The sequence below is a fragment of the Bradyrhizobium sp. CCBAU 45384 genome, assembly GCF_028128665.1.
Classification (GTDB): Bacteria; Pseudomonadota; Alphaproteobacteria; order Rhizobiales; family Xanthobacteraceae; genus Bradyrhizobium; species Bradyrhizobium manausense.
The window spans coordinates 449,880-507,158 of sequence record NZ_LBIZ01000120.1; the positions used below are offsets into that span (position 1 = coordinate 449,880).

General features: G+C 63.8%; 50 protein-coding genes, 1 tRNA gene and 1 pseudogene (1 of these 52 cut by a window edge). 29 read left to right on the forward strand and 23 right to left on the reverse strand.

All coding sequences use genetic code 11. The features are described 5' to 3' along the window. The first annotated feature begins 220 nt into the window (after positions 1-220). From ispH to rnhA, 3 genes are read left to right on the forward strand one after another with little or no spacing between them, the layout of a single operon-like run. On the forward strand, positions 221-1,189 hold the full coding sequence (gene ispH / locus XH80_RS41925) for a 4-hydroxy-3-methylbut-2-enyl diphosphate reductase (RefSeq protein WP_271603686.1): 969 nt from the start codon (positions 221-223) through the stop codon (positions 1,187-1,189). Positions 1,190-1,195: 6 nt separating this feature from the next. After that, positions 1,196-2,179 carry a homoserine kinase gene (locus XH80_RS41930; protein WP_271603687.1) on the forward strand — a complete coding sequence of 328 codons (984 nt, stop codon included), beginning with the start codon at positions 1,196-1,198 and terminating at the stop codon, positions 2,177-2,179. Further along, positions 2,176-2,640 (forward strand): ribonuclease HI, encoded by a 465-nt coding sequence (gene rnhA, locus XH80_RS41935; protein ID WP_057759646.1) that lies wholly within the window; start codon positions 2,176-2,178, stop codon positions 2,638-2,640. Before XH80_RS41930 ends, rnhA begins: the two co-directional genes overlap by 4 nt. 150 nt (positions 2,641-2,790) lie before the next feature. Here rnhA and XH80_RS41940 read toward each other — a convergent pair whose 3' ends face one another. From XH80_RS41940 to XH80_RS41955, 4 genes are all read right to left on the reverse strand, one after another. Then, positions 2,791-3,276, reverse strand: coding sequence for a peroxiredoxin (locus XH80_RS41940; protein ID WP_057759644.1), 486 nt, complete (start codon positions 3,274-3,276; stop codon positions 2,791-2,793). Positions 3,277-3,547: 271 nt separating this feature from the next. Then, positions 3,548-5,233 carry a long-chain fatty acid--CoA ligase gene (locus XH80_RS41945; protein ID WP_057759641.1) on the reverse strand — a complete coding sequence of 562 codons (1,686 nt, stop codon included), beginning with the start codon at positions 5,231-5,233 and terminating at the stop codon, positions 3,548-3,550. A gap of 185 nt (positions 5,234-5,418) precedes the next feature. Then, positions 5,419-6,870, reverse strand: coding sequence for a D-alanyl-D-alanine carboxypeptidase family protein (locus XH80_RS41950; RefSeq protein ID WP_271603688.1), 1,452 nt, complete (start codon positions 6,868-6,870; stop codon positions 5,419-5,421). 176 nt (positions 6,871-7,046) lie between these two features. Continuing rightward, positions 7,047-8,852 carry a glucan ABC transporter ATP-binding protein/ permease gene (locus tag XH80_RS41955; protein WP_271603689.1) on the reverse strand — a complete coding sequence of 602 codons (1,806 nt, stop codon included), beginning with the start codon at positions 8,850-8,852 and terminating at the stop codon, positions 7,047-7,049. A gap of 304 nt (positions 8,853-9,156) precedes the next feature. On the opposite strand from XH80_RS41955, the gene XH80_RS41960 reads away from it, so the two are divergent. The 7 genes from XH80_RS41960 to XH80_RS41990 all read left to right on the forward strand — a co-directional run bounded on the left by XH80_RS41960 (position 9,157) and on the right by XH80_RS41990 (position 14,683). After that, positions 9,157-9,525 (forward strand): hypothetical protein, encoded by a 369-nt coding sequence (locus tag XH80_RS41960; RefSeq protein ID WP_271603690.1) that lies wholly within the window; start codon positions 9,157-9,159, stop codon positions 9,523-9,525. Between the two features lie 119 nt (positions 9,526-9,644). Then, entirely contained in the window at positions 9,645-10,049 is a 405-nt protein-coding gene (hisE, locus tag XH80_RS41965) for a phosphoribosyl-ATP diphosphatase (protein ID WP_057759627.1), read from the forward strand. Positions 10,050-10,105: 56 nt separating this feature from the next. After that, complete coding sequence (locus XH80_RS41970; RefSeq protein WP_271603691.1) at positions 10,106-10,687, forward strand: YqaA family protein; 582 nt, start codon at positions 10,106-10,108, stop codon at positions 10,685-10,687. Between the two features lie 38 nt (positions 10,688-10,725). After that, a complete protein-coding gene (locus tag XH80_RS41975) occupies positions 10,726-11,253 on the forward strand; it encodes a hypothetical protein (protein WP_271603692.1) in 528 nt (175 codons plus the stop codon). Between the two features lie 29 nt (positions 11,254-11,282). After that, a complete protein-coding gene (locus tag XH80_RS41980) occupies positions 11,283-12,683 on the forward strand; it encodes an aspartate ammonia-lyase (RefSeq protein WP_057759621.1) in 1,401 nt (466 codons plus the stop codon). A gap of 246 nt (positions 12,684-12,929) precedes the next feature. Beyond that, positions 12,930-13,898: an NAD(P)H-dependent flavin oxidoreductase gene (locus tag XH80_RS41985; RefSeq protein ID WP_271603693.1), complete on the forward strand. Its 969-nt coding sequence runs from the start codon at positions 12,930-12,932 to the stop codon at positions 13,896-13,898. 11 nt (positions 13,899-13,909) lie between these two features. Further along, on the forward strand, positions 13,910-14,683 hold the full coding sequence (locus XH80_RS41990) for a thioesterase family protein (RefSeq protein ID WP_271603694.1): 774 nt from the start codon (positions 13,910-13,912) through the stop codon (positions 14,681-14,683). Positions 14,684-15,250: 567 nt separating this feature from the next. Here the strand turns inward: XH80_RS41990 and XH80_RS41995 are convergent. Continuing rightward, positions 15,251-16,813, reverse strand: coding sequence for an AMP-binding protein (locus XH80_RS41995; protein WP_271603695.1), 1,563 nt, complete (start codon positions 16,811-16,813; stop codon positions 15,251-15,253). 93 nt (positions 16,814-16,906) lie between these two features. Here XH80_RS41995 and XH80_RS42000 point away from each other — a divergent pair, with 93 nt between their 5' ends. From XH80_RS42000 to XH80_RS42015, 4 genes are all read left to right on the forward strand, one after another. Further along, positions 16,907-17,872 carry an NAD(P)H-dependent flavin oxidoreductase gene (locus tag XH80_RS42000; RefSeq protein ID WP_271603696.1) on the forward strand — a complete coding sequence of 322 codons (966 nt, stop codon included), beginning with the start codon at positions 16,907-16,909 and terminating at the stop codon, positions 17,870-17,872. A gap of 124 nt (positions 17,873-17,996) precedes the next feature. Beyond that, positions 17,997-18,245, forward strand: a complete 249-nt coding sequence (locus tag XH80_RS42005; protein ID WP_057759616.1) for a hypothetical protein — start codon at positions 17,997-17,999, stop codon at positions 18,243-18,245. Positions 18,246-18,378: 133 nt separating this feature from the next. Further along, positions 18,379-19,149, forward strand: coding sequence for a hypothetical protein (locus XH80_RS42010; RefSeq protein WP_271603697.1), 771 nt, complete (start codon positions 18,379-18,381; stop codon positions 19,147-19,149). An 84-nt stretch (positions 19,150-19,233) separates the two neighbouring features. Beyond that, on the forward strand, positions 19,234-19,914 hold the full coding sequence (locus tag XH80_RS42015) for a hypothetical protein (RefSeq protein ID WP_271603698.1): 681 nt from the start codon (positions 19,234-19,236) through the stop codon (positions 19,912-19,914). Between the two features lie 93 nt (positions 19,915-20,007). On the opposite strand, the gene XH80_RS42020 is transcribed toward XH80_RS42015, so the two are convergent. Further along, complete coding sequence (locus tag XH80_RS42020; RefSeq protein WP_271603699.1) at positions 20,008-20,232, reverse strand: hypothetical protein; 225 nt, start codon at positions 20,230-20,232, stop codon at positions 20,008-20,010. A gap of 235 nt (positions 20,233-20,467) precedes the next feature. Here XH80_RS42020 and XH80_RS42025 point away from each other — a divergent pair, with 235 nt between their 5' ends. Continuing rightward, the gene (locus tag XH80_RS42025) at positions 20,468-20,758 is read left to right on the forward strand and encodes a hypothetical protein (protein WP_057759603.1); all 291 of its coding nucleotides are present in this window, start codon (positions 20,468-20,470) and stop codon (positions 20,756-20,758) included. 126 nt (positions 20,759-20,884) lie between these two features. Here XH80_RS42025 and XH80_RS42030 read toward each other — a convergent pair whose 3' ends face one another. The 4 genes from XH80_RS42030 to XH80_RS42045 all read right to left on the reverse strand — a co-directional run bounded on the left by XH80_RS42030 (position 20,885) and on the right by XH80_RS42045 (position 26,823). Continuing rightward, complete coding sequence (locus XH80_RS42030) at positions 20,885-22,804, reverse strand: sensor histidine kinase (protein WP_271603700.1); 1,920 nt, start codon at positions 22,802-22,804, stop codon at positions 20,885-20,887. Further along, positions 22,801-23,472, reverse strand: coding sequence for a response regulator transcription factor (locus XH80_RS42035; RefSeq protein WP_271603701.1), 672 nt, complete (start codon positions 23,470-23,472; stop codon positions 22,801-22,803). Before XH80_RS42035 ends, XH80_RS42030 begins: the two co-directional genes overlap by 4 nt. A 139-nt stretch (positions 23,473-23,611) precedes the next feature. Continuing rightward, positions 23,612-26,323 carry a DUF2235 domain-containing protein gene (locus XH80_RS42040; RefSeq protein ID WP_271603702.1) on the reverse strand — a complete coding sequence of 904 codons (2,712 nt, stop codon included), beginning with the start codon at positions 26,321-26,323 and terminating at the stop codon, positions 23,612-23,614. Between the two features lie 266 nt (positions 26,324-26,589). Further along, positions 26,590-26,823, reverse strand: coding sequence for a hypothetical protein (locus XH80_RS42045; protein WP_271603703.1), 234 nt, complete (start codon positions 26,821-26,823; stop codon positions 26,590-26,592). A gap of 106 nt (positions 26,824-26,929) precedes the next feature. Here XH80_RS42045 and XH80_RS42050 point away from each other — a divergent pair, with 106 nt between their 5' ends. Continuing rightward, positions 26,930-27,379, forward strand: a complete 450-nt coding sequence (locus XH80_RS42050) for a DUF6314 family protein (protein WP_271603704.1) — start codon at positions 26,930-26,932, stop codon at positions 27,377-27,379. Positions 27,380-27,609: 230 nt separating this feature from the next. Here XH80_RS42050 and XH80_RS42055 read toward each other — a convergent pair. Continuing rightward, a pseudogene (locus XH80_RS42055) lies at positions 27,610-27,771 on the reverse strand ((2Fe-2S)-binding protein); the annotation flags it as partial. Next, a complete protein-coding gene (locus XH80_RS42060) occupies positions 27,768-28,604 on the reverse strand; it encodes a xanthine dehydrogenase (protein WP_271603705.1) in 837 nt (278 codons plus the stop codon). The gene XH80_RS42060 and the pseudogene XH80_RS42055, both read right to left, overlap by 4 nt. Positions 28,605-28,921: 317 nt before the next feature. Here XH80_RS42060 and XH80_RS42065 point away from each other — a divergent pair, with 317 nt between their 5' ends. Next, positions 28,922-29,761 (forward strand): SDR family NAD(P)-dependent oxidoreductase, encoded by an 840-nt coding sequence (locus XH80_RS42065; RefSeq protein ID WP_271603706.1) that lies wholly within the window; start codon positions 28,922-28,924, stop codon positions 29,759-29,761. 49 nt (positions 29,762-29,810) lie between these two features. Here the strand turns inward: XH80_RS42065 and XH80_RS43790 are convergent, their stop codons facing one another. Further along, complete coding sequence (locus XH80_RS43790) at positions 29,811-30,086, reverse strand: hypothetical protein (protein WP_333931547.1); 276 nt, start codon at positions 30,084-30,086, stop codon at positions 29,811-29,813. A gap of 236 nt (positions 30,087-30,322) precedes the next feature. Here XH80_RS43790 and modD point away from each other — a divergent pair, with 236 nt between their 5' ends. Continuing rightward, positions 30,323-31,246: a ModD protein gene (gene modD, locus XH80_RS42075; protein WP_271603707.1), complete on the forward strand. Its 924-nt coding sequence runs from the start codon at positions 30,323-30,325 to the stop codon at positions 31,244-31,246. Between the two features lie 368 nt (positions 31,247-31,614). On the opposite strand, the gene XH80_RS42080 is transcribed toward modD, so the two are convergent. Next, positions 31,615-32,220 (reverse strand): hypothetical protein, encoded by a 606-nt coding sequence (locus XH80_RS42080; RefSeq protein WP_271603973.1) that lies wholly within the window; start codon positions 32,218-32,220, stop codon positions 31,615-31,617. Positions 32,221-32,310: 90 nt separating this feature from the next. On the opposite strand from XH80_RS42080, the gene XH80_RS42085 reads away from it, so the two are divergent. Beyond that, the gene (locus XH80_RS42085; protein ID WP_333969084.1) at positions 32,311-34,695 is read left to right on the forward strand and encodes an EAL domain-containing protein; all 2,385 of its coding nucleotides are present in this window, start codon (positions 32,311-32,313) and stop codon (positions 34,693-34,695) included. 98 nt (positions 34,696-34,793) lie between these two features. On the opposite strand, the gene XH80_RS42090 is transcribed toward XH80_RS42085, so the two are convergent. The 5 genes from XH80_RS42090 to XH80_RS42110 all read right to left on the reverse strand — a co-directional run bounded on the left by XH80_RS42090 (position 34,794) and on the right by XH80_RS42110 (position 40,800). Beyond that, positions 34,794-35,741 carry an ABC transporter permease gene (locus tag XH80_RS42090; RefSeq protein ID WP_271603963.1) on the reverse strand — a complete coding sequence of 316 codons (948 nt, stop codon included), beginning with the start codon at positions 35,739-35,741 and terminating at the stop codon, positions 34,794-34,796. Then, positions 35,741-36,688 carry an ABC transporter permease gene (locus tag XH80_RS42095; RefSeq protein ID WP_271603964.1) on the reverse strand — a complete coding sequence of 316 codons (948 nt, stop codon included), beginning with the start codon at positions 36,686-36,688 and terminating at the stop codon, positions 35,741-35,743. Before XH80_RS42095 ends, XH80_RS42090 begins: the two co-directional genes overlap by 1 nt. Before the next feature lie 35 nt (positions 36,689-36,723). Next, positions 36,724-38,199: a sugar ABC transporter ATP-binding protein gene (locus tag XH80_RS42100; RefSeq protein ID WP_271603708.1), complete on the reverse strand. Its 1,476-nt coding sequence runs from the start codon at positions 38,197-38,199 to the stop codon at positions 36,724-36,726. 38 nt (positions 38,200-38,237) lie between these two features. Further along, entirely contained in the window at positions 38,238-39,257 is a 1,020-nt protein-coding gene (locus tag XH80_RS42105; protein WP_271603709.1) for a substrate-binding domain-containing protein, read from the reverse strand. A gap of 232 nt (positions 39,258-39,489) precedes the next feature. Further along, on the reverse strand, positions 39,490-40,800 hold the full coding sequence (locus tag XH80_RS42110; protein ID WP_271603710.1) for an AraC family transcriptional regulator: 1,311 nt from the start codon (positions 40,798-40,800) through the stop codon (positions 39,490-39,492). A gap of 243 nt (positions 40,801-41,043) precedes the next feature. On the opposite strand from XH80_RS42110, the gene XH80_RS42115 reads away from it, so the two are divergent. The 5 genes from XH80_RS42115 (at position 41,044) to XH80_RS42135 (ending at position 48,778) form a co-directional block, all read left to right on the forward strand. Further along, complete coding sequence (locus XH80_RS42115; protein WP_271603711.1) at positions 41,044-43,704, forward strand: flavin-containing monooxygenase; 2,661 nt, start codon at positions 41,044-41,046, stop codon at positions 43,702-43,704. A 181-nt stretch (positions 43,705-43,885) separates the two neighbouring features. Further along, entirely contained in the window at positions 43,886-44,881 is a 996-nt protein-coding gene (locus XH80_RS42120; protein WP_271603712.1) for a sugar ABC transporter substrate-binding protein, read from the forward strand. Between the two features lie 22 nt (positions 44,882-44,903). Further along, entirely contained in the window at positions 44,904-46,502 is a 1,599-nt protein-coding gene (locus XH80_RS42125; RefSeq protein WP_271603965.1) for a sugar ABC transporter ATP-binding protein, read from the forward strand. Continuing rightward, positions 46,499-47,527, forward strand: a complete 1,029-nt coding sequence (locus tag XH80_RS42130; protein WP_271603713.1) for an ABC transporter permease — start codon at positions 46,499-46,501, stop codon at positions 47,525-47,527. Before XH80_RS42125 ends, XH80_RS42130 begins: the two co-directional genes overlap by 4 nt. A gap of 87 nt (positions 47,528-47,614) precedes the next feature. Continuing rightward, on the forward strand, positions 47,615-48,778 hold the full coding sequence (locus XH80_RS42135) for a zinc-binding dehydrogenase (RefSeq protein ID WP_271603714.1): 1,164 nt from the start codon (positions 47,615-47,617) through the stop codon (positions 48,776-48,778). 52 nt (positions 48,779-48,830) lie between these two features. Here the strand turns inward: XH80_RS42135 and XH80_RS42140 are convergent. Then, a tRNA-Leu gene (locus XH80_RS42140) sits at positions 48,831-48,915 on the reverse strand. A 160-nt stretch (positions 48,916-49,075) separates the two neighbouring features. Here XH80_RS42140 and XH80_RS42145 point away from each other — a divergent pair. Further along, a complete protein-coding gene (locus XH80_RS42145; RefSeq protein WP_271603715.1) occupies positions 49,076-49,618 on the forward strand; it encodes a disulfide bond formation protein B in 543 nt (180 codons plus the stop codon). Here XH80_RS42145 and XH80_RS42150 read toward each other — a convergent pair whose 3' ends face one another. From XH80_RS42150 to XH80_RS42160, 3 genes are read right to left on the reverse strand one after another with little or no spacing between them, the layout of a single operon-like run. Next, positions 49,619-50,350 carry an ABC transporter ATP-binding protein gene (locus XH80_RS42150; RefSeq protein ID WP_271603716.1) on the reverse strand — a complete coding sequence of 244 codons (732 nt, stop codon included), beginning with the start codon at positions 50,348-50,350 and terminating at the stop codon, positions 49,619-49,621. It lies immediately after the preceding gene. Beyond that, a complete protein-coding gene (locus XH80_RS42155) occupies positions 50,347-52,116 on the reverse strand; it encodes a branched-chain amino acid ABC transporter ATP-binding protein/permease (RefSeq protein WP_271603717.1) in 1,770 nt (589 codons plus the stop codon). The genes XH80_RS42150 and XH80_RS42155 overlap by 4 nt, the downstream gene beginning before the upstream one ends. Positions 52,117-52,123: 7 nt before the next feature. Next, positions 52,124-53,164 carry a branched-chain amino acid ABC transporter permease gene (locus tag XH80_RS42160; protein ID WP_271603718.1) on the reverse strand — a complete coding sequence of 347 codons (1,041 nt, stop codon included), beginning with the start codon at positions 53,162-53,164 and terminating at the stop codon, positions 52,124-52,126. Positions 53,165-53,341: 177 nt separating this feature from the next. On the opposite strand from XH80_RS42160, the gene XH80_RS42165 reads away from it, so the two are divergent. From XH80_RS42165 to XH80_RS42180, 4 genes are all read left to right on the forward strand, one after another. Next, a complete protein-coding gene (locus XH80_RS42165; protein WP_271603719.1) occupies positions 53,342-53,875 on the forward strand; it encodes a MarR family winged helix-turn-helix transcriptional regulator in 534 nt (177 codons plus the stop codon). 348 nt (positions 53,876-54,223) lie between these two features. After that, positions 54,224-54,493, forward strand: a complete 270-nt coding sequence (locus XH80_RS42170) for a helix-turn-helix domain-containing protein (protein ID WP_220002265.1) — start codon at positions 54,224-54,226, stop codon at positions 54,491-54,493. A gap of 40 nt (positions 54,494-54,533) precedes the next feature. Beyond that, the gene (gene hyfB / locus XH80_RS42175; protein ID WP_271603720.1) at positions 54,534-56,534 is read left to right on the forward strand and encodes a hydrogenase 4 subunit B; all 2,001 of its coding nucleotides are present in this window, start codon (positions 54,534-54,536) and stop codon (positions 56,532-56,534) included. Then, a protein-coding gene (locus XH80_RS42180) for a respiratory chain complex I subunit 1 family protein (protein ID WP_271603721.1) crosses the window boundary here: on the forward strand, positions 56,531-57,279 show its 5' portion. The gene runs 208 nt beyond the window's last position; the window shows 749 of its 957 coding nt (coding positions 1-749); it begins with the start codon at positions 56,531-56,533; its stop codon lies off the right edge, out of view. Before hyfB ends, XH80_RS42180 begins: the two co-directional genes overlap by 4 nt.

Consider the following 57,279-nt stretch of genomic DNA (forward strand, 5'->3'; position numbering starts at 1 on the left):
GCGAAACCGGTGGTCATCAGCGATGACAGGGAATTCGCGCTATATAAGCCCGGAGGGGGTAGCCACGCAATGGTTCTGCTATAGATAGTGCCTTGACAGCGTCTGAAAGGGGGCCCAATTCCCTCTGAAGCCGCCGTAGGCCCTTAAGCTTTAGCCCCTATTCCATCCACCGACCGTCTTCCGCCCGTATTGCCGGGTGATTCGGTCCCGAGATCGCTCAATGTCAGCCAAACCAGACCTCAAGATCGTGCTTTGTTCTCCCCGCGGCTTCTGCGCCGGGGTGGTCCGGGCGATCGACACCGTGGAACGGGCGCTCGATAAGTATGGCGCCCCCGTCTATGTTCGCCATGAGATTGTGCACAACAAATATGTCGTCGACGGGTTGAAAAAGAAGGGCGCCATCTTCGTCGAGGAGCTGGCGGAGATCCCGGAGAACACGACCGCGCCGGTGGTGTTCTCGGCCCATGGCGTGCCGAAGTCGGTTCCCGCCGACGCCCAGTCCCGCAATCTTTTCTCGCTGGATGCGACCTGCCCGCTGGTGACCAAGGTCCACCGCGAGGCCGCGATCCACTTCAAGCGCGGCCGCGAGATCTTCCTGATCGGCCATTCGCATCATCCTGAAGTGGTCGGCACGCTCGGCCAGCTGCCGGTCGGCGCGGTCACCCTGATCGAGACCGCCGAGGACGCCAAGACCATCAATCCGAAGGACCCGAACAATCTGGCCTTCGTGACCCAGACCACGCTGTCGATCGACGACACCGCGGAGATCGTGGCGCTGCTCAAGGAGCGCTTCCCGAACATCAACGGCCCGCACAAGGAAGACATCTGCTACGCCACCACCAACCGCCAGCTCGCGGTGAAGAAGGTGGCGCCGGTGGTGGACGCCCTGATCGTGGTCGGCGCGCCGAACTCGTCGAACTCACAGCGCCTGCGCGAGGTCGCCGAGCGCGAGGGCTGCAAGATCGCCGTGCTGGCGCAGCGCGCCGCCGACATCGACTGGACCAAGTTCGGCAACATCACGAGCCTCGGCATCACCGCGGGCGCGTCGGCGCCGGAAGTGATCGTCGAGGAGATCATGGACGCCTTCGCCGAGCGCTACACGCTGCATGTGGAGACGGTCTCGGCCGCGGAAGAGAACGAGTTCTTCCCGCTGCCGCGCCAGGTGCGCCCCGAAGCCGCCGCCGAGTAGTCTTGCATGGCGGTCTACACCGACGTTGCCGCCGACGAGCTTGCGGATTTCCTGAAGCAATACGATCTCGGCGAACTGCTCTCCTACAAGGGCATCGCCGAGGGCGTCGAGAACACCAATTTCCTGCTGCATACGACCAAAGGGTCGTTCATCCTCACGCTCTACGAAAAGCGCGTGGCGAAGAACGATCTGCCGTTCTTCCTCGCGCTGATGACGCATCTGGCCGAGCACGGCGTGAGCTGCCCGTTGCCGGTGAAGGCCAGGGATGGCGAGCCGCTGCACGAGTTGCAGGGACGGCCCGCCGCCATCATCACTTTTCTCGAAGGCATCTGGCCGCGCAAGCCGAACGCTGTGCATTGCGCCGGCGTCGGCGAGGGCCTCGCCCGCATGCATCTGGCCGGCGCCGATTTCGCGATCAAGCGGGCCAACGCGCTGTCTGTCGCGGGTTGGCGGCCGCTGTTCGATGCAGCGGCGGATCGCGCCGACGAGGTGCAGCCGGACCTGCGCGCGTTTCTTTCGGCCGAGCTCGACTATCTCTCGGGCGGCGTCTGGCCGACCAATCTGCCCGAAGGCGTGATCCACGCCGATCTCTTCAACGACAACGTCTTCTTCCTCGGCGACAAGCTGTCGGGCATCATCGACTTCACCTTCGCCTGCAACGACATGCTGGCCTATGACGTCGCGATCTGCCTGAACGCCTGGTGCTTCGAGCCGGATCATTCCTTCAACGTCACCAAAGCGCGCGCCTTCCTCAACGCCTACGGGCGGGTGCGCAAGCTTTCCGAGGCCGAAGAGGCCGCGCTGCCGCTGCTGGCGCGCGGCGCCGCGATCCGCTTCCTGCTGACGCGGCTGGTCGACTGGCTCAACGTGCCTCCCGGCGCGCTGGTGAAGCCGAAGGATCCGCTGGAATATTTTCGCAAGCTGCGCTTCCATCAGAGCGTCTCCAGCGCGCGGGATTATGGGCTGATGCCGTCAGGACTGGTCGCGTGAGCGAGCTCCCCAATGTCACGATCTTCACCGACGGCGCCTGCTCGGGCAATCCCGGGCCCGGCGGCTGGGGCGCGATCCTGAAGTTCGGCGACAAGGAAAAAGAGCTGAACGGCGGCCAGCCGCACACCACCAACAACCAGATGGAGTTGATGGCGGCGATCTCCGCGCTCGAAGCGCTGAAGAAGCCGTGCACCGTCGATCTCTACACCGACAGCCAGTATGTCCGGCAGGGCATCACCGGCTGGATCCACGGCTGGAAGCGCAACGGCTGGCGCACCGCCGACAAGAAGCCGGTGAAGAACGTCGAGTTATGGCAGCGCCTCGATGCGGCGCTGAAAGCGCACCAGGTGCGCTGGCACTGGGTCAAGGGCCACGCCGGCCACCCGGAGAACGAACGCGCCGATCAATTGGCGCGGGACGGGATCGTAAAGGCGAGGCTGCAGCAGCGGCTGGCGGAGTAGGGCGCGCCGTTGCTCCACCCCCAACTGTCATCGCCCGCGAAGGCGGGCGATCCAGTATTCCAGTGATTCAGCCGAGAGGTCTCGGCGTACTGGATGCCCCGGTCAAGCCGGGGCATGACAGTGTCGTTTGTGGCTAGCCGCGCAAAAAACTTACAGCTGCCCCAGCAGCGTATCGCCGCCCGACACCTCGACCTTGCCGGGCATCGCCTCGAGGTTCAGCTTCTTGACCACGCCGTCCTCGACCAGCATCGAATAGCGCTTGGAGCGGATGCCGAGGCCGTTGGCGGAGGCATCGAGCTCCATGCCGATTGCCTTGGTGAAGTCGGCATTGCCGTCGGCGAGGAAGATCGCCTCGTCACGCTGGTCGGTGTCGCGCTTCCAGGCATTCATGACGAAAGCGTCGTTGACAGAGACGATCGCGATGGTGTCGACGCCCTTGTCCTTCATGGCGTAGGCGTTGAGGAAAATGCTCGGCAGATGCATCTTGTGGCAGGTGCCGGTGTAGGCGCCGGGCACGGCGAACAGCGCCACTTTCTTGCCCTTGAAGATATCGTCGGTGGTCTTCACCTGCGGACCTTCCGCCGTCATCACGCGGAATTTCGTCTCGGGCAGCTTGTCGCCAACTTGGATCGCCATGGTCGTTTCTCCATTGAAAGAGGCCGGCAGAGTTTCTAGAGCATTTTACCGCCGGAGGAAACGGATTCACTGCGCTGTGATCATGCGCATCTGCGGCTACATCTTCGGTGTCGTCCCGGCGGAGGCCGGGACCCATAACCACAGGGGCAGGTTTGGCGAAGACTCGTCGTCCGGTACAGCTACCATACGCAACCGATAGATTTCGCGGTATGGGTCCCGGCCTTCGCCGGGACGACGTGAATCCCCGATGCGTCGGCGCAGAGCGTCAGTCCTATGCCGCCTGGGCCTTCTTCTGGTCGCGTAGCTCGCGGCGGAGGATCTTGCCGACATTGGTCTTGGGCAGGTCGGTGCGGAATTCGATGTGCTTGGGCACCTTGTAGCCGGTGAGCTGCTCGTGACAGAACTTGATCACGTCCTCGGCCGTGAGGTTCGGATCCTTCTTCACCACAAAGGCCTTCACCGCTTCGCCCGATTTGGCGTCGGGGATACCGATCACGGCGCATTCCAGCACGCCCGGATGGCTCGCGATCACTTCCTCGATCTCGTTCGGATAGACATTGAAGCCGGAGACCAGGATCATGTCCTTCTTGCGGTCGACGATCTTGGTATAGCCCTTCTCGTCCATGATGCCGATGTCGCCGGTGCGGAAATAGCCGTCCGCGGTCATCACCTTGGCGGTCTCTTCCGGCCTGTTCCAGTAGCCGGCCATCACCTGCGGGCCCTTGGCGCAGATCTCGCCCGGTTGGCCGAGCGGCACCTCGTTGCCCTCGTCGTCGCGGATCGAGATGTAAGTCGACGGCACGGGAATGCCGATGGTGCCATTGAACTCAGCATTGGTCGCGGTGTTGCAGGTCAGCGTCGGCGAGGTCTCCGACAGACCGTAGCCTTCGGCGATCGAGCAGCCCGTGATCGCCTTCCACTGCTCGGCCACCGGACGCTGCACGGCCATGCCGCCGCCGTTCGAGATCTTCAGCTTGGAGAAGTCGAGCTTCTTGAAGTCAGGGTGATGCATCAGGCCGTTGTAGAGCGTGTTGACGGCCGGGAAGCTATTGACTTGGTATTTTGCCAGCTCCTTGATGAAGCCCGCGATGTCGCGCGGGTTCGGGATCAGGAGATTGCAGCCGCCGGCACGCACCGCGAGCAGGTAGCAGGCCGTCAGCGCGAAGATGTGATAGAGCGGCAGCGCGCACACGATCATCAGCTGCTCGACATGCGGCGGCTGAGCCAGCGCCGGCTGCAGCCAGGCGTCGTTCTGCAACACGTTGGCGACGATGTTGCGATGGAGCAGCGTGGCGCCCTTGGAGACGCCGGTCGTGCCGCCGGTATATTGCAGGAAAGCGACGTCGCCAGGCGACAGTTTGGGCTTGTTGAAGGTCTGGCCGCGGCCCGCCGCGAGCGCATCGTTGAAGGACACTGCGCCCGGCAGCGCGAAGGCCGGCACCATCTTCTTGACGCGGCGGACGACGAGATTGACGATCACACCCTTGAAGCCGAGCAGATCGCCCATGCTGGCGACGATGACGTGCTTGACCGGGGTCTTCGCAATCACCTGCTCGACGGTGTGGGCAAAGTTCTCCAGCACGATGATGGCTTCGGCGCCGGAATCCTTGAGCTGATGCTCGAGCTCGCGCGGGGTGTAGAGCGGGTTGACGTTGACCACGGCAAAGCCGGCACGCAGCACGGCTGCGGTGGCCACGGGGTATTGCAGCACGTTCGGCATCATGACGGCGACACGGGCGCCGCGCTGCAGGCCGCGGCCCTGCAAATAGGCAGCGAGCGCCAGCGACATCTGGTCGAGGTCGCGATAGGTGATCGCCTTGTCCATGCAGATGAACGCCTTGCGGTCGGCGAACTTCGCAAAGCTCTCCTCCAAGAGATCGACCAGCGATGCGTATTGCGTCGGCTCGATATCAGCGGGCACGCCGGGCGGATATTGCTTGAGCCAGATGCGCTCCATGGAAACTCCCCTCTCTTAACGTCAGTGCCCGTTGTGTCCCGGGCTGCCTCATTGCCGCCAGTATCGAGCCTGCCGGAACGGCTGGCAAGCGGTCGAGGCTTAGGGCAAAGGCCGGGAGGTGGCCACTGGAATCGTCGCAAGTCGCTGCCGCAGGTGCGAAGTGCGGCCGGGCCTGGAGCGTTAACCTAGCTGTTGTTGGGCGCGGGCTTCGACGCAGGCTTTGTCGCGGCCTTGGGTTTTGCAGGTTTGGCAGCCGGATCGCCGCTCGCCGCCGCCTTGTCCGCAGCGGGCTTGTTGGCAGCAGGCTTGTTCTCAGCAGGTCTGGCCGCGGCATGCTTGCTCGCGGCCGGCTTTGCCGCGCTCTTTGCATCACTTTTTGCCGTGGCGTCGGGCTTGGCGGCTGCCGTCTTGGCTTCGCTGCCGGCGTCGGGCCTCTTGGCCACGCGCGATTTCTTGCCACGCGCCTTCGGCGTGGCCTGCTGGTCGGCGTCGGCTGCGACGGCCGCGACGAGGGCCGCGCCTGTGCGGGTCGGGCCGGTATAGACCACCACGGGCTCCACAGCCTCCGCGGCCGAGGCCATCAGGTCGGACGCCTTCATCAGCGGCGGCTGGAGGCCGGCGGTGAAGAACGTGACCTTGGCTTCGCCGCCGGTCAGAGAGGTCGATCCGCTGCCATTGGTCGCGATCAACGCATCATCGTCGTCGCTGGCCGGATGTTTGCGGTGACCACCGCACATCTCCTCACGCAGGTTCGGCGGCGAGGCATCGACGGGCACGAGGTTTTCGACAGTGCCGAGCGAGGGGCGCAGCCACGACAGATTGTCCTGGCTGAAGCCGCGCTCGAGCAGCTGCGCCGCCTTCACCGCGCGCGCGGTGCCGGAATTGGCGCCGAGCACCACCGCGATCAGGCGGCGGCCGTTGCGCGTGGCCGAGGCCACGAGGTTGTAGCCGGAGGCACAGATGAAGCCGGTCTTGAAACCATCGGCGCCGGGATAGCGGCCGATCAGCTTGTTGAAGTTCGGCGTGATCCGCTTGCCGAAGCGGATCGCCGGGATGTGCACGAAGTACTCGTATTCGGGCAGGTCGCGGAGGAACGAGCGGGCGAGAATGCCGAGGTCGCGCGCCGAGGTGACGTGTCCGTCCGCGGGCAGCCCGTTCGGATTGACGTAGTTGGTCTGCGTCATGCCGAGCTTCTTTGCGGTGTCGTTCATCATCACCGAGAAGCCGTCGATCGATCCGCCGAGGCCTTCGGCCAGCACCACGGCCATGTCGTTCGCCGACTTGACCATCATCATCTTCAGCGCGTTATCGACGGTGAGCTGTGTTCCCGGACGCAGGCCCATCTTCGAGGGCGACTGCGAGGCGGCCGTCGGCGACACCGTCAGCAGCGTGTCGAGTGTGATCTTGCCGTCCTTCACGGCCTTCAGCGTCACATAGGCGGTCATGATCTTGGTGACGGAGGCCGGATACCAGGGAATGGTGGCGTTCTCGGCCTGCAGCACCTTGCCGCTGTCGGCTTCGATCAGCAGCAACGCTTCGGCATTGACGGCGCGCGGCACGACAAGCGCACCGACGGCGAGCGCCGCGGCGAACAGGTTGAACAGGGATTTGCGAAGCAGCGGGCGAAAGGCGTGCACTATCCGATTCCGGTCCTTGGAGAGCCGCTGGTTCCACGCGGTTCTCGTGATCTGACGTTCGGTTTTGAAATCCAGCGCCGCCGCTCGCGGCAGCGCAAACCTATACCGGCTCGTGCGTCGAGAATAGGGGCTTCAAGGCGGTATTCCGCAATGAAATAGGCCGAATTTCGACAGTGCTACGGGGACTTGACGGCAGCGGAAGCTGCCTCCGCGGCACTTGCCCTGCCCCGCGCGGCCTGGGCTTGTTCCTGCACCATGAACTGGGCTCTGGCGAGCTCGGCAAAATGGCCGCCTTTGGCGACGAGTTCATCGAAAGTTCCGCTTTCGATCACCCGCCCGTTCTCGAACACCAGGATCCGCGTGGCATTGCGGATGGTGGAGAGGCGGTGGGCGATGACGAAGGTGGTGCGGCCCTTCATCACTTCATCGAGAGCGGCGTTCACCTTGGTCTCGGTCACGGCATCGAGCGCGCTGGTCGCCTCGTCCAGAATCAGAATCGGCGGGTCCTTCAGCAGCGCTCGTGCGATCGACAGTCGCTGCCGCTCGCCGCCGGAGAGCATGCGGCCGCGCTCGCCGGCATTGGTCGCAAAGCCGCCGCTGCGCTCGATGAAGTCGAGCGCCTGCGCGCGCTCCGCCGCCTTGCGCATCTCGGCTTCGGTCGCATCCGGCTTGCCGACGCGTAAGTTCTCCTCGATCGAGCGGTTGAACAGCAGCGCTTCCTGGAACACGACGCCGATATTCCGCCGCAGCGATGTCAGCGTCACGCCGCGCACGTCCATGCCGTCGATCCTGATGAAGCCGGATTGCGGATCGAAGGCACGGTGCAGCAGCGCGATCGCGGTCGACTTCCCGGCGCCGGTCGGGCCGACCAGCGCGATGGTCTGGCCAGGCAGTGCGGTGAAGGAGAGATCCTCGACCGCAGGCCGTTTGCCGTCATAGGAGAAGGTGACGTCGTTGAATTCGACGAGGCCGGAGAGCCGGCCTGCATCGATCGCGTCCGGTCGGTCGTGCACCGCGGGCACGGCATCGAGCACATTGAAGAACTCGCGCAGGCGCGGTGCCTCCATGAAGACGCTGTTGATGAAGCTCACCACCTGCTCCAGCTTCTGGATCAGCAGTGTGGCGAAGCTGACGAACATCACGATCTCGCCGACCGAGGTCAGGCCTTGATCGTGCAGGGCGATGCCGAGCGTGAAGATCGCGAGCACGGTGATGGTGGTGGAGGCGCGTGTGATCACCGTGACCAACGCCCACCACGACAGCACCGGCATTTGCGCCGCGAGCAGCTCGTCGGCGACCGAGCGCAAGCCCTTCACCTCGGATTCGACGCGCACGAAGCTCTGCACCAGCGCGACATTGCCGAGCGCGTCGGAGGCGCGTGCGGAGAGCTCGCTGTAATGCTCCTCGACCGCCATTTGCATGCCGAATGTCCTGCGCACGACGAAGGTTGTCAGGGCGGTGAAGACGACGCAGAGCACGAACAGGAGGATCGCGAGCCGCCAGTTCAGATAGAGCGACAGCGGCAGCAGCACCACGACCGAGAGGATCGCGGCAAAATGCTCACGGAAGAAGCCGAGCCAGAGCCGCCACAGCGCGTCCGTGCCGTTGAGCATGACCTTCATCAGCCGTCCCGAATGGGTGCCGGAATGGAAGGTCAGCGGCAGCTGCAGGATGTGCTCGAAATAGCTGGTCAGCACCGCCTGGCGCTGGCGATGGGAAAGCCGGTCGGCTTGCAGGGCCACGAGCGCGCTGCAGGCGATGGTGAACAGTCCGAAGGCGACCCAGGCGGCGAGGAACGGCCAGGCCGAGTTCGAGCCTGCGACCGTCTTGCCGGAGAGCACGTCGACGATCCGCCCGAACAGCACCGGTTCGGCGAATTGCGAGCCGGCCAGCAGCAGATTGGCGAATGCCAGCAGCCAGCCCAGCCGCGCCTCCTTGCCGAGCAGCTCGAGAACGCGGGTGTAGAGACGGAAAATGGACATGAGGCAGGCGCTGACCCAGGCAGCCGGTATGATGTTGAGATGACATTCTAAACTGGGATCGCCGGCGAGATACAGCGGAAGCTTGTTCTATCCGCCCGATCTGTCGCCGGCGGCGCTGAGAAGCGGCATGCCGGGTTTGCCTGCATCATCTAACCTGAACGGGAGATGAGCGGCGGTTGCGTCACGATCACGCAAGCCCGTTCAGCTTGTGTTGGAATTGGGGAACCTAACTTGGGCAACAGGTGTTTGAGAGCCATGAGCCTGTCTCGAGGCACCAACGAAGGTCCCAAGGAGGGTCCAGGACATGTTTGACCGATTTTCAAAATTTGCCGGCCGCAAGGCCGTTCTCGCCACTGCCGCGGTGCTGGCACTGACCAGTGTCGCCCCCACCGCCTCGTTCGCCGGCGGCCGCCACTGGCATGGCGGCGGCGGCGCGGCCTTTGCCGGTGCAGCGATTGCCGGCGCCATCGGCACGGGCCTCGCGATCGCCGCGACCCGTGATGCCTACGCCTATGATCCGGGTCCGGGCTACTACTACGACAGTGCCCCGGCCTACTACAGCGGCCCCGGCTATGGTCCCAATCATTATTATTATGGACCGGGCTATGCAGAGCAATATGGGGGCTACACCAAGGTCTGCTCCCACGGCTGGTCCGGCTACGCTTGCTATTAATCGGTCGGCCACAAGCCCATCTACAAACAAGCCGGCGCGCTTGTCGCGCCGGCCTGTTTCTTGCTTTTGATTGTCGCGCGTTAACGCGCTCTCCATTGGTTTAGAGTAGTTTTGCGTAAATGAGTGATTCGCTTGAGCGGCTATATCTGGCTGTGCTCGCGGCCAGGGATCTTGATCCGGCAACATCGCGCACCGCCCGGCTGTTTCAGCGTGGGCCCTCCAAAATGGCGAAGAAGCTGGCCGAAGAGGCGATCGAGGTCGTGATCGATGCGGTCAACGGCGACGCCAAGGCCGTGGTCCGGGAAAGCGCCGACCTGCTCTACAATCTCACCGTGCTCTGGGCGTCCGCAGGCGTCCGCCCCGAAGACGTCTGGCGCGAGATGTCGCGGCGTGAGGACATGCTCGGCATCGCCGAAAAGTTGCCGAAGTCGCCGATGAAGCTGCCTAAAGTCGCCTCACCGAGCATCTCCAGGCGGCGGCCTATTGTCGCGCTGGAAGGCCGCGCGGCGCGAAAAAGGCATTAAATCGTCACAAAACTCGCGATGGACAAATCCGTCCCAGGGTGCTTCATCGCGGCGCCATGCTGAAACGTATCTACGACTGGTGCATCGACGCCGCCCACAAGCCTTACGCACTCTGGATCATGGGTGCCGTGGCTTTCGCCGAAAGCTCCTTCTTTCCCGTCCCCCCGGATGTGATGCTGATCCCGATGTCACTGGCGCGCCCGCAACGCGCCTGGGTCTATGCGGCGGTCTGCACGGTCACCTCGGTGGTTGGCGGCCTGCTCGGCTATGCCATCGGCGCGCTGCTGTTCGACTCGGTCGGCCACTGGCTGATCCAGGTCTATGGCCTCGGCGACAAGGTCGACGCTTTCCGCGCCTCCTATGCCCAGTGGGGCGCCATCATCATCCTGCTCAAGGGCTTGACGCCGATCCCCTACAAGCTCGTCACCATCACCTCGGGCTTTGCCGGCTACAATCTCGCTCTTTTCGTGCTGTGCTCGATCGTCGCGCGCGGCGGACGCTTTTTCATCGTGGCGATCCTGCTCAACCGCTATGGCGACTGGATCCGGGAGCGGATCGAGCGGCATCTCGGTCTGTGGGTCGCGCTCGGTGCTGCCGTGCTGGTGCTCGGCTTTGTTGTGGCGATCAAGCTGATCTGAACTTTGCCGCCGCGCCGGCGTCGGCTACGGTTGGTCTCATGATGGTTCGATCCGGCAATCCGGCCGTGCGGCTCGGGACGCTGATGTCAGCAGTGCTGCTCCTGCTCGGTGCCGGCGGGACCGGGTGGGCGCAATCGGTGCCGCAATCGCTCGGCCTGCAGGAGCAGGGGCCTCAGGCCGCGCCGCCGCCCGCCCCCTCAGCGCCGCCCGCGCCAGCGGAAAACCCCGGGCTGATCAATGAAATGGGCAAGCTGTTCGACAAGCTGCCCTCGATCCTGCCGCCGATCAAAAGCCCAAGCGAGGCCATGAACGACCTGTCGCGGCTGGCGACGCCGTCGACCATGGTCTCCGGGCGCGCGGCCTGCCCGATCTCCTCCAACGGTGCGCCCGACTGCAAGCTCGCCGCCAACCAGCTCTGCCAGAGCAAGGGCTACAAGGAAGGCAAGAGCCTCAACACCGATTCCGCCGAGAAGTGCTCGGCCAAGGTTCTCATTCCGGGCAGGCAACGCAAGCCGGATGATTGCCGCACCGATACCGTCGTCACCAGCGCGCTGTGCCAGAACTAGGGACGTCGCGCGAGCAGCAAGGAGCGCCCATGAGCCGTACGGAGCAGGATTTCCTCGGACCGCGTGAGATCGCCGACGACATCTACTACGGCGTCCAGACTATCAGGGGGAAGGAGAACTTCCACATCACCGGCATTCCGATGAGCCAAGAGCCTTACTTCGTGAAGGCGCTGGGTTACGTCAAGAAGGCCGCGGCGATGGCCAATCGCGACCTCGGCGCGATCGACGCCAAGGTCGCCGATGCCATCATCCTCGGCTGCGACCGCGTCATCGCCGGCGACATGATGGATCAGTTCGTCACCGACTTCATTCAGGGCGGCGCCGGCACCTCGACCAACATGAACGCCAACGAGGTGATCGCCAACCTCGCGCTGGAATCGCTCGGCTTCCACAAGGGCGACTACCAGCATGTCAGCCCGAACGACCACGTCAATTACGGCCAGTCGACCAACGACACCTATCCGACCGCGTTTCGGCTGGCGCTGATCCTGCGCCTCGAGAGCTACATGACGGCGCTGCGCCAGCTGCAGGAGGCCTTCTTCGCCAAGGGCCGCGAATTCGACCGCGTGCTGAAGATGGGCCGCACCCATCTGCAGGACGCGGTGCCGATGTCGCTCGGCGCCGAATTCCGCGGATGGGGCACCACGATCGGCGAGGAAGTCGACCGCATCTCGGAGGCGCGCGCGCTGCTGCGCGAGATCAATCTCGGCGCAACCGCGATCGGCACGTCGGTGACGGCGGCGGTCGGCTATCCCAAGCTCGCCGTCAGGCATTTGAGCGCGCTGACCGGCGTCGATTTCATCCTCGCCGGCGACCTCGTCGAGGCGACCTCGGACACCGGCGCCTATGTGCAACTCTCCGGCGTGCTGAAGCGCACCGCGAGCAAGCTGACCAAGATCTGCAACGACATCCGCCTGCTGGCCTCGGGCCCGCGTGCCGGCTTCAACGAGATCAACCTGCCGCAATTGCAGCCGGGCTCATCGATCATGCCGGGCAAGGTCAATCCCGTGATCCCCGAGGTCGTCAACCAGACCAGCTTCCTCGTCATCGGTCTCGACACCACGGTGACGCTGGCGGCATCCGCCGGCCAGCTCCAGCTCAACGTGATGGAGCCGGTGATCTCGTTCGCGCTGTTCTTCTCGATCCGCACCATGGAGCGCGCGGTCAACAGCCTGCGCGAGAATTGCGTCGTCGGCATCACCGCCAATGCGGAGCACACCCGCAACATGGTGCTGAACTCGCTCGGCATCGTCACCGTGCTGAAGCCGCTGCTCGGCTACAAGCAATGCGCCGAGATCGCGCGTGAAGGTTACAAGAGCGGCAAGTCGCTGCACCAGATCGTGGTGACTGAGCGCAAGCTGCTGACGCAGGAGAAATGGGACGAGATGTTCTCGTTCGAGCGGCTGATCAATCCGGATTTGATTTCCTGACGTCATTCCGGGGCGCGCCTCTTGGCGCGAGCCCGGAATCCATTTTGCAACTCGCGCCGAGGCCCGATGGATTCCGGGCGCGACGCTTCGCCTCGCCCCGGAATGACGGGAGAGGAATTCCGTGCGTTGGAATTGCGGGTGCCGCGTCGCGCACGGCGTCACAACGCAATACTTGACAGTGGAAAGATTGCCTTGTTGGTATGGTCCCAACCTCTCATGCCTCCGCCAGCAAAGGATCGCGCCGCAATGTCCATGCCTGCTCTGTTCAAGGGACGCCTGTCGATCCCCGTGATCGGTTCGCCGCTCTTCATCATCTCGGTGCCGGACCTGGTGATCGCGCAGTGCAAGGCCGGCGTGGTGGGCTCGTTTCCGGCGCTGAACGCGCGGCCGCCGGAGCTGCTCGACGAATGGCTGGCGCGGATCACCGAAGAGCTCGCGGCCTATGACCGCGCCCATCCCGACAAGCCGTCGGCGCCGTTCGCGGTCAACCAGATCGTGCACAAGTCGAACAACCGGCTCGATCACGACATGCAACTTTGCGCCAAGCACAAGGTGCCGATGATCATCTCCTCGCTCGGCGCGCGCGAGGAGCTGAACCAGGCCGTGCACGGCTGGGGTGGCATCGTCTTCCACGACGTGATCAATCAAAAGTTTGCCCACAAGGCGATCGAGAAGGGCGCCGATGGCCTCATCCTGGTCGCGGCCGGCGCCGGCGGCCATGCCGGCACCATCTCGCCGCTGGCGTTCGTTGCAGAGACGCGCAAATGGTTCGACGGCCCGATCGCGCTGTCGGGCGCCATCGGCAATGGCAGGGCGATCCGCGCCGCGCGCGTTCTCGGCGCCGACTTCGCCTATATCGGCTCGGCCTTCATCGCGACCAAGGAAGCCAACGCGGTCGACAAGTACAAGGAGATGATCGCGGGCTCGACCGCCGACGACATCGTCTATTCCAATCTCTTCACCGGCGTGCACGGCAATTACCTGAAGCCGTCGATCCTCGCCGCCGGCATGGATCCGGAAAACCTGCCGACGTCGGATCCCTCGAAGATGAATTTCGGCACCGACGCTTCCGGCGAGCGTGCCAAGCCGAAGGCCTGGAAGGAGATCTGGGGCTCCGGCCAGGGCATCGGCAGCATCGACGGCATCATCCCCGCTGCCGATCTGATCGCGCGCTTCAAGAAGGAATACGACGAGGCGATCGATCCGCCGTTGTGATGGCGCCCGCAATGAGTGCCATCTACCGCGTCGACGGCAACAGCGTCGTCACCAGCCCTGATGCCGCCGGCCCCTGGGACCGGCGCATGCAGCACGGCTCGGCGCCGTCGGCGCTGGCGACGTGGGCGGCGGAGCGAATTCCGACGCTTGTGCCGATGAACATCGCGCGCGTTACCATCGATTTGATGCGGCCGGTGCCGGTTGCGCCGCTCACCATCGAGACCGAGGTGCTGCGCGAAGGTCGTAAGATCCAGCTTTGCGAGATCAAGCTCTTCGCCGACGATGTACAGGTCGTCGGCGCCACCGTTCTCAAGATCAGGCAGCAGTCACAGCCGTTGCCGGATGACGTCAGCGATCTGCCTGTTACCCTGCCGTCGCCCGAGGACTCGCTCGTCGAGGACGGCCACGGCGCGATCAGTCCGTTCGCGGGCATGGTCTCGATGCGGGCCGCGCGCGGCCGTTTCGGCCAGGCCGGCGCCGGCGCGATCTGGTTTCGTCTCGACCATCCGCTGGTCGAAGGCGAAGCGGTCTCGCAGGCGATGCGCGCCGTGGTCGCCGCCGATTTCTCCAACGGCACCGCCTCGACGCTCGACTTCCGCGCCTGGACCTACATCAATGCCGACCTCACGGTGAGCCTGGCGCGTCAGCCGGTGGGCGACTGGATCTTGCTCGATGGCAATTCCTGGATCGGCCCCGATGGTGCCGGCCTTGCGATGTCGCGTTTGGCTGATCGGCGGGGCTATTTCGGTCGCGCGGTGCAGAGCCTGGTGATCGAGAAGCGGTGAGGGCGCTTTGTTCTCTGTCATGCCCCGCGAAGGCGCATCCAGTACGCCGCGGCCCATCGATTCCATCCCAACCGTCTCGGAGTACTGGGCGGATTCAACCGGTCAAGCCGGGCGATGACACCTGTTGCGTGGTAAAGTCCGGTGATCGAGAAGCGGTGAGCGTCACGGCAAGCACTGCCGTTGCTGCTGGGCCGATTGAACGGCAGGCTTCCGCCGCCGCGGAAGGGATGCTTGGTCATTTTCGACGTGGCATCCTGCCGGTTCACAATCCGTAGAAGATCTTGATCTCCCACAGCACCACGATGATAGCCGTGATCAACGTGACCGCGGCGACTGCACTTTCCAGGGAAGCGACTCTCATGTCCCACTCCGCTTCCCAGCCCCATCAGCGGTCTAGTTGATTCCCCGATTCGCGGGCAATCGCGCAGGCCGCGCGGACACGCATTCGGCCGCGCATTGTGGTGTCGAGGCCACAACAGCACCGTATAATCCCGGGTGAAAGGGCTCAAGATTCCCGGGATTTCGCGCAATGCGTGTCATCCGAACCGGTCGCTGCAATCAGGGAGATCACCCCACCATCCGGTCCCGCCCGCTCCAGAAGCCGGCGCGCAGCACCTTCTTGTCGACCTTGCCGACGCCGGTCATCGGCAGTTGCTTGACGAACTGGATCTGCTTCGGCGCGTGGGCCGAGCCCTTTCGCGTCCGCACCATGTTGATCAGCTCGTCCGGATCGGGCTTCGTACCCTCGCGCGGCACGACGATGGCGGTGACGGCCTCGCCCCATTTTTCGTCGGGCACGCCGACGACCGCGACCATCGCGACATCGGCATGTTGCGACAGCACGTCCTCCACCTCGCGCGGAAAGATGTTGAAGCCGCCGGTGACGATCATGTCCTTCTTGCGATCGAGGATGAACAGGTAGCCGCGCTCGTCCTGACGCGCGATGTCGCCGGTATGAACCCAGCCGTTCTTCAAGGTCTCGGCGGTGATGTCAGGCCGCTTCCAGTACTCCGCCATCACGTGCGGCGCACGCACGCAGATCTCCCCGGCTTCGCCAATCTTCACCTCCTGGGCGTTGTCGTCGAGGATTTTGACCTCGCAGGCCGCGATCGGGAAGCCGCAGGACAGGAACAGCTCTGGCGTCCTGGGATCGTGATCCTTCTTGCGCAGCACCGAGACCGGATAGCATTCCGTTTGGCCGTAGAGCTGCGAGAACACCGGGCCGATGCGCTCGATGCCTTCGACGAGTCGGCTCGGCGACATCGCCGAGGCGCCGTAGAGCACGAGTTCGAGCGAGGACAGATCGGTCTTATCAAGCGCGGGATGATCGAGCAGCACATAGATCATGGTCGGCACGAACAGCGTGAAATCGATGCGCTCGCGCGCAATCGTCGCCAGCACGGCCTCGGGGTCGAAACCCTTCAGCATGTGCACGGTGCCGCCGCGCATCAGCGTCGGCAGCACCTTGGTGCCGGCGACGTGGCTGATCGGCGCTACCGTGAGGTAGCGCGCGGCGTCGGGGATTTCGAAATCGGCGAGGATCGCGCCGGCGGCGCCGGCATTCTCGCGGTGATAGCGCAGCGCGCCTTTGGATTTGCCTGTGGTGCCGCCGGTGTAATTCAGTGTGGAGAGATCGTCGAGAGTTGCGAGGCACCGCGCGCTGGCGTGTCCAGCGCTCTCGATCGCCGCCAGCAGATCGACGCCGTACTCGGCCGGTCCCATCGTGAAGACAGCCTTGAGCAGGTTTGCCTTCGCGGCAAGCTCGCCGCCGCGATCGCGGAACGCAGCCACATCGACCACCAGCACCTCGGCCTCGGAATCCTCAAGCTGAAACAACTGGTCCGTCTCCGATCCGAGGGGATGCAGCCAGGTGATGCAGCATCGCGACAATTGCGCGGCAACGCCGGCGCACCAGGCGTCGGCGCGGTTGGCGGTGAGGAACGCGACGCGCGCCCCCGGCTGCAAACCAAGCCGCATGAATGCGCCCTGGATGCGTCCGATCAGATCGAGCGTGCCCTGATAACTCAGCGATCCCCCGGGCCATGCGAAAGCGGTGCGGCCGGGATAGCGCGCCAGCGCCCGTAGCGTCTGCGCACAAGTCGGGGACGATGCGTGGAGCGGATCGGACATATGTTTCCTCGTTGCTTTGTCATCGGCTTCTCGCGTGCCAATGTTGCCGGCGACGCTAGCACAGAGCATGCGGAATGGAACGAGGAGGCGAGAGTGACGTCCGATCGACTGCAAATTTTTCGCGATCGTCTCAGCCTTCCGCTGATAGCGGCGCCGATGTTCCTGGTGTCGGGCGTCGAGTTGATGGTCGCGGCTTGCCGGAGCGGCGTCATCGGCAGCTTCCCCACCGTGAATTGCCGCAGCACGGAACAGCTCGATCAATGGCTCACCGAGATCGCAACGCGGTTGCGGCACCACGAAGATCAGACCGGCCGAAAGGCTGCGCCGCTCTGTCCGAACCTGATCGTGCATCGCTCCAACGCGCGGCTCGAGCAGGATCTCGCCGTGCTCCTCAAGCACAAGCCTGAGATCGTCATCACCTCGGTCGGCTCGCCCGCACCCGTGTTGAAGCCGCTGCATGACGCAGGCAGCCTGGTGCTGGCCGACGTTGCTTCGATCCGCCACGCCGAGCGCGCAGCGGCCGCAGGCGCCGATGGGTTGGTGCTGCTGACGGCGGGCGCCGGCGGACAAACCGGCTGGCTTAATCCGTTCGCCTTCGTCCGCGCGGTGCGCGCGTTCTACGACGGCATTGTCGTGCTCGCCGGCGGCATCAGCGATGGCCGCGCGCTGCATGCGGCCGAAGTGCTCGGCTGCGATCTCGGCTACATGGGCACGAAATTCATCGCGACGCGCGAGAGCATGGCGGACGGCCGCTACAAGCAGATGCTGGTCGAGAGCAGCGCCGACGACATCCTGCTCACCACCGCGTTCACTGGCTTGCAGACCAGCATGCTGAAGCCGTCGATCATCGCGGCCGGGCTCGACCCCAATGACCTGCCGGCGCGTGGCGCCATCGACATCGGCAAGGACATCGACGTCGGCGCGCGCGAGATCAGGCCGAAGCGCTGGCGCGATATCTGGAGCGGCGGTCACTCGACGTCTGGAGTCACTGACGTGATGGCGGTCGATGACCTCGTTGCGCGAACGGTCGCGGAGTACCGGGCCGCAAGGGAGCGCTAACGTCCCGCGCCGCCCAGCACGGTTAATCCCGCATGGCTCCGCAGGTCCGCATTTAACGGCAGATTAACCATCGCCCGCCAAGAATCCCCCTCACGGCCGCCAATCAGGACGAGAGGGACAGGCGATGGATTTCGATATTCTCAACAGCAAGACATCGGCCACGCTGGACGAGATCCGCGTCCGCGTCGCCCGTGCGCTGGCCCGTCACCCGCTCTGCCGCAATGTCCGCTTCGACATCGTCCGCGTCCCCCGCACCCGCCGGGGCGGCAATTGGACGGTGACGCTGCAATCGGTCGAGCCGCGCGCAGTGTGGGAGGCCTCCGAGATCGTCGCCGACATTCAGGATGCCTACGATCTGGCCATAGCGGCCTGATTTCGTGGAGCTTTTTGGCTTTGTCGCCTGAGGCGAGCCGATTGTCGCCGCAAAGGCACACTCAAGCCTTATTTCGTGCCTTTTTGCCGGGCATCTCTAACAACATCGTGAAGCGGTCCTTCCGGAGAGACGTTTGTCCAGAGCCATCACCATCACCGTGCTGACCTGCATCCTTGTCCTTGGTGCCGCCACCACTGCCATCCTCGGCCGCGATAGCGTGCCCAGTGTCAGTGCCGAAATGATCACCCAGGCTCCGCCGAAGCCGCTTGCTACCAACCGTGCTGCCAAGGCGGACCGGCTTGTTCCAACCCTGGCGCTGGCCTCGGCCGCCATCGACCCGGTCCAGGTTCCTGCCGACAAGCTGTCGCAGGCGCCGGTACTGACCGAGCCGCTGCGTCAGGCCTTTGCCGCAGCCGCGCCGTCCGATTTCCCGATGCCGAAAGCCGTTGAGCCCAAGGCTGTTGAAACCAAGGCCCTTGAGACCAAGTCTGGCGAGACGAGGGTTGCGTCCCTGGAGGCGCCGGCTCCCGCAGAAACCACCGCCGCGCTCGAAGCACCGGCAAAGCCGAAGCCGATCGCGAAGCCGCAGCTGCAAAAGACCTACTCCCTGCTCTCCGACGTGCAGATCGCCGGCATCCGGGATCGCCTGAAACTGTCCTCGTCGCAGGAATATTACTGGCCCTCGGTCGAGACCGCGTTGCGCAACGTCGTCAAGAAGATCTCGGCGAACAAGCTCTCCAATCCCAACGGGCCCAACGTGCAGATCGATCCGAATTGCGATGAGGTCCAGCAGCTGAAGTCTGCCGCGATGCCGCTGCTGTTCCAGCTGCGTGATGATCAGAAGGAAGAAGTGCGCAAGCTCGCCCGCATCATCGGGCTGGAGAAGGTCGCGCAGCAGATCTAACCTCGTTCCCTCCCAGGGAACTGCGTCTGTCAGGAACATCCGGCAATCCCAACGCGTTGCTCGCTCCAAACAGGGAGTGGGCCAATGCGCGCCTCGACAGCTTATTTCGTCGGTGCCGGATCGATCGTTGCTGCCATTGCTATTGGCCTCGGCGGCGGCATCGTTGCCGGCAACATCATGAATCCAATCGCGCCCAAGCACGGGCCCGACACCAGCAAGGTGGCACAGCGCACCGAGGCCAGCGCGCCGGCCACGACGAACGCGCCGTCGGAGCGCGTGCAATACCTCACGGGTTCGCAGGTATTCGGTACGATGGTCGCCCCGCCGGCGCAGGCCGAAGCCAAGCCGGACGCGAAGCCCGAAGCGCTGGCCAACGAGGCCAAAGCCGAACCGCCGGTGCCGCCGCGTGCGCAGACCGCAGCAGCCGAGCCGCCCAAGCCCGCGCCTTCACCGTCTCCGCAAGCCACAAAGCCCGCCGAGCAGCAGGCCTCGACGGAGCCGGCATCCTCGCCGGAGAATGCCTATGCCAAGGCCAGGGATTCCGACGTCAGGCGCGCCGCACCCGAGCGTCGCCGGGCGGAACGGCGCGAGCGCTGGGCCGAGCGTCGTCGCTATGAACAACGCGATGCGCGCGGCATGCGCGACCAGACCAATTGGGATGATGTCGCGCGCAGCGTCCGCGAGGATTCCGAGGCGCGTGATTTTGCCGGTCGGCCGCGCAGCGGCTTCCCGCAGATCCGGCTGTTCGGGGACGATGACGACTAGGATGTGATGCCGCGCACACGAATGTGAGCGGCATGCGATGCTTCCCCTCAGCATTGAGACGGCGGCTGTAAGCCGCCGCCTGCGCAACATATGTCAGCCGCCATGCGACTCCACCACTTTGCGGCAGCCGTCTGAAAGCTTTGTCTTGTTCTCGCGCAGGCAGGCATTCATCTCCGGCGGCTTGCCGATGTGCTCGGCGCAAAACTTGCTGGCGTCGCCGCGGCAGGCCATCTGCTCCTGCGGCGTTGGGCTGGATTGCGCTGCGGCTGGCAGGACAGCGGCGGCGAGCAGCAGCGCGGCAAGAATTGAAGTCTTCATAAAGCACCTCTTTGCAATTGCGGTGGTCCCGCTGGGGATCGAGCGGGGCGGACCATCTCGCGGAGATCCATGGCCGGTCCATGCCATGTTCATGGCATCGGCTCGCAGGCTTGCCTGCCGCACCCCCATCTTCATGGCATGTCTTGGTGATCAGTCTTTTGCCATTGAGGCTGCACGTCGGCCGCAAGATCAGGTGATTGCACCAGGGCGCCGAACGGGAAGCAGGAGAGCAACAATGTCGAAAAGAGTGGGAGCGCTGAGCGCCGGGTTGACGGTGATGATGCTGGCGGGTGCGGCGACGGTTTCGCTGGGCACGAGCCCGGCGCAGGCGGTGGTCTATTGCAAGACGGTCGGCGTGCCCAAGGGCTGCGTGGTGCGACCGGATGCGGCGGTGGTGGTTGCACCGGGAGCGCCGGTCGCGGCTGCAGCCGTGGTGACGCCCGGCGTGGGCGCGCCGGGTGTCGGTGTTCGCGCCGGCACGCCGATGAATCGTGGCGGCCCGGTCAATCGCGTCGGCGTGCGGTGATGACTTCGTTGGATTGAGTTGATTGCTTTCGGGCCAAGGGCTGCGAGCGAACCCCGTCCTTCGCAATCCTACATCCCGGCCCGGTCCCTCTCCCCGCACGTCCCCTGCGCCCGGGGAGGGGGCTTTTCAGCCGCCGGCCGCATCATTGTCGGGAAAAATCTGCGGCAATTGCAGCCGTACGCGTGTGCCCGATCCATCCGAGCTCAGCTCGAGCACCGCGCCGCAACGTCTCGCGCGGCTTCTCATGTTGTGCACGCCACGCGCGGTCTGGCCCGAACCCGCAGCTTGGCCGTCGTCGCCAAGCATAAAGCCGCGGCCATCGTCCGCGACGCTGATGACGCCATATGGTCCCTGGCCGTCGTTGCGCGTCTCCACCGTCACGGTGATGTGGCGCGCAGCCGCGTGCTTGACCGCGTTTGTCACGGCCTCGTCCAGGATGCGCACGACCTGGATGACGTGCCAGGGCCGCAGCTCGGGGTGCAGCGGCAGGCCCTGCGGCGTTGCCACGCGCCAATGAAGCGCGATCTCATGCGGCCGCAGCTGCATGACCGCGCGCTCGCGCCAGGAACCGAGCGCGAGCATGAGGTCCCCGCCGATGTCGTCCACGGAATCGATGACCAGGCGCAGATCCCTCAGCGCGGCGCGCGCAGCGTCCGTGATGGTCGCCCCCTCTTGCCCGCGCTCGGAGAGCGCGACGATGCTGATGAGCTGTCCGCCGAGGCCGTCATGCAAGTCGCGCATCAGCCGGGTGCGCTCGTTGGCCAGCGCGGCGGCCCGGGCGCGCGCCTCCTCGCGGGCAAAGCTCGCTTTCAGCCGTTCCTCGGCCTCGCGCACGCGTGCGACGAGCTGGCCGGCAAAGCTGTCGACCTGGTTCAGCGCCCGGGCGAAGCGCCAGGTCAGGCCGGCGCCGATGGCAATCAGCAGCGCCGAATAGGACAGTCGCGAGACGAAGGTGCGTTCGTTGGGCAAGATCTCGAACACCGACAGCATGTCGTGGGCCCAGCAGGTCAGCACGATGGTCGCCGCGCAGCCAAGCGCGAAGCTGACGACGTCCTGTCGTCGCAGCACGGCGTAGGCCGCGATGCCGGCCATCAGGACCAGACACAATCCAACCGTGGGGATACCCAGAAGCATGAAGAGAATGCGCGGCAGTGGCGGACCAGCGATGAGGCCGCCCGCGATCACGATGAGCCCGGGCACGAACAGCAGCACGCCATGACGCGGCCAGTGCCAGCCGAGGAACAGCACGGCTGACGCCACGATCAGTGCGCTCTCGATCGGCGCGGAGGAGAGCAGCACTGCGACAAGTCTGGACGAGGCGGCCGGTGGCACCGGCGGCGTGATGAAGGCTTGCACGACGCCGAGCACCATTGCCGCCGCGAGCACGCCATAGACAGGCTCGTGACGCCGCATCAGCCACATGATGGCGAGGATGACGGCGAGGATCGATTGCCAGGCGGAGAATACCACGGGCAGCGTGACGAACAGCAGCGTGCGGGTCTCGTAGGCCGGCCGCAAGGCGGCGTCCGGGCCGACATAGACCGTGTCGAGGAAGCCGCGCAGCGGTCCCCACACGAACAGCCGCACGGTGATCTCATTGCTGCCTTCGTGCAGCAGCGAAGCCGGGATCACCGCGATCTCCGGCGTATTGCGGTCGGGCCGGTTGGCCGTGGGATCGCGCCGGGAGTCCAGGATCGCGACGCCGTTGATCGCGACCTCCACGCCGTTGCTGAAGCGTGGCAGGAAGACCGACCAGGTCGTGTCAGTGCCATCGGCCTTGAACACGAAGCTGCCCGAATAAAGCGGCGGCTCGGCGAGCGAATAGCGCGACGCGGTGAATTCAGGCAGCGTCACGGGCCGTGTCGTGCCAGCCTCGCGCAGTGAGAATTCGCTCACGGCAAAAGCATCGGGGTCGCGCGGCTGCAGCAGCCGCAGCCCGAGGAGGGTGGCGATCACGATCAGTATCTGGAGCAGCAGATAGGGCACAATGCGCGCGGGCCGCAGCCCGTGCCTGATGATCACCGCCTTCGCAGCGACCTCGCTCACAGCTTGATCAGGCCCTGCTGCACGGCCTCGAACACCGCTTCGCTGCGCGTGTGCACCTCGAGCTTGCGATAGATGCTCTTGATGTGGCCGGGGACGGTCTGCCTGGACAGACCGAGGTGGCTTGCGATTTCGGCGTAGCTGAATCCCTTGGCGATGCCCCAGAGGATGTCGATCTCGCGCGGCGTCAGCTTTGCGGTGTTGAGCACCGGCCCCGGCGCCGGCTCGGCCGAATTCTGCGTTCGTCGCACGATGAAGCGCGCGATCGAGGCCGAGATCGGCGAATGTCCGGCGACGAGGTCGCGCACGGTTGTCGCGATGTCGGTCGGGAAGGCGTCCTTGAGCAGATAGCCGGTGGCGCCGACGGTGATGGCGGAGATCACGCTTTCCTCGTCGCCCAGCGCCGAGATCACCATGATCTCGGTGTTGGGAAAGCGCTGCCTGGTCTCGCGGATCAGCTCGACGCCATGGCCGTCGGGCAGCCGCAGATCGGTCAGCAGCACGCGGGGCGCGCCGGCGGCAAGCGCGCTGCGAGCTTCGCCGAGCGTGCCGGCGGTGCGCACCTCGTAGCCAGCCTTGGTCAGGGCGTCCTGAAGGCGCCAGCAGGTCGGTGCGTCGTCTTCGACGAGGAGGATGGTGATGGCCTCACCGGTCTCGTCCTGGTCCGTCATGATCAAGGTCCCGGCCGCGTGTCCCCCGCGGCGTGTGCGGCCAGTCTAGCGGCGGCAGGATGGGCGCGACACCCATAATCATGGGGACGGAGCAATGCGTCGAGAGCCCAACGGCTTCGTTTGCCCAACTCGCCCGCCGCTACTTGCTCGCCAGCGGCGAGGTGGTCTTCGCAGCGGGCAGCGCAGGGGCGGGCAGACGCTGCACGGAGATTTTCGCCGTGCCGGTGTTGTTGCGATAAAACAGGTCCGGTGGGCCCTGGATCGCCATGAGCCACGGCGGCACCATCGATGCCGGCAGGAGCTGCGGAAAGACCTGCACCGCATCGTTGACATAGAAGAACAGCTCGCCGGAGTCAGGGGCGATGAACTCGGCGACGATGCGGTCGGTCAGCCCTTCGTTCCGCCAGACCTGCCCTGCATCCGCGAGCATGTCCTGCGGGATCGGCTCGAAATTGCCGAGCGTTTTCAGCTCGTCCTTGAACCGGTCGATATCGTCGAGGCTGACAGGATATTGATCCCGTCCTTCAACATCGTCTTCCGCAGGAAGCGTCGGCTTGGTCCGCCGCGGCAATGTGTCGGCCGGGATCACGTTGATTGCCTGCAAGGGAAGCTCAATCACTCCTTTCGTCCCGATGCGAACCACAGGCTGGAACCAGTTTGCCGCATACAGACGCAGCTCGGGCAAAGCGATGGTATGACGCAGCCCATGCGTCCGGAAGCCATTCGCTCCGCTCAAGGTGGTGCGGTCGAACCAGGGCTCCTTGACATCGATGAAGACGCGATATTTGCGGCCTTTCTCGACCGCGAGCCCGCTCCACCAGCAGAACGTCCTGGTATCGAACAGCGCGATCGCATCGGTCGGGTCGTCACGCACCGGCGTGCCGATCTGAGGCGATCCGGCAGCATCCTGGCTTGCGGTGCAGACCTTTCCGAGCGCGACGCGGCCGGTAAACAGGCTGTTCGACAGGATCAGAGCCGTCGAGCCGAAAATCGTGAGCAGGAAGATGGCCGGCACGAGGCCCTTGGTGATGACGAGGCCTGCCGGTCCGGCATTGGTCCGCATCCAATGGCCGAACCTCAACAGCGGGCCCGGCTTATCGATATGGCTCAGGCTCGCCTTGCGCCGGGGCGTATTCCAGGCGAGGCGCGCGCGTTCCTGGATGGTGTCACGCAGCTCCGAATTCTTGTTCCAGATCCACCAGGCCAGAGCGCCTACGATCGACGTCATGAACGGATAATAGATCGCAATGTCGAGCCAGGGTGCCGCATAGGACGGCATCACGGCCCTGACGAGATTGGCGAACGGAGCCACCACGGCTCCCAGCACCCAGTCGATGTTCGCGATGAGGGAGATCCCCTCATGGCCCACCGGTTGTTTGGACCATTGCACCAGCGGATAAGAGATCCACGGCCAGGCGGCGATCACGCCGACCATGAACAGCAGGGCGAAATAGGCGACGCGCCGCCACCATACGGTGTCGCGCGTGAGCGAGGCCATTTCGGCGTCGGGCATGCTCATCGCGGTGAACGCCTCGGCTTCCTTCTGCCGTCGCGATCCCCTGGCCTTCGCCAGATAGGCGCCTTTCATCGCCTCGCGCGTCCCCTCGTCGGTGAGGTCGAGCTTGGTGCCATCGGGCATCAGCACCCTCGCGTCGGCGGGAAGCATGATCGGCGCATAGTCGTCGCAGCCGTGCAGCATGCGCTCGACCACGGCGAAATGCACCACAGGCGTGCCGCCGTTGGCCTTGCCCGCCAGGACCGGACGCGGGCCATAGCGATACAGCACCGCCGCGCCGCTGCGGGAATCATGCATTGGCCCGATCGCCGATTGATAGTCCCTGAAATGCTCGACGGTGCCCTTCTGGAAGCGAAGCTGGTTGCCGAGTTGGTCGACCATCCAGACCAGCGGAACGAAGGACAATGTGCAGTCCGGATAGCCGCCGCCGATGTCGGAATGGACGCCGGCGAACCATACCTCCTTGACCGTCTGATCGGCCGCGAGATGAGACTGGTCGATCCGCAGCGGATGGAAGGTGGTGCGCTCGTCGTCGAGCGCAAGGGCGTGACAGATGTGCTTTGCCTTGTGTGAAGGCCGGTGGTTACGGAACGAGATCGGCCAGATCGCCCAGTCGATCGCAACGCGCAGCTCCTCGATCGGGACGCCGAAGGCCTCGACCGTGTCGAACAGTCCAAGGAAGTCGATATTGACGTCCTTGCGGCCGTTCATCGCCGCGCGGACTTTGGTGTAGGAGCGGTGTCCGCAGATCAAATGATAGACGTACAGGACGATGTCCCGGATCAGGCGCGCGATCCACATCGTCGGCAGGCTTTGCTTCCAGGGCACCGTCTCGCGGCGGTATTCGCGCCATGCGGACATGGCGTTACGCTCCATCTCGGCATGCGAGACGGGCTCGTCGCCGATCACCGCCGGCACCAGACCCTGGCTTGCGATCATGGCCGCCAGCGTGCGCGCGGTGAAGGCGCCGCGGCTGAAGCCGAAGATGTAGATCTCGTCGCCCGGCCGCCAGTTCCAGCACAGGAAGCGATAGAGCTTGCGAACATTGGCCGGAACGCCGATGCCGGTGGCGCCATCGAGCGCGGCGAGAGGTGCCCAGCCGGCGGTGCCGACACCCTTGATGTAATAGGCGATCTGGTCGGGCTGGGTGTGGTCGAGCGCTTCATAGAGCCGCCAGACGCTGGACTCCTGGGTCGTGAAGGCGTTGCCGGTGCCATCGGCGAAAAGCACCAGCTTGCGCGGCGCCCGCGCGCCGGGTGCAGTCGTACTCCGATCAGCCTGCGGATGGTCCGGTGCCGCAGGACTGCCGTGCGGCATTCCATCATGGTGGGTCATGGGCCGCTCCGAAATTCCGTTCGGGGATGCTTCAAGCCCTGACAGGGTGGCATCCTCTGAATTCAATCGATAGACGCACTATCAAATATTGGATGTAATTTGCCTGTTAACGCGCTGAGGTAGCAATAAGGATGGCGCTGTTTCGCTCGGGCCGTCTATGAACCAGGCCACAGTCGGCGAAAGAAATGCCCGGGCAAGCTCCTGGATCTCGTCGGGTCAGTGGGCGGCTGAGAAAGCGATGCCGGCGTGCATTTCGGCGAACGCCTCTACAACGTCTCTACCTTCGGCGGCGGATAGCGCCGTGCCAGCATCGACAGCGGCAGGCGCCGCTCGTCCATCGGCAGCTCCAGCCAGGCCAGCACTTGCTCCCGCTTCCAGTCACCCACGCCAAAATCCATGGCCACCCATTTCTGCGGCTCCGGCCCTTCGAGCCCGCGCACCCAGACGAAATAGCGGGGCAGGTCGTCGGCATCCGCTTCGGTCGGGGCTCTCCTGGCCATCCCTTGCTCGCTGCATCGACACGCGTTTGCCTTAAGATATAGGTACTGGCCGGGAGAGTCGAACGCGTCGCCGGTAGGCTAGGGTCCGAGGGATAGGAACGGAACTGTGACCGACGGTTGGGGTGATGCCTCCGAGGTAATGAAGCGGCTGATCGGCGCCTGGTCGTTCACCAGGCTCATCGCGGGGCAGGGGAGCATGCAGGGTCTTGCGACCTTCACGCCATTGGACCCGGAGGGTCTCGCCTATCGCGAACAGGGACGGTTGAAGCTCCTGACCGGCACAGAACTCGAGGCCGAGCGCGAATACGTCTTCCGCGAGCACGGCCGCGGATTCGACGTCTTCTTCAAGGAGACCCCGTCACGGCTCTTCCATGCGATCGAACTCGCTGGGTCGGATGACGGCGTATGGACCGGAAGCGCCGACCATCTGTGTCATTTCGATCGTTATCAGTCGACCTACACCTTTCGCCCCGAAGGCAGCTTCGCCATTCGCCACGTCGTGTCGGGTCCGCGCAAGGACTACATGATCATCACGACCTATACGCGAGCGGCGTGAGGCCCGCTGTCGCTTCGCGACATCGGCAGGCAATTCACGCGCCATGCGCCGGAAGAATTGCGCGGGATCTCCGTCGTTCGGTCTCAGGCATCACAAAGAAGGGACAGGCGGTCCTGCAAAAGCCTCTGGCAGCAAGCGAAGTTCGTCGGTTAGGTGAAGATCGCGCCGGGTGAGGACGACGCCGGTAGAGAGTTCGGGTGTTTCGTGCATCGCATGTCGCGAGGCGGCAACTCATCGATGATACGTCTTACCGATTGCGAGCATCGTCCGCACCTGACGGTGCATCCCAGGCAGTCGTAGACCTGAGCGGGCGAAAAGAGTGCGTCGTCCGTCGCGACGACCGCGTCCCTGATGTCGTGATCGCTGATGATGTTGCAGGAACAGACGATCATGCCGGATTCCGCTGCGTGACGCGTCGTGTGGCGTGGAGCCTGACGGCGGCGATGGTGGCGTTGGCGATGGCGCGTCCGCGGTCGTCCGTTCCGGTCCACTGGGCATCGCGGCCGCGCGGATCGATCTCGAGCAACTTGACGCCGGCCGGCACATCGCTGCCGTCGCGGGCGATGCCGCGCAAGATACCGTCGCGCGGCGCGAGCAGCGGAGCACCGGAGAGATGGCCGAGCACGAGACCGCGGTAGACGCGGGTGCCGATCTCGATCGGCGTGTGCCAGCGTCCCGCGAATTGCGAATAGACGAAGCGTTCCGCGCCGACGTCGCCCAGCGAACTTGCTACGCCATCGGCCGCATCGGTCCAGCGCGTGTCGGTCACGAGCCCGATCTTGCCGGGCCTCGTCTCCACCGCGACGTCGCAATTGAAGTTGGTCGAGAAGCCGGGGCCGAGCCCGATCGTCAGGCGGGCGAGCCGCCTGAGGTCGGGCGTGATCCGGCGCTTCTGCAGGCGCGCGTCGATCAGCAGGTCGATGTGACGAACCGGCAGCAGATCGAGCAGCCCGAGCCAGGTGACCATGACCTGCGCCGGCCGGCGTAGCGCCTGATAGACCTGTACGCCGCCGTCGACGCGCTCGGCGACGACGCCCTCGACCTGCATGGTGTCGATGAAGAGGGCATCATGAAACGCCATCTTGCGCCGGATCACCGGCGGGTCGGGATCGTGGGACAGCACAACGCAATATCCGGCGCGCACGAGTCGGATGGCGACTGCAGATGCGATCTCGTTGGTGCCGAGGATAACGGCGAAGAGCTGGTAGTCATTCGGCTGGAGCATCTGAAACCGCGTTTGCAGGGAAAGTGCAGCGAGGCACATCGAGCTTGCAACGGAAGGAGCAAGAGCCGGGCCATTTAGAACGCTTGAAAACCGCCCCTCAACTGCCGGCCAACATTGACAAAGGAGAAGAACGCAGCGACCGCGCCGCTTGGTCCGAAAGCGCACGCGCGCATGTTGCAAACCCAGCAGCGTGTCGCGAAGCCGACACAAGTCAGCGAAAACCTCAGCGATTGGGTGGCCGCCGGTGGCCCAATTCCTGCAACTTTCCCCGCGTCGTCATTGTACTTGCGTCCCGTCGGGCGCTGTGAGGAGCTTCCGTGACGCTTGATCTGCTGGATCGCAATGCTGCGCCGGCTGGCCCGCCGGCATCCGACGTCGCGCTGTGCCCGTTCCACGGTGACAAGTCGCGCGCGCAAGCTGGCGAGCGGAAGACGCTGGTGCTGACCGGTGCGTCCCGGGGCATCGGCCACGCGACGGGAAAGCTGTTCTCCGAGGCCGGCTGGCGGATCGTCACCTGTTCCCGCCAGCCCTTCGACGGTGCTCTGTGTCCATGGGATTCGGGGGCGGACAACCATGTGCAGGTCGAGTTGAGCGACCATCGCGCGCTGCCGCGCGCGGTGGCCGAGATCAAGGAGCGGCTCAACGGTGCCCCGTTACATGCATTGATCAACAATGCCGGCATCTCGCCCAAGGCCGCCGATGGCACGCGATTGAATTCGCTGACGACGCCGGTCGAAACCTGGATGAGCGTGTTCCACGTCAACCTGCTTGCGCCGGTGCTGTTCGCGCAGGGCCTGGTCGACGAGCTGAAGTGCGCCAGCGGCGCGATCGTTAACGTCACCTCGATCGTGGGCTCCCGGGTGCATCCGTTCGCCGGCACCGCCTATGCGACCTCGAAGGCAGCGCTCGCCTGCCTCACCCGCGAAATGGCGCACGACTATGCGCCGTTCGGTATTCGCGTCAACGCGATCGCCCCCGGAGAGATCAAGACGGACATCCTGTCGCCGGAGACCGAAGCCAGGCTGGCGCCAATCATACCGCTGCATCGTGTCGGTACGCCGGATGAGGTCGCGAAAGTGATCTTCTTCCTATGCTCGGATGCGGCGAGCTATGTCACGGGTGCGGAAGTACCGATCAACGGCGGGCAGCACGTGTGAGCGCCATTCGGATCGGTCGCAAAAAGAAGTTTGTTCGATTTGCGCTGGATCAAGGCGGAAATCTCGTTTTTGTGCCTGCCGCGCATTGCGATGGTAAAATCCGCGAAACGGCTGAGAAAGCGGGCAAGTGCGACGGAATCTTTTTGCAGCAATGCTGACAAGTTGAGCGCGACTCGTGTCCGGTCTTCTGCTTGAAGATGGCGGCGATCTCCTTCGCGGCATCGACAAAGTTGGCGGCCACGGCGACGTTGGTCTGTGCAGCCTGCGCCTCGGCGCATGCGAGTAGCAAGCCTGTGGCGACGGCGATCTTGCGAAACAGTCTCATGATGAACTCCAGCGGACGGTGGCCGCCCCCGCGCGAGCCCGATTGCCGCGAGGCGCCGGCCGTTACGGGCTCAGCAATCGGCGTGCCGGACAGGGCAGGCGGTGCTTGGTGCGCGCCTTGCAGAATTGATCGTCAAAAGCGCAACTTCCTGTCCCTTGCGGCGGAAGCGCCGACGATCCGTGTCGGGTTTGCGACAAAGTCGTCGGCAAGCCGACACCAATGAAAGGAAGCGGGCCATGGCAACCGTTGCATCGCGTGCCGAGCTCGAGCGTCTGCTGGAAGATGATGTGCCTTACGGCGACCTCACCACCGAGGCGCTTGGCATCGGTGCGATCGATGGCGTCATGCGGTTTGTCGCGCGCGCATCGATGGTCCTGGCGCTCGTCGAGGATGCCGCCGCGATCATCGCGCTCGCCGGCTGCGAGGTTGAGCTGTTCGCTTCATCCGGCGCGACGCTGGAGCAGGGTGCGCCGATCCTCGAGGCACGCGGGCCGGCCGCCGGCCTGCTGCGGAGCTGGAAGGTCGCGCAGACCCTGATCGAAATCTGGTCGGGTGTCGCCAGCGAGACCCGCGCCATCGTCAACGCGGCGAGGGCGGTGGCGCCGCAGATTCCGGTCGCCTGCACCCGCAAGAACGTGCCGGGTACCAAGCGCTTTGCCGTCGCGGCGGTGAAGGCCGGCGGCGCCGTGATGCATCGGCTCGGCCTGTCCGAGACCGTGCTGGTGTTTCCCGAGCACCGCGCGTTTCTCGGCGAGCTGCCGCTGTTTCAGGCGGTCGAACGATTACGCCGGGCCGCGCCAGAAAAGAAACTCGTGATCGAGGTGAAGACGGCCGATGCGGCCCTTGCCGCCGCGGTCGCCGGTTTCGACGTGATCCAGGCGGAGAGGTTTTCGCCAGCCGAGGTCGCTGCGTTGGTCAAACGCATGGCGTCGATGGCCTATACACGCGAACGCCCCATCATCGCTGCTGCCGGCGGCGTCAATGCAGCCAATGCTGCAGCCTATGCAGAGGCCGGCAGCGATGTCCTGGTGACGTCAGCGCCGTATCTGGCCAAGCCAAAGGACGTGCAGGTATCGATCGCTGCCACGGGTGAAAGGCGGCGCACGCTTTTGTCGAATTTCGGTCGGACGGAGCGGCAGGCGCATTCGACGACGATGTAGTGGAAGCCTCACTCCCCCACCACCGAGAAAGCGCATCCGGCGCGACGCGCGGGCTCTCCGGCATCAAGCCCGGCTGGACCCACGGCACACTGGCTGGGTTTCGTGCACGTCGCGACAATGACAAACGATGGCAGAGCTTCGATTTGAATAGGCTCGGCGTGCGAGATTCGTGATTTTGTCGGTAGGGAAGACGCACTGCTGTGCTGCGGAGCTCCCTGCATTAACATATGTTAGTCTTGAGCCTGTCCTTTGATGCGCAAGCGGTGATCCGTTAAGGCCTGAAACACCACCTGCATTTACGGGTCCTTCGTCTCTCTCCCCTAGCCTCGGGCCGGGCAGGACGATCTTTGATGGGCTTCTTCGCGCGCTTACGTGCATCTTTCGCTATAGGCGACACGACCACTCCTCTCGGCAGTTCCGTGCTTGTCGAGCAGTTCCGCGTGCTCCGCGAGCAGGTGCCGGTGCTTTATGCCGTGCTCTTGGTCAACAGTGTCAGTGTGGGGCTGGTCCTTCCGAACACCGTGTCCATCTGGCTGCGATTTGCCTTGCCGGCCGTTCTCCTGGCAGCCTGCCTGGTTCGGGTGGCCCAGTGGTTCCGGTTGAGGAACGCCGACCTGACCGCCGCAGAGTCGTACCGAGAACTCGCAAGAGTTCGCCTCGCCGCGGTGGTGCTCAGCGCTGGCTTTGTGACCTGGATCCTGGCGCTGTTCATGACGGTCGAGCCCGGCCTGCGCGCGTCGGTTGCTCTGCTCCTCTTCATGGGTTGCGTCGGGATCGCCTACTGTCTTGGCAGTTTCCCGCCGGCGTCTCGTCTGGTGATGTTGATTGCCGGCGCACCGATCGCGACGCTTCTGCTGCTCTCCGGCGATGCTGTCCTGGTCTCGGTCGGGATCAATCTGCTGGCGCTGCTCACCTTGCTCGCCAGGATGATCAACACCAATTTCCGCTCCTTCGTTAAGCTGGTCGAGACCCACGGACGACTGTCTGCGGAGGGAGATCGCGCGCGGGCCGCAGAGCAGACTGCAACCGCGTTCGCGGAGCGCTTCGACAGGGCGCTCAACAACATGTCCCAAGGCCTCTGCTTCTTTGACGATGATCAGCGCCTGATCGTCTGCAACAGGCAGTATCTCGAGGTCTACGATCTGGATCCGAAGCTGGTCCGGCCCGGCATGAAGCTGAACGACATCGTCGATCTCCGCTATTCGGTCGGCAGCGCGCCGAAGATGACGAAAGAGGACTATCTCGTCTGGCGCAACAGCGCTCCGATCATCGCCGAGAGTTCGGATACGACCGTCGAATTGAGCAACGGCCGGATGGTGCGGATCCGGCATCGCCCGATGGAGGGAAAGGGCTGGGTCGCGACCCACGAGGACATCACCGAGCGTCATCGCACCGAGAGGGCTCTTACGGAAGCCAAGGCCGCGGCCGAGCAGGCCGAGGCAGCTGCCCGCGCCGCTCACACCCACCTGACCGAAGCCCTCGATGTGGTCCCCGAAGGGCTTGCGGTTTTCGATAAGGACGATCGTCTGGTTCTCTGGAATCGTCGATATGCCGACCTCTACGCCGCGAGCCGCGAAGCACTTGCCGTCGGGTCTCCTTTCGAGGCCATTCTTCGCACCGGCCTGGCGGCGGGGCAGTACCCGGAGGCCGTGGGGCGGGAAGAGCAGTGGCTTGCGGACCGCCTGGCCCGCCACGCATTGCCGCACTACTCGCATGAGCAGCATCTGGTCGGTGACCGCTGGGTCCGGGTCGAGGAAAGGCGAACCAGTGACGGAGGCAGCATTGGAGTGCGGATCGACATCACTGACCTGAAGCGCCGGGAGGCCTCCTTCCGCCTCCTTTTCGAGGAAAATCCTCTTCCGATGTGGGTGGCTGAGGCGACCACAGGGCGCCTGCTGGCTGTGAACGGCGCGATGTGCCGGCACTACGGCTATTCTCGCCAGGACCTGCTGGTGATGTACGAGCATGACTTGGAATCTCATGATCAAGAGCATGGCAAGCGGGATTGCGAGCTGCACAAGACGGCCGACGGAGAAGCGATTCAGGTTGTGATCGACTCCAGGCCGCTGCTGTATGATGGGCAACCGGCTCATGTCAGTGTGGCCTTCGACGTGACCGAGAGAAATCGAGCACAGGAGCGGGTGAGCTATCTCGCATGCCATGACGCCCTCACCGAGCTGCCCAACAGGGCTGCCCTGGATGAGCAGCTCGGCACCGCTATCGAGCGCGCGGAGATCACCGACGGCGCCTTCGCCGTGCTTTGCATCGACCTCGATCATTTCAAGGAGATCAACGACCGTTTCGGTCATGCCGTCGGCGACGCCGTCCTGCGCGAAGCTTCGAGACGGCTGCAGGAGGCCGCGCAAGGGGCCTACGTGGCGCGCGTCGGCGGTGACGAATTCATCGGGATTGCCGATCAGTTGCCGCTACCTGCGACCGCCGAGCTGCTCGCCACGCGCATGCGGGAACAGTTCGAGCAACCGATCGAGGTCGAGGACCGTGCCCTGAAAATCGACCTTTGTGTCGGCGTCGCCCTGTATCCGAGAGATGCGGACAATGCCGTCGCGCTGTTGGCAAACGCGGATGCAGCGCTTTATCGGGCCAAGCACGAGGGCAGGGGTGCCATTCGGCTGTTCACCAGCGCCATGGACCAGCAGCTGCGCAACCGCCGCGCGCTGGAGCACGATCTGCGAGGCGCCGTCGAGCGGGGAGAGCTGTACCTGGAGTATCAGCCGCAGCAGGACCGCAACGGCGCGCTGATGGGCTACGAGGCGCTGGTTCGCTGGCGGCATCCGGTGCGCGGCGTCATTCCGCCTGGAGACTTCATTCCGATCGCCGAACAGAGCGGCGCGATCGCGCAAATTGACGACTGGGTCCTGACGGAGGCTTGCCTGGAAGCGGCTTCCTGGGATCAGCCGCTACGGGTCGCGGTCAACGTCTCGGCCGCCCAGTTCCGCCGCGAAAACCTCGATCGGCAGGTCCGCCAGGCGCTGCGGCAGAGCGGCCTTTCGGCGGCTCGCCTGGAGCTGGAAATCACCGAAGGCGTCCTGATCGAAGATGTTCCTCGAGCCAAGCGAACGATGGAGGCGCTCAAGGCACTCGGTGTCCTGATAGCCCTGGACGATTTCGGCACAGGATATTCTTCGCTGTCCTATCTCGAAGCGTTTCCGCTGGACCGGATCAAGATCGACAGGTCCTTCGTCGCCTCGCTCGGCCAGAGCGAGCGTTCGCTCGCGATCGTGCGGGCTGTGATCGGCCTTGCCCATGGCCTCGGCGTTCCGGTTCTCGCCGAAGGAATCGAGACGAACGCTCAGATGGATCTCCTGGTCCAGGAAGGCTGCGACGAGATGCAGGGATATCTCATTGGCCGGCCGCGGAGCCTCCTACCGACGAAGCGAATGAGGGATGCTTCAAGTCAAGCGCATCGTCACGCAGCCGCTGCCGAGTGAAGGTCGTTTGCTGCCCGGCTCGTAACAATCGGTCGTGAATCAAGGGGCCAACGCAGCTTCGCAGGACGAGGTCGGGACCTTTCCGATCGTGCCTGACCCTAGTCCCGCTTTTTCTCTCCACCGGCGGCCGAGATGACAGCGACGATGACGAAGCCGGTCACCAGGAGCCGGACGCCGGCGCTGACTCCAAAAGTGTTCAACATGGTCAGGAGCAGGACGAGGAAGAGCGCCGCGCCCCAAAGCCCCGCGACATTGGCTTTGCCGCCGGCAACCGAGGTGCCTCCGATCACGACCACCGCGACAGAGGCGAGCAGATATTCATTGCCGATATCGACGTTCGCGCCCCGGAAATAGCCGGCCAGCAATGCCCCGTCGAGACCGCCAAGCGTGCCCGACAGCGCGTAGGTGGCAAAGCGCACCCATCCGACCCGGATTCCCGCAAGCCTTGCCGCCCGAATGTTCTGGCCGATCGCCAGCACCGATCGTCCATAAACGGTGCGCTGCAAAGCAATGCCGGCGGCGACGGTGAAGACCGCCGTGAGAATGGCGAGCAAGGGAATGCCGAGGACCTGGATGTTGGTGAAATCGGCAAAGCCCGGCGGTGGCTTGATTTGCAGACCGCGCCCGTAGCTGATGTCTATCGATTGGATAATGAAGCTCGCCGAAAGCGTCGCGATGATTGGCGGGATGCTTAGAGCGCGGATCAGGAGATAGTTGACGACGCCAATGGCGAGCCCGCAGCCGAGTGCGGCGGCGAGGCCGATCGCGACCAGACGGTCATCGCCGGCCATCACGGTCATCGCCACCGCGCTGGAAAGTCCGATATTGGCAGGCAACGACAGATCGACGTTGCCGGGGCCGAGCGTGATGACGAACATCTGCCCGATGCCGACCACCACGGTGAACACCGCAAGCGACAGCGCGGCGATGAGCATGCCGCCGGCGCCATAACCGCGAGTGAAGATAATCGCTGCGATCCACACCAGGGCCGCGCCGAGATAGGACCACATCCAGGGACTGGTGAACAGCCAACGCCGCGCCGCCATCATTGTTCGACCTCCCTGCGGCTGATCAACGCGCGCGCGGCGAGCACCACGATCAGAATGGCCCCGTTGGCGGCGACCTGCCAGTCCGGCGGAAGATGCATGAAGGTGAGAAGCGGGGAAGCCGCCAGCGCCAGCGTCAGCGCGCCGATCACGGCACCGATCGGGGAGACACGTCCGCCGACGAATTCGCCGCCGCCCAGGATGACGCCCGCGATCGAGAGCAGGGTGTAGCCGTTGCCGATGTTGGCGTCGCCGGACGTCGTGATGCCGATCAATGAGAGCCCGGACAGCACGCCGAACAGGCCGGCGCACGCGTATAGCACGATCTTGGCCTTCAGCAGCGACCAGCCGGCGCGACCGATCGCGGTGGCGTTGCCACCAGAGCCGCGCAGGATAGCTCCATAGGATGTTCGCATCAGGCCGAAATAGCTGACCGCAGCGATGATCAGCGCGGCCAGCACCGGAAACGGAACCAGGGGCGGCTTGACACTCATCGACGCCAATAGCCAGTCCGGCGCCCGACCGCCGGGTTTAGGCAGCAGAAGCACGGCGAGGCCCTGCCAGACGAAGTTCATGCCGAGAGTCACCACGATCGAAGGCAGGTTGCGCCAATGAATCAGCGCACCGAGCGCCGCATATACGCCGACGCAGCCGAGCAGCGTGAGGATTCCCAAGATAGGGGTGTCGCGCAGCCAGGTCGCCGTGACGCAGCCGACGAAACCCACGAAAGCGCCGATCGAGAGGTCGAGGTCGTTGCCGGTAATGATGAACATCTGCGCGACCGTCGCCAGCGCGATCGGGATCGCCAGATTTAGCATGAGAGTGAAGCCGAAATAGCTGATCGCGCGCTGGTTCAGCCAGGCGATGGCAAGCAGCACCAGCGCCAGCGACAGGGCCGGCAGCAACGCGCGCAGTAGCCGCGGTGAATCCGTCTTGCCGAACGGCATGAATGCTGGCCGCGCCGCGACACTCGACTTGGCCGTCATCTCGGGTCGGTCCCGATGAAGGAGGACTGGATCACCTTTTCCTCGGTCAGCTCACCGCGGGCGAGGTCGGCGACGATAGCGCCGTTGCGGAACACGTAGACATGGTCGCACTTCTTCAATTCGTCGGTCTCCGTCGTGTACCAGATGAAGGTCCGCCCGCCGCGCGCCTCCTCGCGGATGAGATCATAAACTTCGAGCTTGGTGCCGACATCGACGCCGCGCATCGGGTCGTCCATCAATACAATGCGCGCCTCCGACCCAAGCGCGCGCGCAAACAGCGCCTTCTGCTGGTTGCCGCCTGACAGTGACAGAATGTTGTTGTGGATGTCGGGCGTGCGGATCTTGATCCTGTCGCGCCAGAAATTGGCCAGCGTGTCCTCCCGCCGGCGCGAAATCAAAACTCCCTGGCGCAGCTTGCGCAATGAGCATATGCCGATATTTTCCGCGATCGACCATAACGGGAAAATGCCGTCGGCTTGGCGATCGCCGGCCACCAAGGCAACCGTTGCGTTGACGGCGACGTCCGGGCGCGGGCTCGTCGCAGCCGCGAAAATCGCCAGCAGCAGATCGGTCTGCCCGTGGCCGGCAAGCCCGGCGAGGCCGATGATCTCTCCCTCGTGGGCGACCAGATCTGTGGATCCGCCCTGCTGCCGCGGGCGCGCGCGAACATGCAGGGGCGTTTTCCCTCGCGCCAAACGGTCGCCGGCGTTCGCCTCGGTCGTCGGCGCTTCCGTGCCGCCCATGGTGGTGACCAGCCGGTTGCGGTCGAAGGCCTCGGCGCGATCGGCAGCGATGGTCCGCCCGTCACGCATCACCACGATACGGTCGCTGTTTTGCAGGACCTCGCCGAGCAGGTGCGAGATGAAAATGCAGCTGATGCCATTGGCGACGGCCCGCCGCATGAAGGCGAGCAGCTGCCCGGCAGTGTGACTATCGAGCGAGGAGGTCGGCTCGTCCAGAATGACCAGACGCACCGGCTCATCGGTCGCAGTGAAGGCCCGCGCCACCTCGACCATCTGGCGGCGCGCAATTGGAAGATCCTGAATCAGGTCGGAGGCGCCGACGCCGTGACCCGGGAAGATCTCGTCGAGCTTGCTTGTGATCAGCGCGCCGGCCTTGCGACGCCAGTTCAGGCCGGTGAGCACCGGATGAAACACCCGTGTGTTCTCGGCCACCGTCAGGTTGGGGCAGAGCGACAGCTCCTGAAACACGCAGCGGATGCCAAGATGCTTGGCCCGCGCCGGTGCGTAGGCCTTCTGCTCGGCGCCGCCAATGACCACGCGCCCGCGATCCGCCGCGACGGTCCCCGCCAGTATATGCATCAGCGTGGATTTGCCGGCGCCGTTGTGTCCGACCAGGCTGAGGCACTCGCCCCTCTGGACTGTCAGATCGACGCCGTCCAGCGCACGGACGGCGCCGAAACGCTTTTCGACGCCGTCCAGTCTGACGATATCAGTTGCTCCGAGGGTCATTCACTGCCTGCGCCGAGCGGCCGTCAGCCATGGCCCCATCACTTCATGTTGGCTTTGATCGCGTCGATGGCGTCCTGTTGGGTGTATTCGTGACTCGCGACACTGCCCTTCGGGATTTTCGGCAGTTCGGCTTCGAAGTCGGCCTGAGTGAAGGCGAGATAGGGCACCAGAAGATCGTGTGGAACCTTCTTGCCATCGAGCACCTGATGGGCGACCCAGAATGCCAATGTCGATACGCCCGGTGCGATCGAGGCGGACCATGTCGTGTAACCGTCCTTGGCCTTCTGCTCCTTCCACCATTCCAGTTCGTCCTGCCGGTTGCCCATGATGATGGTCGGCCGCGGCTTGCCAGCCGCCGCGAAAGCTTGCGCGGCTCCGTAGCCGTCGCCGCCCTGGTCGACCACGCCGACGACCTCGGGCAGTGAAGGCAGCACGGTAGCTACCGCCTTTTGCGCCGTGGTCTGGTCCCAATCGCCAGTCACCGATCCGACGATCTTGAACTCCGGATGATCCTTGACCCCCTCCAGGATGCCGTTGTGGATGGCTTCGTCGATGGAGGTGCCGGCGAGGCCACGGATTTCCAGGAGGTTTCCGCCCTTGGGCTGGAATTTGGCCATCTGCGCCACTTCCTGCTTGCCCATGTCCTTGAAATCCACAACGACACGATAGGCGCAGGGCTCGCTGACGATACCATCGAAGGACACGACGACGATGCCGGCGTCGCAGGCCTGCTTGATGGCGCCGTTGAGGGCGTCCGGCGAAGACGCGTTGATGACGATCGCGTCATAGCCCTGCAGGATCAGGTTCTGGATCTGCGCGGCCTGGGTCGGCACTTCCTTGTCGGCGGTGGTGAACACGTCCGCCGCGGCGACGACCTTGTCCGCGACTGCCTTCTTCGTGACGATGTCATAGCTCTTGAGCATCGCCTGGCGCCAGGAATTGCCGGCGTAGTTGTTGGAGAACGCGATCTTCTTGCCACTGGTATCGGCCAGGGCCGATCCGGCGAGGATCGCGCTGCCGATAGCTGACATGGCCACGATTAGGATAGCAGGCTTCATGGTTTCTCTCCCAAGTCATTGTTTGATATTCTCGAAGACGAGAGACTGCACACGAAAGACTGGCGGAAAAGCAAGTCCCGCCCGAGGTGGCGCTTCCCAGTTAGTCTCATTTTCGCCGATCCTCCGTCAAACGGTAAGTCCCCCCGCAGTGCGGCAATAATTTTGAGGCTGCGCTACCAACCGACACGGTTTGATGCGCTAGCCCACGCTCCTCTACGGACGGACTGCAACGTCAGGAAACGACCGGGTTAAGGTTGTCAGCGAGCGCGCCGACCAGGGACCCATGGACTTCCCGTCGTCGCTGCGTGTCTTCGGCCAAAAATACCTGGCGAACAGATTTTGGAGAGGATCCAAACCAACGGTGACATGCCCTGGTAAACGCTGACGTGTCGTTGAACTGAAGGCGTTCGGCGACTTGCGACAGAGAGAGGGTGGTTTGACGTAAGTAATCCGACGTCAGGCCGCGGCGAATATCGTCCACTATGGCATCGAAGCAGGTGTTTTCGGCTCGCAGACGCCGCTGTAGAGTTCTCACCGTTATGCAAAGTTCAGCTGCGACTTCCGCTTGGTTGACCGTTTCGGTGCCGATCATGCGAGAAATAATTCGCCGTACCTCGAATGTGGTGCTGGCCGCCCGAGAACCTTGCTGGGTTTGCAGGAAGTGCAGCGAAATGTCGCTCAAGAGATCGCTTCTCGCCTGATTTGGCCTATCGAGGTCGCGTGCGGAGAACACGAATCCGACTCGCGGCATCCCGAACTTTGGCGTTACCCCGAATACTTGACGATAGGCCGCAAGGCTTGCGGTCGGCAGATGCTTGAACCACACCTCTTTGCACACGTTCCCGCTGCAGCCCGACATCGATTTTGCAAATCCGTATCCGAGTCCCAGGCTGAGCTCATAAGTTTGGTTTGCGCGCGGCATTTTCGTCATCGCAATATCAAACGAAACGAAGCCGCCGCCATCTGATGCGGTTTCCAGGCGTACCTCACAGGCTGGACTATGATAGTGAATATATTTCTCGCAGAGCTGGATGCTTTCCCGCAAGGTACGTCCGTTCTGCATCGCCACGCCAAGGGCGCCTAGAACACTGATATCCTGCGCTTCGGCGATCGAGAGGCCGAGATCAGGAATGCCCTCGAGCGATGACACTCCCTCGACAAGCTCTATAGCCGATCGATACGAAACGAGATTTTCTTCCCACCGACTTTCGCTCGTATCTATGTTGATGGACCTCAGCCAGCGGGCGGCCCGGCTCGACCCAATCCGGCTGACCTGATTGAATCCTCGGATAGCCGCTGCGCGCAGCGGGGGATGTTCAAAAGCCACAGCGTTTCCTCCGTCGTCTGGCACGATCAGTTTTTTATGGTGGCTGGTAGAGTCTAACCTTCCTGCGGCTTGGTTTACCAGCGTGGTCGCCGCTTTCGCGCGGGTATTATGATACGGTGTGGGCTGTCGTCCGGCAACGCAGGAATCGCCAGCTTCGAATGCCTTCGGGATGATCGTTACAATGTGAGAATCCGAAGCGGTGTCGTTTGTCGCCAACGGTCAAGAATATGGCGTCTGGCAACAAGGACAGAGTCCTGGGGCTGACCAATAATCCCTTGCATGGCTGGCCGGGCCGTCGAGTGGACTGAACTCGTCGACCGACTGTGGAGCGCTCGAGAACACGGATCGCCCTGACATATGGCGTCCTCTGAACCGGCCTTCATCACTGTCAGGCAATCATGGTCTTGAACGCGCCGGCTCGTGAAGTCACGCGCGCAGGCCGTTGGGAGGAAGGTTGAAATGCCTGAGTTGAAATCAACCTCGAAAAAAGCACCCCTATCGACGGAAATCTTTGACGTCGTTGTGGTCGGCGCGGGGTTTTCCGGTCTCTATCTCCTGTACCGGCTGCGCAACGCCGGCTTCTCCAGCGCAGTTCTCGAGGAAGCCGAGGATGTCGGCGGGACCTGGTACTGGAATCGATATCCGGGCGCGCGCTGCGATATCCAGAGCATCGATTACAGCTACACGTTCGATCCGGAGCTTGAGAAGGCGTGGAAGTGGTCGGAAAAATATGCCACCCAGCCCGAAATCCTCCGCTATCTTGGATTTGTAGCCGATCGCTACGATTTGCGCCGCGACATTCGCTTTGCCAGCAAGGTCGTGGCAGCGAAGTGGGACGAGAGCGAGGAACGCTGGCTGCTGACCACCGACAAGGGCTCCACGGTGTCCTGCCGGTACTACATCATGGCTGCCGGAAACCTCTCCACGCCAAAGCCACCTGAAATCGACGGCGTTGAGGACTTCAAGGGAGAGATCTGTTTCACCGGCCGCTGGCCGCATCACGAAGTCAGGTTCGCCGGCAAGCGCGTGGGGGTGATCGGCACCGGATCGTCGGGTATCCAGGTGATTCCGAAGATCGCCGAACAGGCTGCACATCTGACTGTTTTTCAGCGCACGCCGAACTTCGCACTACCAGCCCGCAACGGTCCGGTGCCGGCTGAACGTCTCGCCATGCTGGAAGGCGATCGTGCCGGTTACCGGGAACAGGCGCGCTGGTCGCTTGCCGGCGTGCCTTACCCACAGCAAACGTTGGTCAGCTGGCAGCTGACGGATGCCGAGCGCCGCGCACGATTCGAGAAGGCGTGGGAACTCGGCGACCTGATCTATTGGGGGACGCAGCTCTGGTCGGATCAAGTCGGGGACGTCGACGGCAATGAGCTGGTGTGCGAGCTCATCCGGGAGAAGATCGCCGGCATTGTGAACGATCCCGAGACGGCCGCGGCGCTTATGCCCCACGACCATCCTTTCGGCGCCAAGCGCCCGTGTCTCGAGACCAACTACTACGCCACCTTTAACAGGCCCAACGTCACCCTGGTCGACCTGCGGCAGGAGCCGCTCACGTCGATCACCGCTTCCGGACTTGTTACCGATAAGCGCACGTTCGACCTCGACGTCATCGTGTTTGCCACCGGCTTCGACGCCATCACGGGCGCCCTCCTGGCGGTGCACCCGATTGCGGGTCGCGGCGGCAAATCCCTCTCAGAGGTCTGGGCCCGCGGTCCGCAGACCTATCTCGGATTGGCGGTGGCAGGATTTCCCAATTTCTTCATGATCACCGGCCCCTGCAGTCCGGCGGCACTCTCGAATGTGGTCGTGTCGATCGAGCAGCACGTCGACTGGGTGATCGATCGGATGGTAGCCGCACGCGAAGGCGGCTTCAGCACCATCGAGGCGACCGAAACCGCGCAGCAGGCTTGGGGGCGCCACGTCGCCGACTGCTCGATGCTCACCCTGCATCGGCTCGCCAACACCTGGTACACGGGCGCCAACGTTCCCGGTAAGCCGCAGGGCATCATGATGTATGCCGGCGGCGTAGGTGCCTATCGCGGGATCTGCGACGAGGTCGTCAACCGCGGCATGCTGGGCTTCAGGCTCACAGGCTCCAATGGCGCGGTGCAGTGCAACGACGGCGAAATCGTGCGTCTGCAGCCGGATGTGCGGCTGGTGTTGAACGGCTTGGCGGACATGAACCTGCCGCCGCTCGAGTCGATGGGTGCCGAGGGCGCGCGCGGCTTTCTGACCGAATTTAACAAGGGCCGTCCCCCGGGACGGCCGGTCGGTGAGGTGATCGACGGCACATTGCCTGGTACCGACGGCCCGCTGCGATACCGGCTCTACCGGCCGGCAAGCCCGGGACCTCATTCGATCGTCGTCTATTTCCATGGTGGCGGTTGGGTGCTGGGCGACGAGAAATCGGACGATCCGTTCTGCCGCGACATGTGCCGCCGTTCCGACATGATCTTCATCAGCGTCGGCTACCGGCATGCACCTGAGCATCGCTTCCCGGTGGCGGTGGAGGACGGATATGCGGCGACCCGTTGGATCGCCGAGCACGCCACCGAACTCGGTGGCAATGCCGGGGCGGTTCTCGTCGCCGGTTGGAGTGCCGGCGGCAACATCGCGGCTGTTACCTGCCAGCTGGCGCGCGATCGTGGCGGCCCGCAGATCGCCGGCCAGCTGCTGCTGTGTCCTGCAGTCGATTGCATCTTCGACCGCCCATCCTACGTCGACAATGCGACAGGCTACTTCCTGACCCGTTCACTGATGCACTGGTTCTGGGACATCTATTGCTCGCCTGCGGATCGTAAAGATCCTCGCGCTTCGCCGCTGCGCGGCGAGCTCGCAGGTCTGCCGCCAGCCTGTGTCGTGACCTGCGAGTTCGATCCGCTGCGGGACGAAGGCATCGCTTATGCGGAAGCGCTCGCTGCCGCTTTCGTTCCGGTCGAGCAAATTCAGGCGCGAGGCCATTTCCACGGCTCGTTCACCATGGTCGACGTGGTGGTTACGGGGGTCAGTGGCCGAGTGCAGATGGCGGAAGCGCTCCGCCGCTTCGCTGGAGTTTCCATGAGCGCAGGACGAGATGCCTTTGTCCCGCACAGAGCAGCCGCGGCTGCTGAATAGCGGCGCGCGACCGCTATCGCGATCGACAACGACGGACCGCCTCGCCCAGGAGGCGCTCCGCGCCCAGGACGAGTGGCGCCAAGAAACAAGAACTTGTCGTTTGGCGCAATATTCATCGAAGCCAATTCCCGGGACAGTACCGGCAGGAACCTGAAAATAACACGCCAGAGGAAACTGACCCATGCGCGCTCGATATTCCGTGCTCGGCCTTTCTCTTTCCGCCGCTGTGATGGCCTGCATTGCCGTGACGGCGGCGCAAGCCAAATCTTCGAAGGACAACCTCAAGGTCGGCCTGATCTCGTATAACCACGTCTCGGCCGTTCCGCATGTTCTGGCGAACATCGCCTTGGATGATTGCAAGGTCCGGGGATGGACGTGCGAGCTGATTGACGGAAAAGGCGATCCGATCGCCACCAGCAATGCAGGCCTGAACTTCGTCAATCGTGGATTCGATGCCATCCTGAATGTGGTGTCGGACAACAACCAGCTCGGCGCCGTCATCAAGGCGGCCAACACCGCGCACATCCCCTTCATTTCGATAGCCTCGGGCGACGTGCCAGGCATAACGGCTGACATTGGCCCCAGCGGGGTCGTTCAAGGAGCGCTGATCGGCAACGAGGTGAGAAGTGCAATCGACCTCAAGGGACGTGTGGTGCTCGTCAACTGGAATGTACTCCCCATCCTGCGAGAGCGCGAACGCGGCCTGAGGGCGACGATGGCGGATGACAAGAACATCGCGATTACCGAGCTCGAGCTTCAGGGCCAGGGCTATCTGGAGGACTCCTACAACAAGCTTCTTGCCGCCCTGCGGGCAAACAAGGACGTGAAGGCGGTCGTCATGGGATGGATGGAGCTGGTACCTGGCGCCCTTCGCGCCATCGAGCAGACCGGCATGAAGGACCAGGTCAAGGTCTATAGCTATGATGCGACACCGGACGGATTAGATCTGCTCCGCAAGGGCTCCTCCCTCGGCATGCTCGTTGGGGTCGGCACCAAGGAGACTGTTGAGTCCTCGATGCAGGCGATTGCCGACACCGTCGACGGAAGCCCGCCGTCTTATCGGTCATTGATGATGCGCTCCTGCCTCGTCACGAAAGAGAATGTTCCTCCAGCCGGGGCCGAGCCTGACTACAAGTCATGCACTCCGTTTACCACCGAGATCCGGAGGAGCAAATGACACCCAGGGAGCGGCCGTGAATATGCACGTCTCAACTTGGAGAGAACATAGCGAGCCCGCTGAAGTGCTGCGGGCCCACCGGATCACCAAGGATTTCGACGGCCAACGGGCCCTCGATGGTGTCTCGCTGTCCCTGCGCGCGGGAGAAATTCACGCGCTCGTTGGTCAAAACGGCGCTGGCAAGTCCACGCTCATCAAGATTCTCTCGGGCGTATATCCAGCGACAGCTGGCGATATCTTGCTTGGTGGGAAGCCAGCCAACATTATCTCTCCCCAGCACGCGAGATTGGCCGGGATTGAGGTCGTGCACCAGCAAGGAAACCTCATTCCGTCATTGTCAGTTCAGGAAAATCTGTTCCTCGGCCAAGCGCTACCGCGAAGGGGGAGGGTGCTGGTCGACTGGAAATCCGTCCGCCGAAGTGCCGAAGCGCTGCTGGCGCGGGTCGGAGTTCATATCGACGCGTCGGCGCCGGTTTGCAACCTCAGAGCCGACGAAGCCGCCATGGTTTCCATAGCGAAAGCATTATCGACCAACGCGCAGGTCGTCATCCTCGACGAGCCGACAGCGGCACTCACTCCGACGGAGGTCGAAGTTCTGTTCGTCCAGATGCGCAGACTGGCCAATGAGGGGCATTCATTCATTTTCGTAAGCCACCGCATGAGCGAAGTATTCGAGGTCGCCGATGCGGCAACCGTATTGCGTGACGGCAGGGTTGCCTGGTCGTGCGTCCAACGAAGCGAGCTGAGCAAACCGGCCGTGATCGCAGCTATTCTCGGCAAGAATGAAGAGGTTGTTTCTCCGCACGTTGTTCCAGGGCGCCGCCGTGCTCATGCAGCGGCGCGGCTCGACGTGCGCAATCTGAAAACCCACAATATCGCGGAGTGCAGCTTCACCGCGGCGTCCGGTGAGATTGTTGGATTGGCAGGGCTGCCCGATAGCGGCGCCGAAGAAACCTTGGACGTGCTGTATGGGAGGACGAAAGGTTCGGCCGACGCTGTGATGGTGGATGGCGCGCGCATGCCTCTATCCTCGCCGCGCGAGGCCGTGCGCTCCGGCCTGGCCTTCGTGCCAAAGGATCGGCACAACGAGGCATTGATCCCGAATTTCAACGTACAGGCCAACATTTCGTTGGCGTCGCTCGATCGCCTTGTTACGGATCCGCTCTCGCGGCTGATCAGCAGGCGTCGCGAGCGACACCTCGCGGCAAACCTCGCATCGCGTCTGCAAGTGAAGATGCCGGGGCTCGATGCATCGATCCGCTCATTGAGCGGAGGCAACCAGCAGAAGTGTATCATCGCACGCTGGATCGCAACCGATGCCAAGCTGTATTTGCTCAATTCTCCCACGGCGGCAGTCGATATCGGCGCGAAGGCCGAAATCTACAAGCTGCTGCGAAAAATGGCCGATACGGGCGCCACGGTTCTCTTCACCTCGACGGAATTCGATGAGTTCGCGCGTGTTTGCGATCGGGTCCTGGTCTTCTACAGAGGGCGGATAGCCGGAGAACTCGCGGGATCATCGATCTCCGAGACCAATATCCTGCATTTGGCGTTGGGCGACGACGGCGCCGGCCCCATTCCTCGACAGAGCATCACCGATCGGGAAGGAAGAATCGGATGAGTGATGAAGCAACGCAGCTTGGAATAGAGCAGCTCGATAGGGCCGAAACTTCCCGAAGGACGAAGCGAGTCCGTGACTGGAAGGCAGAGGTTTCTCGGTATGGAACGATTATCGCGCTCGTCGTGCTGTTTGCCGTGTTCAGTTTCGCCCGCCCTGACGTCTTCGCGACCGAATTCAACCTCTTGAGCATCCTAAGTCAGGCCTCAATCCTGCTGATTGTTTCCGTTGGGCTCACGGTTTGCCTCATCATGGGATTGTACGATTTGTCGATCTCGGCCGTGGCGACGCTCGGCAACTATATGATCTGCTCGCTGCTCGTGATGCAGGCGGACCAACCCTATGTCTGGCTGACGATCATGATCGTGATTGGTCTCTGCGGGCTGGTTGGGATCGTCAACGGTGCAATCGTAAGTTATCTCGGCGTATCGGCGTTTATTGCGACATTGGCGATGGGATCTATCCTGACCGGCGTCATTCTTGGATATTCTCAGACCAGGACGATCGTTGGAGGCATCCCGGACAGTTTCCTGGCGTTGGGCCAGCAAAGCACCTTCGGCGTTCCGAACCCGGTCCTGATCATGGTGGTCATCGTTGCGTTCCTCTGGGTGCTGCTGGAGCACACGCAGATCGGCCGCAATCTCTATGCGATCGGAGGAAGTGCGGAAGCCGCAAAGCTCTCAGGGATCGCCACAAAGCGCTACGCACTTCTCGCCCTCGGCATCTCCGGTGTATGTGCGGGCATTGGAGGCATGATTGCTGCCGCAAATCTCGCCGCAGGACGGCCGACTGGTGTGGGCGACGCCTATCTGCTCAATGCTTTTGCTGCTTCGTTCATCGGGGCCTCGACGCTGAGGCCCGGGCAATTTCACGTCCTGGGAACCCTGGTCGGCGTCTTGATCATCGGTGTGATCAGCAACGGGCTTTCGGTCCTCGGGGTTGAGACGTACTGGCAGTACATCGTGCAAGGAGGCCTGCTGCTCGGAGCAATGTTCGGGGCGGGTGTCATCTCGAGCCGCACCAACTAGTCGAGCACCTCCCGATCGTCGACCACCAAGATCTGAATTCGGCGGCGGAGTCACGGCTCACTGCTGCTCCCCAATCGAGGAATCAAGATGAAAGCCGTCGTCTGCTCCAATGCCGAACTGAGGGTCGTTGATCGGCCTGAAATCGTCCCGTCCGAGGGGCAATGCGTGCTCAAGGTCTCCCGGTGTGGGATCTGCGGCTCCGATTTGCACATTCGCGATCACTGCGACCATCTTGGCAAGCTGTACGCTCAGCTTGGCTACACAGGCTTCCCGCGCGCCGAGGAGGAACTGGTATTCGGGCACGAATTCTGCGGTGAGGTGCTCGATTATGGTCCGGGGTCGAAGAAGCCAATTAGACCAGGAACGCGCGTTTCCGTTGTGCCGGTTATTCGCCGTGGGGCAGAAATCGATGGGATCGGGCTTTCTCGCGGCGCACCCGGCGCCTTTGCTGAAAGGGTGCTGGTTGATGAATTGATGATGATGCCGATTCCGAATGGATTGCCGGATGACCTCGCGGCACTCACCGAGCCGATCGCTGTTGCCTGGCACGCGGTGAGACGCGGTGAGGTGACCAAGCGAGATGTTGCTGTTGTCATCGGTTGCGGGCCGGTCGGTCTCGCCGTGATCTGTGTCCTGAAGGCGCTGGATGTACAAACCATCATCGCGAGCGACTACTCGGCTGGGCGTCGGGAACTCGCACGGCGCTGCGGGGCAAATGTCATCGTCGACCCGGCCAAGGAGTCGCCGTACCGCAACTGGAAAGATCATGAATTTATTGGCACGATTCCCGAGCTCCTTGATGTCTCAGTCGGAACGCGGCAAAAGCTCGGCAAGCTCCCGCTACCGTGGCACCATGCGTGGCGGATCGCCGAGAAGGCGGGTCTTGCGCCCAAGCGGCCTGTGATTTTCGAGTGTGTGGGTGCGCCCGGCGTGCTCGCGAGCATCCTTGACGGTGCCCCATTTTTCTCCCGAGTCGTGGTTGCCGGCGTTTGCATGCAGACCGACAAGATCGAACCTGCGATGGCAAGCAACAAGGAGATCGAGCTTCGTTTTGTGTTCGCTTATTCGCCGTTGGAATTCCGCGACGCGCTCCACATGATTGCCGAAGGAAGGATCGACTGCTCGCCGATCGTGACCGGACGGGTTGGCCTCGCTGGAGTCGACAACGCCTTCGCGGCGCTTCGCGACCCGGAGAAGCACGCCAAGATTCTGATCGATCCGAGCAGTATGGCCACGACGCCGGTGAACTAAAGCAAAGTCAAGTCGGCGGCGATATAAGCTATTGTTATCACTACTTTTTACTTGGTGCCCCTGGCCGGAATCGAACCAGCACTCCTTGCGGAACTCGATTTTGAGTCGAGCGCGTCTACCAGTTCCGCCACAGGGGCCCTCGGTCGGCCCCTCCGGAGGAGGGCGTCGCGAAGCCGGCGGACTATAGCCATGGGAAAGGCGGGGTCAACCCGCGCCAAAGTGATGTCAGCCGTTCTCGACAGGGGGATGGGCCGGGGTTAGAGGCTTAAAACCAAACCCCCATCTGGAGAGGCCGCCGTGACGACCCAGAGTGAAGCAATATCAGCGTTTCGCCCCGCAGTCGGCGGCCCCGCGCTGACCGCCTCGCTGGCCGTCACCCTGATCGCGGCGGTAACGATCGCGGGGGCCTGGTTCTTCCAGCTGGTTCTGGAAATCCTGCCCTGTCCGCTCTGCCTCGAGCAGCGCTATGCCTATTATCTCGCGATCCCGCTCGGGGCGCTCACGGCGCTTGCGGCACGGAGCGGGGCGCCGCGGCCGCTGCTGCTGGCGGGGCTCGCGATTCTCGTGCTGGCAACGCTCGCCAATGCCGGCCTCGGCACCTACCATTCCGGCGTCGAATGGGGGTTCTGGAAGGGCCCGACCGATTGCTCCGGCCCGGTCGTCAATCTCGGCAGTGCCGGCGATCTGTTGTCTCGGCTCGACACCGTCAAGGTGGTGCGCTGCGACGAGGTGCAGTGGCGCTTCCTCGGCCTCTCGCTCGCCGGCTACAATGTGCTGATCTCGCTGCTGATGGCCGCGATCGCCGCCTGGGGATTCGTACGGACGGCATCGCGCGCGTAACTACAGCACGCTCGCGCCTTCGTGCTGGAAGCCGAGATAGCTCGCCGCCACCCGCTCGTTTGCCGCAACGTCGCTGGCTTTGCCGCTCAGCACGAACTCGCCGAGCTCCATCACATAGGCATGGTCGGCGATCTTGAGCGCGGCCTGCGCGTTCTGCTCGACCAGCAGCACGGAGACGCCGCTGGCCCTGAGCTCGGTGACGATGCGGAAAATGTCGGCGACGATGATCGGCGCAAGGCCAAGGCTCGGCTCATCCAGCATCAGCAGTTTCGGCTCGCCCATCAACGCGCGCCCCATCGCCAGCATCTGCTGCTCGCCGCCGGACAAGGTGCCGGCGAGCTGCTTGCGGCGCTCCTTCAGGCGTGGAAACAGCGTGTAGATCCGCTCGATCGAGGCCTTGGCCCGGCTCTTCTCGATGCGGAAGGCGCCAAGCTCGAGATTGTCCTCGACATTCATGGTAACGAACAATTCGCGATGTTCAGGCACGAGGCCGAGGCCCATCGCGACGCGATCCTCGATGTCGAGCCGGGCGAGGTCCTGCCCTGCAAACGCGACGCGGCCCTTCAGCGGCAGGATGCCCATGATCGCCGACAGCAGCGTGGTCTTGCCGGCGCCGTTGGCGCCGACGATGGTGACGATCTCGTTCGTGCCGACTTGAAGCGAGACCGAGCGCACGGCTTCGACCTTGCCGTAGGCGACATGCGCGTCGGTGACTGACAACAGCGCGCTCATGCCGCCACTCCGAGATAGGCCTTGATCACTTCGGGATTGGTCTTGATCGTGGCGGGCGTGCCTTCGGCGATCTTGGTGCCGAAGTCGAGCACCACGATGCGGTCGGCCAGGTTCATCACAAAACCCATGTCGTGCTCGACCAAGAGGACGGACATGCCGCCGTCGCGCAACTCGCGCAGCAGCTTGGCGAGCTGCTGCTTCTCCATGTGGCGAAGGCCCGCGGCCGGCTCGTCGAGCAGCAGCAGCATCGGGTCGACGCACAGCGCACGGGCGATCTCGACGATACGCTGCTGTCCCAGCGACAGCGAGCCTGCGAGCTGGTGCATCTGCTCGGCAAGCCCAACACGCTCGATCTGGCGGGCGGCTTCCGCCAGCAGCTTTGCTTCATCGGCGCGGTCGAGCCGCAGCATCGAAGCGAGCGGTCCCGAATGGCCGCGCAGATGCGCGCCGATGGCAACGTTCTCCAGCACGGTCATATCGGGCACCAGCTTGACGTGCTGAAACGTCCTGCTGATGCCGAGCTTGACGATCTCCTGCGGCGGCGCGCGATCGACCTTCCTGCCGAGCACCGAGATCGAGCCCGATGTCGCCGACAGCACGCCGGTGATCAGGTTGAAGGTGGTGCTCTTGCCCGCGCCGTTGGGTCCGATCAGCGCGACGATCTCGCGGGCCTGGACGTCGAAGGAAACGTTGTTGACCGCGACCACGCCGCCGAACTGTTTTCGCGCTTTTTCGACCTGGAGCAGGACGCCCGCTTCGCCTGGCGCGCGGCTGCGCTGCTCCAGTTTCAGCGAGGTATCGGGCCTCTTGCCGCCGGCGCGTTCGGGCAGGAACGACATCAGCCAGGGCCAGACGCCGCCGGGGGCAAGCTGGAGCAGCGCCACCAGCATGATGCCGAACACGATGGTCTCGACCTGGCCGGAGCCGGGCAGGATCAGCGGCAGATAGCTCTGCAGCACCTCTTTCAGGATCACGACGATCGCCGCGCCCAGCACGCCGCCCCAGACATAGCCGGCGCCGCCGACCACCGCGATGAAGAGATATTCGATGCCGGCCTGCGCCCCGAACGGCGTCGGGTTCACCGCGCGCTGCAGATGCGCGTAGAGCCAGCCGGACAGGCCCGCGAGCACGGCGGCGTGGATGAAGACCAGGAGCTTGGCCCGCGGCGTGTGCACGCCAAAAGCTTCGGCCGCGACATGGCCGCGGCGAAGCGCGCGGATGGCGCGGCCGGTGCGCGAGTCCAGGAGGTTCATCGTCAGCAGCGCCGAGAGGATCACCGCGACCCAGATCGCAAAATAGATCGAGCCCGGCGAGAGCATCTTGAATGAGCCGATCGACAGCGGCGGGATCGCCGAGATGCCGTCGTTGCGCCCGAGGAATTCCAGCTTGCTGAACAGGTAGAACAGGCCGAGGCCCCAGGCCAGCGTGCCGAGCGGCAGATAGTGGCCGGAGAGGCGGACCGTGACGAGGCCGAGCAGCACCGCCAGCAGGCCGCTGACCAGCAGCGACAGCGGCAAGGTCAGCCAGGGCGAGAGGCCGTACGCCGTCGTCAGCAGCGCCGTGGTGTAGGCGCCGAAGCCGACAAATGCTGCTTGACCAAAAGAGGTCAGGCCGCCGACGCCGGTGAGCAGCACGAGGCCCATCGCGACCAGCGCGGCAAGGCCGATATTGTCGAGCAGCACGATCCAGAACGGTGGCATGCCCGGGATGAACGGAATCGCCGCCATGACAATGGCGAAAACGAGGATGGGAAGCCGGCTCTGCATCTTGGCCTCAGTCCTTCTCTTCCTCGACCGCGGGCGCGGCGAGCGAGCGCAGCAGCAGCACCGGGATCAGGAGCATGAACACGATCACCTCCTTGTAGTTGGAGGCATAGAAGGACGAGAACGCCTCGACGATGCCGACGAACAGGGCCGCGACCGCCGTCAGCGGATAGCTGACGAGGCCGCCGATGATCGCGGCGACAAAGCCCTTCAGGCCGATCAGGAAGCCGCTGTCATAATAGAGCGTCGTGATCGGCACGATCATGATGCCCGAGAGCGCACCGATGACGGAGGCCAGCAGGAAAGCGATCTGCCCCGACAGCGTGGTGCGGATGCCGGCGAGCCGCGCCCCCAGGCGGTTGACGGCGGTGGCGCGCAGCGCCTTGCCGTAGAGCGTGAGCCCGAAGAACAGCCAGAGACCGACGATGAAGGCGATGGTGATGCCGTAGACCGTGAGGCTCTGGCCGGTGAAGCGCAGCGCGCCCGCGGTGAAGGCGCCTGACAGCACCGCCGGTCCACGCTGGCCCTCGGCGCCGAAGAACAGCAGGCCCAATCCCTGGAGCGCGAGGTGGACGCCCACGGATGCGATCAGCAGCACCAGCACAGAGGTGTGTGCCAGCGGCTGGAAGGCGATGCGGTAGAGATAGAGGCCGATCATCGCGACGATCACCAGCGACAGCGCGATGCAGACCGCGACCGGCGGCTTCTGCGCCGCCAGGCTGATCGTCAGTGCCAGCACGATGGCCGGCAGCACCACATTGGCGAGGACGCTGCGCAGGATCAGCCGGCCATGCAGCGTCTTGCGGGCCACGAACAGGTCGAAGGCGCAGGCCGTGATGCCCATCGCCAGCGCCAGCTTGGCGGTGCCCGGCATCTGGCCCGAAGCCAGCGAGGCATAGGTCAGCGCGCCATAGGTGACGAACTCGCCCTGGGGAATGAGAATGACGCGGGTGACGGCGAACACCAGCACCAGCGCCAGGCCGAGCAGCGCATAGATCGCGCCATTGGTGATGCCGTCCTGCAGCAGGAACAGCATGATAGTGGTGTTCAAGACCGGACGCTCCCCCTCAAGATCGAGGACCGATCTCCGCAATTGCGGTGGATGGTCCTCACACAGCCATTGAAATACGCTGACGATATTTGATATGATCCATAACAATTATCAAATATAACTTCAAGGGTGGGGGACGACCCGTCCCGAATTTAACGGGATTACGAGCACGAGGCGATGACCGTTTCCAAAACCGCTGAAAAGTCCGCCGAAAAGGCGTCGGAGGCGACCAAGGGCCGCAAGGAGGCGCCGGAGGGGCAAAGCCAGGGTCTTGCCGAAGCCCTCCAGCTCGGCGAGCTCTCCGAGCAGCTCGGCTACGTGCTGAAGCGGGCGCAGCTCAAGGTATTCGAGAACTTCCTGCGCTGCATGGCCTCGCTCCAGCTGACGCCGGCGCAGTTCTCGGTGCTGCTGCTGGTCGAGAAGAATCCGGGCCGTAACCAGACCGAGATCGCCTCCACCCTCGGCATCCTCCGGCCGAACTTCGTCGCGCTGCTCGACAATCTCGAGAGCCGCGACCTCTGCGCCCGGATCCGCTCCACCAACGACCGCCGCTCGCACATCCTGGTCTTGACCGACAAGGGCAAGGCCGTGCTGACCCGCGCCAAGAAGCTCGTCGCCACCAAGCACGAGTCGCGGCTGAACGAGCTGCTCGGGCAAGCCAACCGCGAAGCCCTGCTCGCGATGCTCTCGAAGATCGCGAACGAGTTTTGAGCGATTTCGTCATTCCGGGGCGATGCGAAGCATCGAACCCGGAATCTCGAGATTCCGGGTTCACGCTTGCGCGTGCCCCGGAATGACGGGAGAGGTGCGACCCCAATCCACCAAAATTACCCTGATTATCATCCACGCTCGTCAGCGTCGGGTCGGGCTGCAGCAGATCGCCTTCATAGTCGCGAAGGTCGCAGCATCGATCAGTGTGCAACAGGCGCCCGCAGGGCGTGAGCTCCGAGGACGTCGTCGGATTGATGCGCTGCAAATACAAAATGATGCTTGAAACATCACTTTGTATACCTTAAGCTTGGCAAATCAATCACCCTCATTGCCACGGAGATCCTGCCCGTGATCACCGCCGCGCAGCTTCGAGCCGCCCGAGCCTTGCTCGGGATCGACCAGCGCGAACTTGCGCAGCGCAGCTCGCTGTCGCTGCCGACGATCCAGCGCATGGAGGCCTCCGAAGGAGTGATCCGCGGCAATGTCGATTCCCTGATGAAGCTGGTCGAGGCCCTGTCGGTGGCGGGCATCGAGCTGATCGCCGATGGTGCGGCGTCGAGCGCCGGAGGGCGCGGCGTGCGGCTGAAGTCCCCACCTCCGAGCGCGGGCAGCCAATAGCGATGACGACGCGCGCGCAGATCATGATCCGGGAGCGGCCATGATCGCGGTGGCGCTATGGTCAGTGGCGGTTCTGCTGGCGCTGACGCCGGCTGCAATCGGGCTGTCGATGCGTCCGCGCGGCTCGGTCGTGCTCTATGGCGCCTGCCTCGTCATCACGGCGACGCTCTGCGCCACCGCGCTCCTCCATTTGCTCGATCCCGGCCATCCGGTGTTGAGCGCGACGCTGCCGATCGGACTGCCCTGGCTCGGTGCCCATGTCCGGCTCGACGCGTTGTCTGCCTTCTTCCTCGTCGTCGTCAATCTGGGCGGCGCCGCTGCGAGCCTGTTCGCACTCGGTTACTCCAAGCACGAGGATTCCCCCGGCCGCGTGCTGCCGTTCTATCCTGCCTATCTCGCAGCGATGAACGTCGTCGTGCTGGCGAACGATGCCTTCAGCTTCCTGGTCGCCTGGGAATTCATGTCGCTGACCTCCTGGGCGCTGGTGGTGTCGCATCATCGCGAAGCCGAGAATGTCCGCGCCGGCTACGTCTATCTTCTGATGGCGAGTTTCGGCACGCTGGCGCTGCTGCTCGCCTTCGGCCTGCTCGCGAGCGGCGCCGGCTACGATTTCGATGCGATCCGGGCTTCTCATCCTTCCGCTGCGCTGACCGGCATGGTGGTGATCCTCGTGCTGCTGGGCGCCGGCTCCAAGGCCGGCCTGGTGCCGCTGCACGCCTGGCTGCCGCTCGCCCATCCCGCTGCACCCAGCCATGTCTCCGGCCTCATGAGCGGCGTCATGACCAAGGTCGCCGTCTACGGCTTCGTGCGCATCGTGTTCGACCTCCTGCCCGAACCGGTGTGGTGGTGGAGCATGGTGGTGCTGCTGGTCGGCGGTCCGACGGCGACGCTGGGCGTGCTCTATGCGCTGATGCAGCGCGATATCAAGCGCGTGCTCGCCTATTCGACGATCGAGAACATCGGCATCATCTTCACCGGCCTCGGGCTGGCGCTGGCTTTCAAGGCGCAAGGGCTCGACTGGGTGGCGGCGCTCGCCTTCACGGCGGCGATGCTGCACGTCTTCAATCATGCACTGTTCAAGAGCCTGTTGTTCTTCGGCGCCGGCGCGGTGCTGGGAGCAACCGGCGAGCGCGACATGGAGAAGCTCGGCGGGCTGATCCATCGCATGCCGAAAACGGCGTTCGCGGTGCTGATCGGCTGCGTCGCCATCTCGGCGCTGCCGCCGTTCAACGGCTTCGTTTCGGAATGGCTGACCTTCCAGGCGATTTTGCTCTCGCCGCAACTGCCCTCCTGGGGCCTCAAGCTGGTGATTCCGGCGGTCGGCGGTCTGCTGGCGCTCGCGGCCGCCTTTGCCGCGGCCTGCTTCGTCAAGCTTTATGGCATCAGCTTTCTCGGCCGGCCGCGTTCGGATGTCGCGGCGTCGGCGCATGAGACCGACCGCTTCTCGCTGACCGCGATGCTGCTGCTCGCCGCCCTCTGCCTCATTGCCGGCATCCTGCCCGGGCTGCTCATCGATGCGCTGGCTCCGGTGAGCAAGGCCATGGTCGGCAACGTCATGCCGCATCAGGTCGGATTGCAGTGGCTCACCATCGTGCCGATCGCGGAAAGCCGAAGCTCCTATAACGGCCTTCTGGTGTTCGTGTTCGCGGCACTCTGCGGCACGGCGGCGGCGACGGCCATTCACCGTCTCGCCTCCGATCGCCTGCGCCGCGCACCGGCCTGGGATTGCGGCTATCCCGATCCGAACCCGGCGATCCAGTACTCGGCCTCCAGCTTCTCGCAGCCGATCCGCCGCGTGTTCGGCAGCGTCATCTTCGCCGCGCGCGAGATCGGCGAGATGCCGCCGCCGTCCTCGCCGCGCCCCGCGCGGCTCCAGGTCGAGCTGCGCGATTTGATTTGGGATGCGCTGTACGCGCCGATCGCTAAGGTCGTCTCCTTTGCGACGGACCGCATCAATATCCTCCAGTTTCTCACCATCCGCCGCTACCTGACGCTGGTCTTCGTGGCGCTGATCGTGCTGCTGTTGGTGGTGGCGCTATGAATGCACTGCGCGACATCCTCTCCCAGGGCGCCCAGATGTTGCTGGTGCTGGGACTGGCGCCGCTGCTGACCGGGTTCGTGCGCAAGGTGAAGGCGCGGCTGCTGCGCCGGCGCGGGCCGCCACTGCTGCAGCCCTATCGCGATCTCATTCGCCTGATGCGCAAGGACGTCGTGCTCGCGGACAATGCATCCTGGCTGTTCCGCGTCATTCCCTATCTGATGTTCGCGGGAACCTGGGTCGCGGCCTCGCTGGTGCCGACCTTCGGCAACGGGCTGCTGTTCTCCTGGACCGCCGACCTCATCGCCATCATCGCGCTGCTCGGCAGCGCCCGTTTCTTCCAGGCGCTCGCCGGCATGGATGTCGGCACCGCCTTCGGCGGCATCGGCTCCAGCCGCGAGGTCATGATCGCCTCCCTCGCCGAGCCCGCGATGCTGATCACGGTGTTTTCGGTTGCGATGATCGCCGGCTCCACTCAGCTCGCCAACGTGGCCGAGTTCATGGGCTCGGACGCTGTCGGCCTGCGCGTGTCGCTGGGCATGGCATTCGTGGCATTGACCATCGTGGCGCTGGCGGAAAATGCCCGGATCCCCGTCGACAACCCCGCCACTCATCTCGAGCTCACCATGGTGCACGAGGCCATGGTGCTGGAATATTCGGGGCGACATCTCGCGCTGGTCGATCTGTCGTCGCAGCTCAAGCTCCTTCTCTACGTATCGCTGATCGCCTGCGTGTTCCTGCCATGGGG

Excerpts from the sequence above, each read along its gene's own strand:
- XH80_RS42135 (WP_271603714.1), top strand. The coding sequence starts at position 47,615 with ATGAAAGCCGTCGTCTGCTCCAATGCCGAACTGAGGGTCGTTGATCGG.
- XH80_RS41985 (WP_271603693.1), top strand. The coding sequence starts at position 12,930 with ATGTCCATGCCTGCTCTGTTCAAGGGACGCCTGTCGATCCCCGTGATC.
- XH80_RS42105 (WP_271603709.1), bottom strand. The coding sequence starts at position 39,257 with ATGAAGCCTGCTATCCTAATCGTGGCCATGTCAGCTATCGGCAGCGCG.
- XH80_RS42100 (WP_271603708.1), bottom strand. The coding sequence starts at position 38,199 with ATGACCCTCGGAGCAACTGATATCGTCAGACTGGACGGCGTCGAAAAG.
- XH80_RS42125 (WP_271603965.1), top strand. The coding sequence starts at position 44,904 with ATGCACGTCTCAACTTGGAGAGAACATAGCGAGCCCGCTGAAGTGCTG.
- XH80_RS42015 (WP_271603698.1), top strand. The coding sequence starts at position 19,234 with ATGCGCGCCTCGACAGCTTATTTCGTCGGTGCCGGATCGATCGTTGCT.
- XH80_RS41990 (WP_271603694.1), top strand. The coding sequence starts at position 13,910 with ATGAGTGCCATCTACCGCGTCGACGGCAACAGCGTCGTCACCAGCCCT.
- hyfB (WP_271603720.1), top strand. The coding sequence starts at position 54,534 with ATGATCGCGGTGGCGCTATGGTCAGTGGCGGTTCTGCTGGCGCTGACG.
- XH80_RS42120 (WP_271603712.1), top strand. The coding sequence starts at position 43,886 with ATGCGCGCTCGATATTCCGTGCTCGGCCTTTCTCTTTCCGCCGCTGTG.
- XH80_RS42025 (WP_057759603.1), top strand. The coding sequence starts at position 20,468 with ATGTCGAAAAGAGTGGGAGCGCTGAGCGCCGGGTTGACGGTGATGATG.
- XH80_RS42165 (WP_271603719.1), top strand. The coding sequence starts at position 53,342 with ATGACCGTTTCCAAAACCGCTGAAAAGTCCGCCGAAAAGGCGTCGGAG.
- XH80_RS42095 (WP_271603964.1), bottom strand. The coding sequence starts at position 36,688 with ATGCCGTTCGGCAAGACGGATTCACCGCGGCTACTGCGCGCGTTGCTG.
- XH80_RS42040 (WP_271603702.1), bottom strand. The coding sequence starts at position 26,323 with ATGACCCACCATGATGGAATGCCGCACGGCAGTCCTGCGGCACCGGAC.
- XH80_RS42035 (WP_271603701.1), bottom strand. The coding sequence starts at position 23,472 with ATGACGGACCAGGACGAGACCGGTGAGGCCATCACCATCCTCCTCGTC.
- XH80_RS41970 (WP_271603691.1), top strand. The coding sequence starts at position 10,106 with ATGCTGAAACGTATCTACGACTGGTGCATCGACGCCGCCCACAAGCCT.
- XH80_RS41955 (WP_271603689.1), bottom strand. The coding sequence starts at position 8,852 with ATGTCCATTTTCCGTCTCTACACCCGCGTTCTCGAGCTGCTCGGCAAG.
- XH80_RS41940 (WP_057759644.1), bottom strand. The coding sequence starts at position 3,276 with ATGGCGATCCAAGTTGGCGACAAGCTGCCCGAGACGAAATTCCGCGTG.
- XH80_RS43790 (WP_333931547.1), bottom strand. The coding sequence starts at position 30,086 with ATGAGACTGTTTCGCAAGATCGCCGTCGCCACAGGCTTGCTACTCGCA.
- XH80_RS41930 (WP_271603687.1), top strand. The coding sequence starts at position 1,196 with ATGGCGGTCTACACCGACGTTGCCGCCGACGAGCTTGCGGATTTCCTG.
- XH80_RS42060 (WP_271603705.1), bottom strand. The coding sequence starts at position 28,604 with ATGCTCCAGCCGAATGACTACCAGCTCTTCGCCGTTATCCTCGGCACC.
- XH80_RS42115 (WP_271603711.1), top strand. The coding sequence starts at position 41,044 with ATGCCTGAGTTGAAATCAACCTCGAAAAAAGCACCCCTATCGACGGAA.
- hisE (WP_057759627.1), top strand. The coding sequence starts at position 9,645 with ATGAGTGATTCGCTTGAGCGGCTATATCTGGCTGTGCTCGCGGCCAGG.
- ispH (WP_271603686.1), top strand. The coding sequence starts at position 221 with ATGTCAGCCAAACCAGACCTCAAGATCGTGCTTTGTTCTCCCCGCGGC.
- XH80_RS42155 (WP_271603717.1), bottom strand. The coding sequence starts at position 52,116 with ATGCAGAGCCGGCTTCCCATCCTCGTTTTCGCCATTGTCATGGCGGCG.
- XH80_RS42005 (WP_057759616.1), top strand. The coding sequence starts at position 17,997 with ATGGATTTCGATATTCTCAACAGCAAGACATCGGCCACGCTGGACGAG.
- XH80_RS42045 (WP_271603703.1), bottom strand. The coding sequence starts at position 26,823 with ATGGCCAGGAGAGCCCCGACCGAAGCGGATGCCGACGACCTGCCCCGC.
- XH80_RS42150 (WP_271603716.1), bottom strand. The coding sequence starts at position 50,350 with ATGAGCGCGCTGTTGTCAGTCACCGACGCGCATGTCGCCTACGGCAAG.
- modD (WP_271603707.1), top strand. The coding sequence starts at position 30,323 with ATGGCAACCGTTGCATCGCGTGCCGAGCTCGAGCGTCTGCTGGAAGAT.
- XH80_RS42020 (WP_271603699.1), bottom strand. The coding sequence starts at position 20,232 with ATGAAGACTTCAATTCTTGCCGCGCTGCTGCTCGCCGCCGCTGTCCTG.
- XH80_RS42130 (WP_271603713.1), top strand. The coding sequence starts at position 46,499 with ATGAGTGATGAAGCAACGCAGCTTGGAATAGAGCAGCTCGATAGGGCC.
- XH80_RS42085 (WP_333969084.1), top strand. The coding sequence starts at position 32,311 with ATGTCCCAAGGCCTCTGCTTCTTTGACGATGATCAGCGCCTGATCGTC.
- XH80_RS41980 (WP_057759621.1), top strand. The coding sequence starts at position 11,283 with ATGAGCCGTACGGAGCAGGATTTCCTCGGACCGCGTGAGATCGCCGAC.
- XH80_RS41945 (WP_057759641.1), bottom strand. The coding sequence starts at position 5,233 with ATGGAGCGCATCTGGCTCAAGCAATATCCGCCCGGCGTGCCCGCTGAT.
- XH80_RS41975 (WP_271603692.1), top strand. The coding sequence starts at position 10,726 with ATGATGGTTCGATCCGGCAATCCGGCCGTGCGGCTCGGGACGCTGATG.
- XH80_RS41995 (WP_271603695.1), bottom strand. The coding sequence starts at position 16,813 with ATGTCCGATCCGCTCCACGCATCGTCCCCGACTTGTGCGCAGACGCTA.
- XH80_RS41960 (WP_271603690.1), top strand. The coding sequence starts at position 9,157 with ATGTTTGACCGATTTTCAAAATTTGCCGGCCGCAAGGCCGTTCTCGCC.
- XH80_RS42090 (WP_271603963.1), bottom strand. The coding sequence starts at position 35,741 with ATGGCGGCGCGGCGTTGGCTGTTCACCAGTCCCTGGATGTGGTCCTAT.